Origin of the sequence: Pseudoalteromonas sp. OANN1, from assembly GCF_024124685.1 — a bacterium.
Taxonomy (GTDB): domain Bacteria; phylum Pseudomonadota; class Gammaproteobacteria; order Enterobacterales; family Alteromonadaceae; genus Pseudoalteromonas; species Pseudoalteromonas piscicida.
This window is the reverse complement of the sequence record NZ_JAMXSE010000018.1, coordinates 57,672-115,342: the sequence shown is the minus strand read 5'-3', so window position 1 is coordinate 115,342 and position 57,671 is coordinate 57,672. Positions and strand designations below refer to the sequence as shown.

General features: G+C 44.0%; 51 protein-coding genes and 1 tRNA gene (2 of these 52 cut by a window edge). 21 read left to right on the top strand and 31 right to left on the bottom strand.

Annotation, left to right across the window (positions count from 1 at the left end):
* The 11 genes from rpoC to deoC form a co-directional block, all read right to left on the bottom strand.
* Positions 1-3,168, bottom strand: the 5' portion of a protein-coding gene (rpoC, locus tag NH462_RS15375) for a DNA-directed RNA polymerase subunit beta' (protein WP_253106446.1). Its footprint begins 1,014 nt before the window's first position; the window shows 3,168 of its 4,182 coding nt (coding positions 1-3,168); it begins with the start codon at positions 3,166-3,168; the stop codon falls past the left edge of the window.
* A 109-nt stretch (positions 3,169-3,277) separates the two neighbouring features.
* Complete coding sequence (gene rpoB / locus NH462_RS15370; protein ID WP_017219219.1) at positions 3,278-7,303, bottom strand: DNA-directed RNA polymerase subunit beta; 4,026 nt, start codon at positions 7,301-7,303, stop codon at positions 3,278-3,280.
* 350 nt (positions 7,304-7,653) lie between these two features.
* Complete coding sequence (gene rplL / locus NH462_RS15365; RefSeq protein ID WP_010376226.1) at positions 7,654-8,016, bottom strand: 50S ribosomal protein L7/L12; 363 nt, start codon at positions 8,014-8,016, stop codon at positions 7,654-7,656.
* Between the two features lie 71 nt (positions 8,017-8,087).
* Positions 8,088-8,582 (bottom strand): 50S ribosomal protein L10, encoded by a 495-nt coding sequence (gene rplJ, locus NH462_RS15360; RefSeq protein WP_010376227.1) that lies wholly within the window; start codon positions 8,580-8,582, stop codon positions 8,088-8,090.
* Positions 8,583-8,919: 337 nt separating this feature from the next.
* On the bottom strand, positions 8,920-9,624 hold the full coding sequence (gene rplA / locus NH462_RS15355; RefSeq protein ID WP_010376228.1) for a 50S ribosomal protein L1: 705 nt from the start codon (positions 9,622-9,624) through the stop codon (positions 8,920-8,922).
* A 6-nt stretch (positions 9,625-9,630) separates the two neighbouring features.
* On the bottom strand, positions 9,631-10,059 hold the full coding sequence (rplK, locus tag NH462_RS15350) for a 50S ribosomal protein L11 (RefSeq protein WP_010376229.1): 429 nt from the start codon (positions 10,057-10,059) through the stop codon (positions 9,631-9,633).
* Positions 10,060-10,226: 167 nt separating this feature from the next.
* Positions 10,227-10,784, bottom strand: a complete 558-nt coding sequence (nusG, locus tag NH462_RS15345; protein WP_010376230.1) for a transcription termination/antitermination protein NusG — start codon at positions 10,782-10,784, stop codon at positions 10,227-10,229.
* A 4-nt stretch (positions 10,785-10,788) separates the two neighbouring features.
* Positions 10,789-11,166, bottom strand: a complete 378-nt coding sequence (secE, locus tag NH462_RS15340; RefSeq protein ID WP_010376231.1) for a preprotein translocase subunit SecE — start codon at positions 11,164-11,166, stop codon at positions 10,789-10,791.
* Between the two features lie 133 nt (positions 11,167-11,299).
* A tRNA-Trp gene (locus NH462_RS15335) sits at positions 11,300-11,376 on the bottom strand.
* Positions 11,377-11,472: 96 nt separating this feature from the next.
* Entirely contained in the window at positions 11,473-11,973 is a 501-nt protein-coding gene (locus NH462_RS15330) for a hypothetical protein (RefSeq protein WP_253106444.1), read from the bottom strand.
* Positions 11,957-12,706 carry a deoxyribose-phosphate aldolase gene (gene deoC, locus NH462_RS15325; protein ID WP_253106443.1) on the bottom strand — a complete coding sequence of 250 codons (750 nt, stop codon included), beginning with the start codon at positions 12,704-12,706 and terminating at the stop codon, positions 11,957-11,959. The genes NH462_RS15330 and deoC overlap by 17 nt, the downstream gene beginning before the upstream one ends.
* 349 nt (positions 12,707-13,055) lie before the next feature.
* Here deoC and cysG point away from each other — a divergent pair, with 349 nt between their 5' ends.
* From cysG to cysQ, 6 genes are read left to right on the top strand one after another with little or no spacing between them, the layout of a single operon-like run.
* Positions 13,056-14,477 carry a siroheme synthase CysG gene (gene cysG / locus NH462_RS15320; RefSeq protein WP_253106441.1) on the top strand — a complete coding sequence of 474 codons (1,422 nt, stop codon included), beginning with the start codon at positions 13,056-13,058 and terminating at the stop codon, positions 14,475-14,477.
* 42 nt (positions 14,478-14,519) lie between these two features.
* The gene (cysD, locus tag NH462_RS15315) at positions 14,520-15,419 is read left to right on the top strand and encodes a sulfate adenylyltransferase subunit CysD (RefSeq protein WP_253106439.1); all 900 of its coding nucleotides are present in this window, start codon (positions 14,520-14,522) and stop codon (positions 15,417-15,419) included.
* Positions 15,419-16,834 carry a sulfate adenylyltransferase subunit CysN gene (gene cysN / locus NH462_RS15310; RefSeq protein WP_253106436.1) on the top strand — a complete coding sequence of 472 codons (1,416 nt, stop codon included), beginning with the start codon at positions 15,419-15,421 and terminating at the stop codon, positions 16,832-16,834. The genes cysD and cysN overlap by 1 nt, the downstream gene beginning before the upstream one ends.
* Before the next feature lie 33 nt (positions 16,835-16,867).
* Positions 16,868-18,592 carry an SLC13 family permease gene (locus NH462_RS15305; protein WP_253106452.1) on the top strand — a complete coding sequence of 575 codons (1,725 nt, stop codon included), beginning with the start codon at positions 16,868-16,870 and terminating at the stop codon, positions 18,590-18,592.
* Positions 18,593-18,603: 11 nt separating this feature from the next.
* A complete protein-coding gene (cysC, locus tag NH462_RS15300) occupies positions 18,604-19,200 on the top strand; it encodes an adenylyl-sulfate kinase (protein WP_010376239.1) in 597 nt (198 codons plus the stop codon).
* Between the two features lie 3 nt (positions 19,201-19,203).
* Positions 19,204-19,974, top strand: a complete 771-nt coding sequence (gene cysQ, locus NH462_RS15295; protein ID WP_010376240.1) for a 3'(2'),5'-bisphosphate nucleotidase CysQ — start codon at positions 19,204-19,206, stop codon at positions 19,972-19,974.
* Between the two features lie 48 nt (positions 19,975-20,022).
* Here the strand turns inward: cysQ and NH462_RS15290 are convergent, their stop codons facing one another.
* Complete coding sequence (locus NH462_RS15290) at positions 20,023-20,853, bottom strand: arylamine N-acetyltransferase (protein ID WP_253106433.1); 831 nt, start codon at positions 20,851-20,853, stop codon at positions 20,023-20,025.
* 340 nt (positions 20,854-21,193) lie between these two features.
* Positions 21,194-23,851, bottom strand: coding sequence for an EAL domain-containing protein (locus NH462_RS15285; RefSeq protein ID WP_253106430.1), 2,658 nt, complete (start codon positions 23,849-23,851; stop codon positions 21,194-21,196).
* A 156-nt stretch (positions 23,852-24,007) separates the two neighbouring features.
* On the opposite strand from NH462_RS15285, the gene NH462_RS15280 reads away from it, so the two are divergent.
* Positions 24,008-24,988 carry an extracellular solute-binding protein gene (locus NH462_RS15280; protein WP_253106429.1) on the top strand — a complete coding sequence of 327 codons (981 nt, stop codon included), beginning with the start codon at positions 24,008-24,010 and terminating at the stop codon, positions 24,986-24,988.
* On the opposite strand, the gene NH462_RS15275 is transcribed toward NH462_RS15280, so the two are convergent.
* On the bottom strand, positions 24,965-25,627 hold the full coding sequence (locus tag NH462_RS15275) for a hypothetical protein (RefSeq protein WP_253106428.1): 663 nt from the start codon (positions 25,625-25,627) through the stop codon (positions 24,965-24,967). The two genes, NH462_RS15280 and NH462_RS15275, sit on opposite strands and share 24 nt — an antisense overlap.
* 84 nt (positions 25,628-25,711) lie before the next feature.
* A complete protein-coding gene (locus NH462_RS15270) occupies positions 25,712-25,981 on the bottom strand; it encodes a hypothetical protein (protein ID WP_253106427.1) in 270 nt (89 codons plus the stop codon).
* Between the two features lie 198 nt (positions 25,982-26,179).
* Here NH462_RS15270 and NH462_RS15265 point away from each other — a divergent pair, with 198 nt between their 5' ends.
* Both NH462_RS15265 and acnA read left to right on the top strand, forming a co-directional pair.
* Complete coding sequence (locus NH462_RS15265) at positions 26,180-26,548, top strand: RNA-binding S4 domain-containing protein (protein WP_039494580.1); 369 nt, start codon at positions 26,180-26,182, stop codon at positions 26,546-26,548.
* Positions 26,549-26,816: 268 nt separating this feature from the next.
* Positions 26,817-29,552 (top strand): aconitate hydratase AcnA, encoded by a 2,736-nt coding sequence (gene acnA / locus NH462_RS15260; RefSeq protein WP_253106425.1) that lies wholly within the window; start codon positions 26,817-26,819, stop codon positions 29,550-29,552.
* 49 nt (positions 29,553-29,601) lie between these two features.
* On the opposite strand, the gene NH462_RS15255 is transcribed toward acnA, so the two are convergent.
* A complete protein-coding gene (locus NH462_RS15255; protein WP_253106422.1) occupies positions 29,602-30,363 on the bottom strand; it encodes a hypothetical protein in 762 nt (253 codons plus the stop codon).
* A gap of 95 nt (positions 30,364-30,458) precedes the next feature.
* On the opposite strand from NH462_RS15255, the gene NH462_RS15250 reads away from it, so the two are divergent.
* The 3 genes from NH462_RS15250 (at position 30,459) to NH462_RS15240 (ending at position 32,349) form a co-directional block, all read left to right on the top strand.
* The gene (locus NH462_RS15250) at positions 30,459-30,896 is read left to right on the top strand and encodes a hotdog fold thioesterase (RefSeq protein ID WP_010376255.1); all 438 of its coding nucleotides are present in this window, start codon (positions 30,459-30,461) and stop codon (positions 30,894-30,896) included.
* 77 nt (positions 30,897-30,973) lie between these two features.
* Complete coding sequence (locus NH462_RS15245) at positions 30,974-31,192, top strand: hypothetical protein (protein WP_010376257.1); 219 nt, start codon at positions 30,974-30,976, stop codon at positions 31,190-31,192.
* Positions 31,193-31,263: 71 nt separating this feature from the next.
* Positions 31,264-32,349 carry an NAD(P)/FAD-dependent oxidoreductase gene (locus NH462_RS15240; protein WP_010376258.1) on the top strand — a complete coding sequence of 362 codons (1,086 nt, stop codon included), beginning with the start codon at positions 31,264-31,266 and terminating at the stop codon, positions 32,347-32,349.
* Here NH462_RS15240 and NH462_RS15235 read toward each other — a convergent pair.
* The 5 genes from NH462_RS15235 to NH462_RS15215 all read right to left on the bottom strand — a co-directional run bounded on the left by NH462_RS15235 (position 32,346) and on the right by NH462_RS15215 (position 38,133).
* The gene (locus tag NH462_RS15235) at positions 32,346-32,885 is read right to left on the bottom strand and encodes a DUF4124 domain-containing protein (protein ID WP_010376260.1); all 540 of its coding nucleotides are present in this window, start codon (positions 32,883-32,885) and stop codon (positions 32,346-32,348) included. The two genes, NH462_RS15240 and NH462_RS15235, sit on opposite strands and share 4 nt — an antisense overlap.
* 13 nt (positions 32,886-32,898) lie before the next feature.
* Positions 32,899-33,666 (bottom strand): hypothetical protein, encoded by a 768-nt coding sequence (locus tag NH462_RS15230; protein ID WP_010376262.1) that lies wholly within the window; start codon positions 33,664-33,666, stop codon positions 32,899-32,901.
* Positions 33,667-33,770: 104 nt separating this feature from the next.
* A complete protein-coding gene (locus tag NH462_RS15225) occupies positions 33,771-34,511 on the bottom strand; it encodes a phosphoadenylyl-sulfate reductase (protein ID WP_253106418.1) in 741 nt (246 codons plus the stop codon).
* Positions 34,512-34,549: 38 nt separating this feature from the next.
* Positions 34,550-36,271, bottom strand: coding sequence for an assimilatory sulfite reductase (NADPH) hemoprotein subunit (gene cysI / locus NH462_RS15220; protein WP_017219201.1), 1,722 nt, complete (start codon positions 36,269-36,271; stop codon positions 34,550-34,552).
* 44 nt (positions 36,272-36,315) lie between these two features.
* On the bottom strand, positions 36,316-38,133 hold the full coding sequence (locus NH462_RS15215; protein ID WP_010376268.1) for an assimilatory sulfite reductase (NADPH) flavoprotein subunit: 1,818 nt from the start codon (positions 38,131-38,133) through the stop codon (positions 36,316-36,318).
* Between the two features lie 300 nt (positions 38,134-38,433).
* Here NH462_RS15215 and NH462_RS15210 point away from each other — a divergent pair, with 300 nt between their 5' ends.
* Complete coding sequence (locus NH462_RS15210) at positions 38,434-40,044, top strand: endonuclease (RefSeq protein ID WP_010376271.1); 1,611 nt, start codon at positions 38,434-38,436, stop codon at positions 40,042-40,044.
* Between the two features lie 59 nt (positions 40,045-40,103).
* On the opposite strand, the gene NH462_RS15205 is transcribed toward NH462_RS15210, so the two are convergent.
* Together NH462_RS15205 and NH462_RS15200 are read right to left on the bottom strand one after the other, a co-directional pair.
* On the bottom strand, positions 40,104-41,273 hold the full coding sequence (locus tag NH462_RS15205) for a DUF3103 family protein (protein WP_010376273.1): 1,170 nt from the start codon (positions 41,271-41,273) through the stop codon (positions 40,104-40,106).
* Positions 41,274-41,391: 118 nt separating this feature from the next.
* Entirely contained in the window at positions 41,392-41,772 is a 381-nt protein-coding gene (locus NH462_RS15200; RefSeq protein WP_253106416.1) for a hypothetical protein, read from the bottom strand.
* 155 nt (positions 41,773-41,927) lie between these two features.
* Between NH462_RS15200 and NH462_RS15195 the strand changes: the two genes are divergently transcribed.
* The 4 genes from NH462_RS15195 to NH462_RS15180 all read left to right on the top strand — a co-directional run bounded on the left by NH462_RS15195 (position 41,928) and on the right by NH462_RS15180 (position 45,386).
* Positions 41,928-42,638, top strand: a complete 711-nt coding sequence (locus NH462_RS15195; protein ID WP_253106413.1) for a hypothetical protein — start codon at positions 41,928-41,930, stop codon at positions 42,636-42,638.
* Between the two features lie 85 nt (positions 42,639-42,723).
* Entirely contained in the window at positions 42,724-43,344 is a 621-nt protein-coding gene (locus NH462_RS15190; RefSeq protein ID WP_010376279.1) for an endonuclease, read from the top strand.
* Between the two features lie 63 nt (positions 43,345-43,407).
* Positions 43,408-45,000, top strand: a complete 1,593-nt coding sequence (locus tag NH462_RS15185; protein ID WP_253106411.1) for a S41 family peptidase — start codon at positions 43,408-43,410, stop codon at positions 44,998-45,000.
* Positions 45,000-45,386 carry a hypothetical protein gene (locus tag NH462_RS15180; protein ID WP_010376283.1) on the top strand — a complete coding sequence of 129 codons (387 nt, stop codon included), beginning with the start codon at positions 45,000-45,002 and terminating at the stop codon, positions 45,384-45,386. The genes NH462_RS15185 and NH462_RS15180 overlap by 1 nt, the downstream gene beginning before the upstream one ends.
* A 233-nt stretch (positions 45,387-45,619) precedes the next feature.
* Here the strand turns inward: NH462_RS15180 and NH462_RS15175 are convergent, their stop codons facing one another.
* Positions 45,620-46,507, bottom strand: a complete 888-nt coding sequence (locus NH462_RS15175; protein WP_010376285.1) for a LysR family transcriptional regulator — start codon at positions 46,505-46,507, stop codon at positions 45,620-45,622.
* A gap of 107 nt (positions 46,508-46,614) precedes the next feature.
* On the opposite strand from NH462_RS15175, the gene NH462_RS15170 reads away from it, so the two are divergent.
* Together NH462_RS15170 and NH462_RS15165 are read left to right on the top strand one after the other, a co-directional pair.
* A complete protein-coding gene (locus NH462_RS15170) occupies positions 46,615-47,181 on the top strand; it encodes an NAD(P)H-dependent oxidoreductase (RefSeq protein ID WP_010376288.1) in 567 nt (188 codons plus the stop codon).
* Positions 47,182-47,302: 121 nt separating this feature from the next.
* Positions 47,303-47,989 carry a 4'-phosphopantetheinyl transferase superfamily protein gene (locus NH462_RS15165; protein ID WP_010376291.1) on the top strand — a complete coding sequence of 229 codons (687 nt, stop codon included), beginning with the start codon at positions 47,303-47,305 and terminating at the stop codon, positions 47,987-47,989.
* Between the two features lie 177 nt (positions 47,990-48,166).
* On the opposite strand, the gene NH462_RS15160 is transcribed toward NH462_RS15165, so the two are convergent.
* From NH462_RS15160 to NH462_RS15145, 4 genes are all read right to left on the bottom strand, one after another.
* Positions 48,167-48,682, bottom strand: a complete 516-nt coding sequence (locus NH462_RS15160) for a DUF2489 domain-containing protein (RefSeq protein ID WP_010376294.1) — start codon at positions 48,680-48,682, stop codon at positions 48,167-48,169.
* Complete coding sequence (yihI, locus tag NH462_RS15155) at positions 48,682-49,269, bottom strand: Der GTPase-activating protein YihI (RefSeq protein WP_017219192.1); 588 nt, start codon at positions 49,267-49,269, stop codon at positions 48,682-48,684. Before yihI ends, NH462_RS15160 begins: the two co-directional genes overlap by 1 nt.
* A gap of 24 nt (positions 49,270-49,293) precedes the next feature.
* Positions 49,294-49,947: a class I SAM-dependent methyltransferase gene (locus tag NH462_RS15150; RefSeq protein WP_253106410.1), complete on the bottom strand. Its 654-nt coding sequence runs from the start codon at positions 49,945-49,947 to the stop codon at positions 49,294-49,296.
* A 636-nt stretch (positions 49,948-50,583) separates the two neighbouring features.
* A complete protein-coding gene (locus NH462_RS15145; RefSeq protein WP_010376301.1) occupies positions 50,584-51,216 on the bottom strand; it encodes a c-type cytochrome in 633 nt (210 codons plus the stop codon).
* 453 nt (positions 51,217-51,669) lie between these two features.
* Between NH462_RS15145 and yihA the strand changes: the two genes are divergently transcribed.
* Positions 51,670-52,308, top strand: a complete 639-nt coding sequence (gene yihA, locus NH462_RS15140; protein WP_017219189.1) for a ribosome biogenesis GTP-binding protein YihA/YsxC — start codon at positions 51,670-51,672, stop codon at positions 52,306-52,308.
* Between the two features lie 18 nt (positions 52,309-52,326).
* On the opposite strand, the gene NH462_RS15135 is transcribed toward yihA, so the two are convergent.
* From NH462_RS15135 to polA, 3 genes are all read right to left on the bottom strand, one after another.
* A complete protein-coding gene (locus NH462_RS15135) occupies positions 52,327-52,857 on the bottom strand; it encodes a DUF1285 domain-containing protein (RefSeq protein WP_253106409.1) in 531 nt (176 codons plus the stop codon).
* Positions 52,844-53,413 carry a YceI family protein gene (locus NH462_RS15130; RefSeq protein ID WP_010376305.1) on the bottom strand — a complete coding sequence of 190 codons (570 nt, stop codon included), beginning with the start codon at positions 53,411-53,413 and terminating at the stop codon, positions 52,844-52,846. The genes NH462_RS15135 and NH462_RS15130 overlap by 14 nt, the downstream gene beginning before the upstream one ends.
* A gap of 487 nt (positions 53,414-53,900) precedes the next feature.
* Positions 53,901-56,657, bottom strand: coding sequence for a DNA polymerase I (polA, locus tag NH462_RS15125; RefSeq protein WP_253106408.1), 2,757 nt, complete (start codon positions 56,655-56,657; stop codon positions 53,901-53,903).
* A 432-nt stretch (positions 56,658-57,089) separates the two neighbouring features.
* Between polA and elbB the strand changes: the two genes are divergently transcribed.
* Positions 57,090-57,671, top strand: the 5' portion of a protein-coding gene (gene elbB, locus NH462_RS15120) for an isoprenoid biosynthesis glyoxalase ElbB (protein WP_253106406.1). 69 nt of this gene lie beyond the right edge of the window; 582 of the gene's 651 nt are visible here — the first part of the coding sequence; the start codon lies at positions 57,090-57,092; its stop codon lies beyond the right edge, outside the window.

Genomic DNA, 57,671 nt, shown 5'->3' with positions numbered 1-57,671 from the left:
TAGACCAGTTAATTCATCAGTCTGTGCTTCAGTGTTTGAATCATCGATATCACTGAACGATACTTTTGACTCATGTTCAATGATGATTGGGTGGCTATGCGGGTCCCAAGTAGCAACAATGTCGTTACCTTTAACGTCAGCACCATCTTGTACAGTTAATACTGCACCGTAAGGAACTTTATAACGCTCTTTCTCACGGCCGTGCTCATCGATTATCGTGATCTCAGTTGAACGAGATGTGATAACGATTTTGCCATCAGCATTGATTACAAACTTCGCATTGTGAAGTTTCAGATTACCATTGTTCTTAACTTGAACACTGTTCTCTGCAGAAGCTCGTGATGCCGCACCACCGATGTGGAATGTACGCATCGTAAGCTGTGTACCCGGCTCACCGATTGACTGTGCCGCGATTACACCAACTGCTTCACCAGGGTTGATGATGTGGCCACGTGCCAAGTCACGACCATAACAGTGTGCACACACACCAAAGTCGTTTTGGCAGGTGATTACAGAACGTACTTTAACTTCGTCTACTGAGTGCTCTTCTAGAAGGTCACACAGTTTTTCGTCAATCATTACGTTACGTGCAACAAGTACTTCAGTGGTACCTGGCTTACATACATCTTCAGCAACAACACGACCTAATACGCGCTCACGAAGCGGCTCTACAACGTCACCACCTTCAATTAGCGGCTTCATTACTAGACCTTCTTCGGTACCACAGTCTGATTCATTGATAACCAAATCTTGTGCTACGTCTACTAGACGACGAGTTAGGTAACCCGAGTTTGCTGTCTTAAGTGCCGTATCCGCTAGACCCTTACGCGCACCGTGCGTCGAGATAAAGTACTGTAGTACGTTTAGACCTTCACGGAAGTTCGCTGTAATTGGCGTTTCGATGATTGAACCATCTGGACGTGCCATTAGACCACGCATACCCGCTAGCTGACGGATCTGAGCAGCACTACCACGAGCGCCTGAGTCTGCCATCATAAACACAGAGTTAAATGACGGTTGCTCTTCTTCGTTACCTTCAGCGTTGATAACCGTTTCTTTTGAAAGGTTAGCCATCATCTCGCGAGAAAGGTTTTCGTTTACACGTGACCAGATATCGATAACTTTGTTGTATTTCTCACCGGCAGTTACAAGACCTGATTGGAACTGTTGGTTGATTTCTGCAACTTCAGCTTCCGCACGATCGATGATCTCACCTTTAGTTGGTGGGATTACCATGTCATTGATACCGATAGAAACACCTGACTTCATCGCGTAGTGGAAACCGGTATACATCACTTGGTCAGCAAAGATAACTGTATCTTTAAGACCTAGACGACGGTAACACTCGTTAAGAAGACCAGAAATTTGTTTCTTACCCAGTGGTTTGTTGATCAGTTCAAACGGCAAGCCTTCAGGGATATTCAATGAAAGGATTGCACGACCTACTGTCGTATCTACTAGGTGAGTTAACGTGCCGCGCTCACGTGTTTCTTCGTCGATAGTCACTTCTGTGATACGCACTTTAACACGAGCGTGAAGCTCAGCAGCACCTACACGGTATGCTTTTTCAGCTTCTTTAGCATCTTTAAATACTAAACCTTCACCTTTACCGTTGATACGATCGCGAGTCATGTAGTAAAGACCTAGTACAACGTCCTGTGAAGGAACGATGATTGGTTCACCGTTAGCTGGTGCTAGGATGTTGTTGGTAGACATCATCAATGCACGCGCTTCCAACTGCGCTTCAAGCGTCAGTGGTACGTGAACAGCCATTTGGTCACCATCGAAGTCAGCGTTATACGCCGCACACACTAGCGGGTGTAGGTGAATCGCTTTACCTTCGATAAGTACAGGTTCGAATGCTTGGATACCTAGACGGTGAAGTGTTGGCGCACGGTTAAGTAAAACCGGGTGCTCACGGATAACTTCGTCTAGTACGTCCCAAACCTCTGGTACTTCACGCTCAACCATCTTCTTCGCAGCTTTGATGGTTGTCGCCATACCACGGCGCTCTAGTTTACCGTAGATAAATGGCTTGAATAGCTCAAGTGCCATCTTCTTAGGTAGACCACACTGATGTAGTTTCAGCGTAGGACCAACGGTGATAACAGAACGGCCTGAGTAGTCAACACGCTTACCTAGAAGGTTTTGACGGAAACGACCTTGCTTACCTTTGATCATGTCAGCAAGCGACTTCAGTGGACGCTTGTTAGAACCTGTAATTGCACGGCCACGACGACCATTATCAAGTAGCGCATCAACCGCTTCTTGAAGCATACGCTTTTCGTTACGTACGATGATGTCTGGTGCAGCTAGGTCTAGAAGACGCTTCAAACGGTTGTTACGGTTGATCACACGACGGTAAAGGTCGTTCAGATCTGAAGTCGCAAAGCGACCGCCGTCTAGTGGTACTAGTGGACGTAGATCTGGTGGAAGAACCGGTAGCACGCTCATTACCATCCACTCAGGGTTGTTACCTGATTGGTGGAACGCTTCCATTAGTTTAAGGCGCTTAGTGATTTTCTTACGCTTAGTTTCAGAGTTGATTGTTGGCAACTCTTCACGCATTTCAGCGATTAACTGACCAAGGTCTAGGTCACGAAGTAAATCAAGTACAGCTTCTGCACCCATCTTCGCTTCGAACTCATCACCGTGCTCTTCAAGTGCATCTAGGTATTCTTCTTCACCTAGTAGCTGACCGCGCTCAAGCGTAGTCATACCAGGCTCAGTAACCACGAATGATTCGAAATAAAGTACGCGCTCGATATCACGAAGCGTCATGTCTAGCATTAGGCCGATACGTGACGGAAGTGATTTCAAGAACCAAATATGCGCAACTGGACTAGCCAGCTCGATGTGACCCATACGGTCACGACGTACTTTTGTTAGCGTTACTTCAACGCCACACTTTTCACAGATAACACCACGGTGCTTCAAGCGCTTGTATTTACCACACAAACACTCGTAATCTTTTACTGGGCCGAAGATACGGGCACAGAATAAGCCATCACGCTCAGGCTTGAAAGTACGGTAGTTGATTGTCTCAGGTTTCTTTACTTCACCGTAAGACCATGAACGCACCATGTCTGGCGAAGCAAGACCAATGCGAATTGCATCGAATTCTTCGGTCTTATTTTGTTGCTTCAGAAACTTAAGTAAGTCTTTCACCTTAGCTCTCCTGTCGGAGGTTAATCTTGAGGGCAAGCCACGCTCACCCCTACATTCTTTTCAGTCCGGTTGCAGTTATGCAACGCCGCAGCGCACTGCGGCGGTCGGATTAAATTTCTTCCAACTCGATGTTGATACCTAGCGAGCGGATTTCTTTCAACAGTACGTTGAACGACTCAGGCATACCCGGTTCCATCTTGTGGTTACCGTCTACGATGTTCTTATACATCTTAGTACGACCGTTAACGTCATCCGACTTCACTGTCAACATTTCTTGTAGCGTGTAGGCAGCACCATATGCTTCTAGTGCCCATACCTCCATCTCACCGAAACGCTGACCACCGAACTGTGCCTTACCACCCAGCGGCTGCTGAGTAACTAGGCTGTAAGAACCTGTTGAACGCGCGTGCATCTTGTCATCAACAAGGTGGTTCAGTTTCAGCATGTACATGTAGCCTACTGTTACTTGACGCTCAAATGCATCACCAGTACGACCATCATATAACGTTACCTGACCACTTCTTGGATAACCACCAAGCTCTAGCATGTCTTTGATTTCAGCTTCACGTGCACCATCAAATGCTGGTGTTGCGATTGGAAGACCACCTTTAAGGTTATCTGCCAAGCGACGGATTTCATCATCAGAGAAGTTAGCAATATCTACTTTCTGACGGCAGTCACCGATTTCGTAAGCTTTCTTGATGAATTCGCGTAGCTCGTGAATTTCACGTTGCTCTTTCATCATTTCTTCAAGACGTTCACCGATACCACGAGCAGCTAGACCCATGTGAGTTTCTAGGATCTGACCGATGTTCATACGAGATGGTACACCCAGTGGGTTAAGTACGATATCTACAGTACGACCTTTATCATCGTAAGGCATGTCTTCAACAGGAACGATAGTTGAGATTACACCCTTGTTACCGTGACGACCCGCCATCTTATCACCAGGTTGGATACGACGTTTAACAGCTAGGTATACTTTAACAATCTTAAGTACGCCAGGCGCTAGGTCATCACCTTGAGTGATCTTACGACGCTTGTTCTCGAAACGCTTATCGTAGTCAGCTTTAAGCTCGTCATACTGTGCAGCTAGTTGCTCAAGCTCTGCTTGATGCTCTTCATCAGCAAGGCTTTGTGTTAGTAGCTTCTCAGTGTTAAAGCCAGCAAGCTGTTCTTCACTCATACCTGATTTAATCAGTAGGTTACGAGCGTGAGTCAGGATACCGCCTTCAAGGATTCTGAACTCTTCGTTGAAGTCTTTCTTCGCTTCGCGAAGCTGCATATCTTCAACTTCTAGTGCACGTTTGTCTTTTTCAACACCATCACGCGTAAACACTTGTACGTCGATAACCGTACCAGATACAGAGTTAGGTACACGTAGTGAGCTGTCTTTAACATCAGACGCTTTTTCACCGAAGATAGCACGTAGTAGCTTTTCTTCAGGTGTTAGCTGCGTTTCACCTTTAGGCGTTACTTTACCTACAAGGATGTCGCCGCCTTTCACTTCAGCACCGATATATACAACGCCTGATTCGTCAAGCTTACCTAGTGCAGACTCACCTACGTTTGGAATATCCGCAGTGATTTCTTCTGGACCAAGCTTAGTATCACGAGCAATACACTGAAGCTCTTGAATGTGGATAGTCGTTAGACGATCTTCTTTTACAACATTCTCTGAAAGTAGGATTGAATCCTCGAAGTTGTAACCATTCCAAGGCATGAACGCTACGCGTAGGTTCTGACCAAGTGCTAAGTCACCTAGGTCTGTTGAAGGACCATCAGCAAGCACGTCACCACGTACCACCGGCTCACCAACCATACAAGTTGGTTTCTGGTTGATACACGTGTTTTGGTTTGAACGTGTGTACTTAGTTAAGTTATAGATGTCGATGCCCGCTTCACCTTGGATGCGCTCATCTTCATTAACGTTAACAACAATACGGCTCGCATCAGCATACTTAACGATACCGCCACGCTTAGCAACGATTGTTACACCAGAGTCTTTCGCTAGTGTACGCTCAATACCAGTACCAACTAGCGGCTTATCAGCACGTAGTGTAGGTACAGCTTGACGTTGCATGTTCGATCCCATCAATGCGCGGTTCGCGTCATCGTGTTCTAGGAATGGGATAAGCGCTGCAGCCACAGAGATTACCTGCTGTGGAGATACGTCCATATACTGGATGCTGTCGCTTGGCATAAAGGTTGATTCACCTTTAAAACGACATGGAATCAATTCTTCAGCAAATTGGTTGTCATCAGTTAGCGTTGTATTCGCCTGTGCGATAACGAACTGACCTTCTTCTATTGCTGATAGGTAATCAACATCGTCAGTAACGATACCGTCTACTACTTTGCGGTATGGAGTCTCTAAGAAACCATAGTCGTTTGTACGCGCGTAAGTAGATAGCGAGTTGATTAGACCGATGTTTGGACCTTCAGGCGTTTCGATAGGACAAACACGACCGTAGTGCGTTACGTGTACGTCACGTACTTCGAAGCCAGCACGCTCACGAGTTAGACCACCCGGACCTAATGCAGAAATACGACGCTTGTGCGTTACTTCTGAAAGCGGGTTGTTCTGGTCCATAAATTGTGAAAGCTGTGAAGAACCAAAGAATTCTTTTACTGCTGCAGAGATTGGCTTAGCGTTGATCAAATCCTGTGGCATAACGTTATCTAGGTCACCAAGACTTAGACGCTCACGTACTGCACGTTCAACACGTACAAGACCTACACGGAATTGGTTTTCAGCCATTTCACCTACAGAACGGATACGACGGTTACCTAAGTGGTCGATGTCATCAACATCGCCTTTACCGTTACGGATGTCGATCAATACCTTCATCACGCTCACGATATCTTCTTTAGATAGCGTACCGTTACCCTCATCTGAATCATAACCAACACGGCTATTGAACTTCATACGACCAACCGTTGAAAGGTCGTAGCGCTCTTCAGAGAAGAATAGGTTATCAAATAACGCTTCTGCAGCTTCTTTTGTTGGTGGCTCACCAGGGCGCATCATGCGATAGATTTCTACCAATGCTTCTAGGCGATTGTTAGTAGAATCAACACGTAATGTCTCTGACATGTACGCACCGCTGTCTACTTCGTTGATGTAAAGCGTATCGATCTTTGAGTGACCCGCTTTCACCAATTCAGCCATAAGCTCTAGTGATAGTTCAGTGTTCGCTTCTGCAATCACTTCGCCTGTTGATTCGTCGATATAGTTTTTAGCAACAACACGACCGATGATGTACTCATGCGGTACTTCAAGAGTGTCGATGCCTTGCTTTTCGATGCTCTTAATGTGGCGTGCAGTAATACGACGGCCTTTTTCAACCAATACGTCACCGTTTGCATCTTTAATATCAAATGCAGCGGTTTCACCACGTAGGCGTGAAGGCACAAGTTCCATCAACACTTTGCCATCTTTTACTTCGAAACTTGTCGTTTCAAAGAATAGTGCCAAGATTTCTTCTGAAGTGAACTCTAGTGCACGTAAGATGATAGATGCTGGTAGTTTACGGCGACGGTCAATACGAACGTAAAGGTTATCTTTAACGTCGAATTCAAAGTCAAGCCATGAACCACGGTAAGGGATCACACGTGCGTTATATAACACTTTACCAGATGAGTGTGATTTACCACGGTCGTTATCAAAGAATACACCAGGTGAACGGTGTAGCTGAGAAACGATAACACGCTCAGTACCATTGATTACAAAAGTACCGGTGTCTGTCATGAGCGGGATTTCGCCCATGTAAACTTCTTGCTCTTTTATGTCTTTGACTGTGCCAGGTGCATCTTTGTCCATTAGCACAAGACGTAGTTTAACGCGAAGTGGAGCAGAATATGTCACACCGCGAATTTGACATTCTTTAACGTCAAATACTGGCTCGCCAATACGATAACTGACGTATTGAAGTTCAGAGTTGCCCGAGTAGCTCTTGATAGGGAATACAGAACGGAAAGCAGCTTCCAATCCAGTATCGCCATCGGCATCAGGCGCAATGAACTTATCGAACGATTCCAACTGCATTTGCAGTAGGAAAGGTATGTCCAAAACCTGTGGACGTTTACCAAAATCCTTACGGATACGTTTCTTTTCAGAATAAGAGTAAGCCATGGGGTTCCTCAGCTTGCTGATCTTTGACCCAACCTGTCCAAAATTGAACAGACTTCACTGGCATCTAAGCCATGATAACAACATCTAAATTGTCACACTAACTTGCTTAACTAACGGCTTAAATGAGCACAATTCAGGCTATATTCAAATCGTTAATGTCATCAAATCAGTGTTACTTCAAATGCCATTGCGATTTTCAACAAAAACTTCTAAGTTATTGAAAATTACAGTGAAATTCGAAGATTTATGCACGATAGAAATGCATATCTCTATAGCGCAAAAGGGCCGGTGATTAAATAATCACCAGCCCTTGCCTGATTTCTCAGGCAGCGAACCTAGCGGGAGCTAGATTACTTGATCTCAACTTGAGCACCAGCTTCTTCAAGATCTTTCTTAAGAGCTTCAGCTTCTTCCTTAGATACACCTTCTTTGATAGGTGCAGGAGCAGACTCAACTAGAGCTTTAGCTTCTTTAAGGCCTAGACCTGTTGCGCCACGTACCGCTTTGATTGCAGCAACTTTGTTACCGCCAGCAGCAGCTAGGATTACGTCGAACTCAGTCTTTTCTTCAGCAGCTTCAGCAGGACCAGCAGCAACAACAGCAGCAGCTGCAGTTACACCGAACTTCTCTTCCATAGCTTCAACTAGTTCAACAACTTCCATTACTGACATTTCAGCAATAGCGTCAAGGATTTGGTCTTTAGTTACAGACATTTCAAATTTCCTAATTATTTACGAACCCATGCGGTTCAAAAAATTTATTAAAGAAAGGAGCGTTGCTTAGATTAAGCAGCTTGCTCAGCTTTCTGTACACGTACCGCTTCAATTGTTTTACACAATTTGCCAGCAGACGCTTCTTTCATAGCGCTCATTAAGCGTGCAACAGCTTCGTCGTAAGTAGGTAGCTTAGCAAGCATATCTACGTCAACGATTTTGCCTTCGAATGCAGCAGTTTTAAGCTCAAATGCTTCGTTCTTTTTCGCGAAATCTGCAAAGATACGCGCAGCAGCACCAGGGTGCTCTGAAGAGAAAGCGATTAGGCTTGGACCAACTAGTGATTCATTAAGGCATTCGTAATCAGTGCCTTCAACCGCACGTCTAGCTAGGGTGTTACGAACAACTTTCATCCATACACCAGCTTCACGAGCTTCTTTACGAAGAGCAGTGATTGCACCTACTGTTACACCACGAGAATCAGCAACAACTGCTGAAAGAGCACCTTTGGCAGCTTCGTTGACTTCAGCAACAATTGCTTTTTTGTCTTGAAGATTTAAAGCCATGGGTGTTACTCCTGGTTTATAGAAAAACAAACATGTTTTTCAGTTCTACTCTACCCTGCTAAAAACTTTAGCAGAGATGCTTTTTACGGCGAGAGCCAGAAGATTAGGAAAATCTAGCTGGGATTCACACCGTCTACGTAGGACGATTAAGGCCGAAGCCACCTACGGTCTTGGACGGAAGCGCAATTTATCGATTCATTGTAGACCATGATGGAAACAATTTTCGAAATTATGCGCTTCAACCCGAATTCTTTGCTTTGTAAAGAAGTACACTTCTCTACAAAATGGCGCAAAATTATAGTCTAATTTTTACGCCATGTAAACGCTAAACTCTAAATTATACTACTTGAGTATTTAGAGTAGCTTGGTCTAAAGCAACACCAGCACCCATCGTAGTAGAGATGCTTACTTTCTTCACGAAAGTACCTTTTGCAGTAGAAGGCTTAGCCTTCTTAAGCGCGATGATTAGCGCTTCAAGGTTTTCTTGAAGTTGGTTAGCGTCAAAGTCTACTTTACCGATAGTAGTGTGGATGATACCGTTCTTATCGTTACGGTAACGAACCTGACCAGCTTTAGCGTTCTTAACAGCTTCTGCAACGTTAGGCGTTACAGTACCTGTCTTAGGGTTAGGCATAAGACCACGTGGACCTAGGATTTGACCTAGTTGACCAACAACGCGCATTGCATCTGGAGAAGCAACAACAACGTCAAAGTTCATTTCGCCTTTCTTAACTTGCTCTGCAAGGTCTTCCATACCTACTAAATCAGCACCAGCTTCTTTAGCAGCTTCAGCATTTGCACCTTGAGTGAATACCGCTACGCGTACATCACGACCAGTACCGTGAGGTAGTACAGTTGCACCACGTACGTTTTGGTCAGATTTACGAGCATCGATACCTAGGTTTACAGCAACGTCAACACTTTCAACGAACTTAGCAGTAGCAAGTTCTTTTAGAAGAGCAACAGCTTCGTTGATTTCGTACTCTTTAGTCGCATCCACTTTCTCGCGGATAGTACGCATACGCTTAGTTAATTTAGCCATTCTCAATTACTCCTCTACGTTCAAGCCCATTGCACGTGCAGAACCTGCAATCGTGCGTACAGCTGCGTCCATATCAGCAGCAGTAAGATCTGGACGTTTCGTCTCAACGATCTCTTCAAGTTGAGCACGAGTAACTGTACCAACTTTTTCAGTGTTAGGACGACCAGAACCAGACTTGATACCAGCAGCCTTCTTAAGAAGGTATGCCGCAGGTGGAGTCTTCATTTCAAAAGTGAAAGAACGGTCACTGTAAACAGAAATAACAACAGGAACAGGTGCGCCTTTTTCGATAGACTCTGTACGTGCGTTGAACGCTTTACAGAATTCCATGATGTTTACACCGTGTTGACCTAGTGCAGGACCTACTGGAGGACTAGGGTTAGCCATACCAGCAGCAACTTGTAGCTTGATTAGAGCTTCAACTTTCTTAGCCATGATAATACCTCAATTGTGGGTCTTTGCCTCGTGCGCGCGAGGACGCGTACTCAAACGGCTTCCCAGTTAAAAAATTCAGTCTTTTTGCCGCATATTTTTGTGTACAACAAAAAGGCCGCTGATTATAGATTAATCAGCGGCCTTTGACAACTTTTTCAAGTTAGAATTTATTTGTCTTTCTCAACCTGACCAAATTCTAGGTCTACAGGCGTTGAACGACCGAAAATAAGTACCGAAACTTTCAGGCGACTCTTTTCGTAATCCACTTCTTCAACCACACCGTTGAAGTCAGCAAATGGACCATCTGTAACACGAACCACTTCACCCGGCTCAAATAAAGTAGCAGGTTTCGGTGCTTCAGCATTTTCTTGCAGACGGTTAAGAATACGATCCGCTTCTTTTTGACTGATTGGTGCAGGACGGTCTGACGTACCACCAACAAAGCCCATTACACGCGGTGTACTATTCACCAAGTGCCAAGACGCATCGTCCATTACCATTTGAACTAATACATAGCCAGGGAAGAATTTACGCTCAGATTTACGTTTCTGACCTGCACGCATTTCAACCACTTCTTCAGTCGGCACAAGGATCTCACCGAATAGGTCTTCTAACCCTTCGATTTTAATATGCTCGATAATGGTTTGTGCTACGCGTTTTTCAAAACCTGAAAACGCTTGGATCACGTACCAACGTAATTTCTTTTCTTTGTTCTCATCCGACATGGGATCAGATCTCCAATCCAGTTAAAAAGCCTACTGCACGGAAAAGTATACCATCTAATCCCCATAGGATTAATGCCATAATCACCGTTGCAATGATCACGATGAAAGTAGTGTGAGTCGCTTCCTGACGCGTTGGCCAGATAACTTTACGTACTTCAATACGTGATTCTTTAGCAAAAGCGATAAAGGTACGGCCTTTTTCAGTCGTTACCAAAATGCCCAAAGCCGCAGCGATAGCTGCAACTACGCCAACAGCGCGTACTAAAACAGATAAATCGGCATATAGATAATTACCAACTACGGCACCAGTTAGAAGTGCAATAGCAGCTAGCCACTTTACCGTGTCCATCGAGCTTGACGAGTTTTCAACATTAGTGCTCATAATCAATTTTACCTTAAATACAGACACAACAACCCTGCATAGAACAGGGTAAATCCATTCAATCCAAATTTACAAATAAGCGACTTAAGTGGTTTTGGGTCACGTTATTTTAAATGTGGACTTGTTGCTGAATTGGCAGGGGCGGCAGGACTCGAACCCGCAACCATCGGTTTTGGAGACCGCTGTTCTACCAATTGGAACTACGCCCCTGCAAAGTGGATGCCCATTATACTGACGAAGCAAACGAAAACAAGTGTAAAAGATATGCAAAGTAACATTTAATCTAAACTTAGTTTTGCGACGCCTTCAGAAAAGACGCAATAAATCTCCGTGATAAAAATCACAAAGCACCCAAACTTGCTCAAATGGGTGACAATCAGGGATCTCCCAAGTGGCTTTTAAGCGCTTAAAATCGTCAAGATGATAAATGGGGCTGGCATTTCGAATTAACAACCAAACACGTTGTGAATCATAGTGTTTTTTGGCTTTTTGATTGAGCAACCGCTGTAAACCGATACTCAGTTGATCGGAGTCAGCGGCTTGACTCATTGCTGCCAGCTCTCTTTGCGTGGAGAGAGACAGCGGACGCCCAAGCACAGCCATCGCTTCTTTCTCACTGGCATAAAAATGGGCTATTTCTATATCAAGCTGTATTTTTCCTTGATAACAACTGACATCCGGTTTATTGGGCTCATTGTGCCAAATATGGCGCATATGCACTGCATACTGCTTTTCATAACTGCGTAAAAACAGTTTAGCCGCGTCATGCTCAAGTTTTATTTTTTCTGCTTCACTCGCTCTGTCCATTCACAACCACTGCTACATCACTCAATAGGCTTGAAGCACCGAACCTAAAATTCTTGGCATTGAGCCACTCGGCCCCCATAATTTCTTCAGCCAATCGTAAATACCGCTGCGCTTCAACTACTGACTTTACTCCACCGGCCGCTTTAAATCCAACCGATTTACCGCTGCTTTTGATTGTCTTAAGGATAACTTCAGCCGCTTCTGGTGTAGCATTGACAGCAACCTTTCCTGTACTTGTTTTAACAAAGTCCGCGCCCGCCATAATGGCAAGCTGCGCGGCTTCCGCAATGAGCTTTGGCTTAGCCAATACGCCACTTTCGATGATGACCTTGAGCTTTGCTTTACCTTGACAAGCAAGCTTGCTTGAATGGACATATTGCCAAGGTGTATCTGGGTCACCCGCCATCAGCTGCTGATAAGGAAGCACAAGATCAATTTCGTCAGCACCATCTGCGATTGCTGAATGAGTTTGTGCAACGACCTGCTGGAGCTTTTGCTCTCCAGATGGGAAGTTGGTCACCGTTGCTACTTTTATCTGCGACCACTCACGCTTTTCCAACTCTTCTTTTACTAACGTCACAAACTGCGGATACACACAAATAGCCGCTGGTAGTCCGATATCAGGGTTAATGCTATTCAATAACGCGAGAATACTTGCCGGCGTATCGTCCTCTTTCAAAGAGGTCAAATCCATTAAACTCAGCGACAACCGAGCATCAGATTGTAAAGTCATTACCGTGTTCCTTTTCATTCTATGTAATAAGCCTAGTTAAATGCATACAGCAGGACCAACAATAGGACAAATGTCCGCATACAATTACCTGTTAGATACGGTTTTTACTATTGTTCATTAAATGAATATCTCATAACCAAACACTATAATCGTCAAATCGCAGCAAAAACTTAAGTTAACCACATGAAATATAAAGGAAGTGAGATTTAACCGCTTTCTTTATAACTTTTGGTTATATTGAGTCGGTTTAAATTATTTTTTCCCACATTTGCAACTCTATATGCTGCGCTCTATTACTGATATCAATCAATATTGATATCAACCGTCGTGATGTTTAGCAGAGGTTATCGTGCAATACTTGCCAATTTTTACCAAACTAGAAAATAAACCTGTATTGATTGTAGGTGGTGGTGAGGTTGCGCTGAGAAAGTGCCGCGCCTTTTTAAAAGCCAATGCAGCAGTCACTTTGGTTTCACCTGAGTTTTGCACTGAGCTTTTATCACTAGCAGCGGATGCAAGCGTTGCACTTCGACATAAGCCATTTGATGCATCAGACCTAGACAATGCCATGTTAGTCGTTGCGGCAACGGATATTGAAGCCGTAAATGCAGAGGTGGCAGAGCTTACTGAAGCGCGCAACCTTTTCGTTAACGTAGTCGACGATCAACCAAAGTGTAATTTTATTTTTCCTTCAATCGTGGATAGAAACCCTATAACGATTGCCATATCTAGTGCTGGAACTGCGCCCGTCCTTGCAAGACGATTACGAGAGAAGTTAGAAACCCTTATTCCACAGCATATTGGTCCGCTGGCAACGCTTGTGGGTCAATTCAGACATAAAGTAAAAGCGCGTTTTAAACACTTTGCAGACCGCCGACAGTTTTGGGAATCCGTCTTTGATTCAAATGTGGTAAGTGAAGTACAAGCTGGTAACAATGAAAATGCACAAATTCAACTTGAAGCCATGCTAGAAAGCACTCCTTCACCTGAAGGCGAGGTTTACGTCGTCGGTGCGGGTCCTGGGGACCCAGAACTGCTGACACTTAAGGCATTACAACTCATGCAACAAGCCGATGTTGTGGTTTATGACTACCTAGTTTCAGACGAAATCATGGATCTTGTACGTCGTGACGCTGATTTAATCTGCGTGGGCAAAAAAGCCGGTAATCATAGCGTTAAACAAGAGCACACCAACGAGATTTTGGTTGACTTAGCCAAACAAGGTAAAAAGGTTTGTAGAATAAAAGGCGGCGACCCATTTATTTACGGTCGCGGTGGCGAAGAAGTACAGGTATTAGCCGAGAATAACGTGAAATATCAAATTGTTCCTGGCATTACTGCAGCTGCAGGATGTAGCGCATACGCTGGTATCCCATTAACCCATAGAGATCATGCTCAAGCTATTCAATTTGTGACTGGGCATTGCAAACAAGATGGACAAGAACTCGACTGGGAAGGCTTGGCTAAAGCGAATCAAACGCTTGCTGTATACATGGGAGTGATTAAATCGCCGCACATTCAGGCGCAATTACTCACTCATGGGCGCTCGCCGAGTACGCCTGTAGCAATTGTTGAGAATGGCACGCGCAAATCTCAGCGTGTCGTAAGAACACAATTAGATCAACTTGCACAGACTATTACTGCACATGATATTCAATCGCCAGCATTATTAATTATTGGTGAAGTAGCAGCATTACATGAGCAATTATCTTGGTTTAATAAGAACAATCAAATCAGTAGCTTTGCTCAACCCATTACGCAAGTCGCGTAATTGAAGCACGAGATAGTTAAATTTATAAGTAGGACATTAATCATGGCTTTAACCCATCTCCAGCAACTCGAAGCTGAGAGCATAAAGATCATCCGAGAGGTTGCCGCAGAGTTTGAAAACCCGGTAATGTTGTATTCGATTGGTAAAGACTCGTCGGTACTGCTTCACCTCGCTCGTAAGGCTTTCTACCCTGCGAGGATCCCTTTTCCTCTACTCCACGTTGACACCAACTGGAAATTCAGAGAAATGATCGAGTTTCGCGATAGACTAGCAAAAGAATATGGATTTGAACTGCTTGTGCACAAAAATCCCGAAGGTATAGAGATGAACATCAGTCCATTTGTTCATGGTTCATCCAAGCATACCGATATCATGAAAACACAAGGCCTTAAGCAAGCGCTAGATCAATATGGCTTTGACGCAGCCTTTGGTGGTGCCCGCCGTGATGAAGAAAAATCACGAGCAAAAGAACGGGTTTACTCATTTAGAGATAAACACCACCGCTGGGATCCTAAGAACCAACGTCCGGAGTTATGGAATACGTATAACGGTCAAGTGAACCCTGGTGAAAGCATTCGAGTTTTCCCATTATCAAACTGGACAGAGCTCGATATTTGGCAATATATCTACCAAGAAGGTATTGAGATAGTGCCACTTTACCTCTCAAAGCCAAGACCGGTTGTTGAGCGTAACGGGACGTTAATTATGGTCGATGACGACCGCATGCCACTTGCAGAAGGTGAAGTGCCAGAAATGAAATCAGTACGCTTCAGAACACTTGGCTGTTATCCGCTAACGGGGGCAGTTGAATCAGAAGCCGATACGCTCACTGGAATTATCGAAGAAATGTTGTTATCTACGTCGTCAGAACGTGAAGGACGAGTGATTGATCATGACTCATCTGGGTCAATGGAGAAGAAAAAGCGCGAGGGGTATTTCTAATGTCAACAGCAAATGAAGTGAAAGAATTAGGCATTGAAACCTACTTAGCGCGTCAGCAAGACAAGAGCTTGTTGCGTATGATGACCTGCGGCAGCGTAGATGACGGTAAATCAACGCTGATCGGCCGTTTGCTACACGATAGCCATCAAATCTATGAAGACCAATTAGCTGCGCTACACAAAGACAATGAAAAAGTCGGCAATGCGGGTGAAGATCTAGATTTAGCGTTACTTGTTGATGGCTTGCAAGCAGAGCGTGAGCAAGGTATTACCATTGATGTGGCTTACCGCTATTTCTCAACTGCGAAGCGTAAATTTATTATTGCCGATACGCCGGGACACGAGCAATACACACGTAATATGGTTACGGGTGCTTCGACCAGTGATTTGGCGATTATCCTTGTCGATGCCCGTTATGGTGTGCAAGTTCAGACTAAACGCCATAGCTTTATCTGTGATTCATTGGGTATCAAACAGTTCGTTGTCGCGATAAACAAGATGGATATTGTTGACTTTGATGAGGCCGTATTTGAGCGCATAAAGGCCGACTATTTGAAGTTTGCTGAGCAACTGAACGTACGAGATATTCGCTTTGTGCCAATGTCAGCACTTAAAGGCGACAATGTTGTAAACCGCTCAGAAAAAACGCCTTATTATCAAGACAAACCACTGCTGGAACTGCTGGAAGATTCTCCTGCAGCAGAGCCAAACCACAGTTTTGAAGCGCGATTCCCGGTGCAATATGTAGTGCGTCCTAACCTAGATTTTCGTGGTTTCCAAGGCACATTAACCTCTGGTAGCTTAAGCGTTGGCCAAGCGGTTAAAGTATTGCCATCAGGTAAGACTTCAACCATTAAAGAACTCGTGACTTTTGATGGCAATCTAACCCAAGTGGAAACCGGACAAGCATTCACTATCACCCTAGCAGATGAAGTCGATGTGAGTCGTGGCGATGTGATTGTGCCTGCAGAGTCGACTGCTCAGGTGACGAATCAGATCACTGCTAAGCTGGTATGGATGCACGAAACACCACTCCAGTTGGGTAAAAGTTATAACCTTAAATTGGGTAGCAAGAAAACCGCGGCAATCGTGAAAAATATCGAGCATACTATCGATGTGAATACACTTGAGCACGGTCAAGCCGATTCATTGTCATTAAATGAAATTGCTATCGTGACCATCGAGCTGACAGAAAATGTCGTTGCAGATGAGTATTTGAATAATCGTGAAACTGGCTCGTTTATCTTAATTGATCGCCTATCTAACCTAACCATAGGTGCGGGTATGGTGGAAACGGTTCAAGCAGCAACAGCAACGTCCTCAAGTCAGTTTAGTGAATTTGAGATTGAGTTTAATGCATTAGTTCGCAAGCACTTCCCTCATTGGCAAGCGCTTGATATTTCGAAGTTAAAATAATGCAATTTAGCCTGTTAGTCGAGGTATGACGTCATTATGGAACAAGTCATTTTAACAGGCATTATGCTAGCGTTAGTGGTGTGTCTTTTTGCCACACGCATTAACGCTGCATGGCTATTCACAGGCGCAATCGCCACCAGTTATTTGACTGGCCTTATCGATCTTGAATCGATGTTGGTGAATTATGCAAACCCGTCTTTAATCACGCTTGTGCTACTTATTCTAGTTTCTATTGCGATTGAAAAAACGACCTTAGTCAAAAAGCTCGCCCACTCGATGGCGCAAGGTAGTCTCTCAAAAGCCGTAATTAAACTGGGTTTATCCACTGCCTTTTTGTCTTCTTTTACCAATAACACGGCGGTGGTTGCTTCGCTGATCACCACCGTTAAAGAGAGCAAAACACATGCGCCTTCTAAGCTGCTATTACCGCTTTCTTATACTGCTATTTTAGGCGGTACGTTAACGCTGATAGGTACTTCTACCAATCTTATTGTTAATGGCTTTGCCGTAGAAGCAGGGATGGCGCCGCTGGGCTTTTTTGACTTTACCTTAGTTGGTCTCGCCGTCCTGAGTGTGGGTTTATTGACCATCACGATTATGCTCAAATATTTGCCCGACAACGGCAAAAATAATGATGAGGTCGTGCCGTTTTATTTAGAAGGAAAAGTTGAGCCAAGCTCCAAACTAGTTGGTCGCACGGTTGAAGAAAACGGTCTGCGCGACCTCAAAGACTTATTTCTTGCTGAAATTATTCGCGGTGAACGACGGATCTGCGCAGTTACGCCACAACAAGAAATTCTTGCTGGTGATGTTCTGCTATTTGTGGGCGACATCAACTCAGTGCCACTGTTACAGCGTTTCGATGGATTAAAGATAGTCCATGATAAACACGAAAAAGACGTTGAGCACTTGGTGGAAGTGGTCGTTAGTCAGTCCTCCCGTTTTCTTGGAAAAACCATTAAAGAGATCCGCTTTAGGGAGCAGTTTCATGCAGCTATTATTGCCATCCGTCGTGGTCATGACCGCCTACAAGGTGGGATCGGTCAGGTCGAATTACAAGCGGGCGACTCTTTAATACTAGCACCAAGCAGCGATTTTTATGCACTCCCCAATCTCAAACGCGAATTTGTGTATATCTCGGGCCTAGATTTACAAACACATCTATCTCGCAATAAGTCCAACACGGTACTTGCGAGTTTTGCGACAGTGGTTGGCCTTAGTATCTTTGGGGTTGTGCCGCTGGTAAAAGGGTTGATTGTGTTACTCGCCGCCCTTGTGGTGCTCGGTACAATCAAAGTCCCTGAGATGAAACGTCGCTTTCCTATTGAGCTTGTCGCTATTGTTGGCAGTGCGATAGGGCTGGCTAAGTTAATGATTGAAACCGGACTAGCGGCAGAGATTTCCTCGAGCTTATTGTGGTTGTTAGGGGATTTTGGTCCTTACGGCGCATTTATCGCCATTTTTGTGATGACTGTGATATTTACCGAGCTCATCACTAACAATGCCGCGGCAGCACTTTCATTCCCAGTGGCTTATGCGCTGGCAAGTGGCTTTGATGTAAATCCACTACCCTTTGTAATGGCGGTAGCCTTTGGCGCATCCGCGAGCTTTATCTCACCTTTTGGCTATCAAACTAACCTCATGGTGTATAGCGCAGGCAACTATCGAATTCGTGATTACGTCACCATGGGACTGCCCTTGTCATTGATTTATTCAGCGACGGTACTGACTGTTATTCCATTTGTCTTTCCATTTTAATAGAGCAAAGTATGGACGAAAATATTGTTTGGCATAACTATGCCGTAGATAAAACAAAACGTAGCGAATTAAAAGGTCATAAGCCTTGCGTGCTTTGGTTTACAGGCTTTTCAGGCTCAGGTAAAAGCACCGTGGCCAATGCACTTGAGCATGCACTGCAAGCAAAAGGCATACATACCTACCTCCTTGATGGGGATAATGTCAGGCATGGACTGTGTAAAGACTTAGGGTTCAGTGATGAAGACCGCGTCGAAAACATTCGTCGAGTGGGTGAACTCAGCAAACTCATGGTCGATGCAGGACTAATGGTACTCACTGCTTTTATCTCTCCTTTTCAAGCAGAACGAGACATGGTGCGTAACTTAGTCGCAAGCGGCGAGTTTATTGAAGTATATCTCGATACGCCGCTTGCAATTTGCGAGCAACGAGACCCTAAAGGTTTGTATAAAAAAGCGCGTGCTGGAGAAATAAAACATTTTACTGGCATAGATTCGGCGTATGAGCCCCCAATTAGTCCAGAAATATGTTTAAATACTTCCGAGCAGTCGCTGGAAGAATCTGTCCAGCAGCTAATACACTATCTACTGTCAAAAAATTTAATAGGGTAAGTCATGAATCATACGGATCTGCTGGAAGAAGTATTAAATCTGAGTATTCGCGCTGGTGAAGCGATTATGGAGATTTATGCCAAGGACTTTAATGTTGAATATAAAGAAGATGAAAGTCCCGTCACTGAGGCAGATCTCGCTGCACATAAAATTATTGTTGCAGGCCTTAAAACCCTCACTCCCGAAATGCCGATATTAAGCGAAGAAAGCGCAGGAATAGATTGGCAAGAGCGCCAACAATGGCAAGAATATTGGCTGGTTGACCCCATTGATGGCACTAAGGAATTCATCAAGAAAAATGGCGAATTTACGGTAAATATTGCACTTATTAATAACGGTGAACCCATTCTTGGTGTTGTTCATGCTCCAGCACTTAATGAAAGCTACCTTGCAGAAAAAAGTATTGGCGCGTTCAAGCAAACGGGTGAAGCTCGCATAGAGCTCAAAGTCACCACAAAGCCCAATCAAGGTTTAATCAAAGTAGTTGGCTCGCGATCACACCCTTCACCAGATTTAGCCGAGTACCTTACCCGCTTCGAGCAAGTCGACATGGTGCCTAAAGGCAGTTCACTTAAGTTATGTTTAGTAGCCGAAAGTAAAGCCGATGTTTACCCTCGTCTTGGCCCAACTTCAGAGTGGGATACCGGGGCCGGACACGCGGTGGCGAGTATCGCTGGGGCAAAGGTCAGCCAAGTGAATGGCGAGCCTCTGCGCTATAATCAAAAAGCCGAGTATCTTAACCCCTATTTTGTGGTTTCTAGGTTGGAAGACTAAGCTAGAAGGTGGTAATACCGTAAACTAATTCACGTAAAACCAGTCGAATTAACGCTCGACTGGTTTATTTGCGGCGCGAGTTAGGACTTTATCGTATACGCTTTTTAAAACTGCTCTTGGCGTTTCAAGCAAAAATGTCTCTTTTACTAACTGCTCTAGCTGAGCAAAGCTCTCCACTTTAGTTTCAGTAACACTGCCATCGCATTCATGCCATTCAAAATAACTCTGATTACGCAGTAAATAACGGTGGCAATCTGTAATTCGAGAGACCACTAAGTTATTCACAAACGCCGCTTCAGGATGTTGATGGGAATAAAAGTGTGCCACTTCACAATCGGATTCGAACACTTCAGCAAGGTCGACATGATATAAAGTAAGCGGTGCTTCGCCCTCCTCTAACAGAGTCACTTTGACTGTGTCTGCTGTTTTTTGTACCTGATAAGTCTGTCGACCTTGGATAGTTAAGGCCTGATTGATGTTAATCGGTACACGAGGCGACTTCACTCCAAATCCTACATCAACCAAGTACTGCTCACCATCCAAATTAAGCAATGTCATCCGGTGAGAACGAGGATTGGAGGAGCTACCATTTAGCATTACTCTCGCAAGAACCGGCCTTACTGTAAACCCAAGCTGTTGCAGCGCTAAAAATGCCACCTTGTTATGCTCAAAGCAGTAGCCACCTCGTTTGTTGGTCACTAAACGGCTAAATAGTGGTAATGGGTCAAGCAACAGACGCTCACCATACATGGCATTAATACTTGAGAAGGCGTAGCGAGAAAGGTGTTTTTGTTGTAACTCGGTGATCAGCTCAATCCCAGCAAAGTGCTGTAACGATAAGCTGCTAAGATATTGATTGATATTCGCTTCTAATTCCATGACTGACTCCTAAAGTTGATGGAGGCAGGTTAAAACCTCAACCCATGTTAAGGTCAATAGGTATTTTCACTTTTTCAGCCATTATTTCTATCACCTAATGAGATGTCACTTTGTTATCCAAACCTCAGGTTATTTATTTAACCTGAGGTTTGGATAAGGAATGTTCCAACTCATTGTTGCTAAAGCACAACTTAGTTTTTCCTTGTCTAGCCAGAGAGTTTTAGGGAAAACAAGGCGAATTTACGCGCCAATAGCTGGCTATTGGAAGTGAATTCAACGCAGTTAGCACTAAAACTGGCTGCTAGAAAGGCATTAATTATCCACAGCTCAGGTTATTTAGCTAAGCAAATAACTGATGCACTTTTTTGTTCGGCAAAGCGAGGCGTTTAGCTTCTGCCACAACAAGCGGCTTCGACATAAAATAGCCTTGTGTTTGATGACAATAAAGCCTTGATAACGTATCAAGCTGCGCTGCTGTTTCAATACCCTCGGCTGTCACGACAAGGTTAAAGCTGTGCGCAATCGCACAAATCGCTTCAATGAGTTGCGTCGCCTTACCGCCCAGCTCAATGCCGGACATAAAAGCCCTATCTATTTTAATACCATCCACGGGAAGATGATTGAGCCGGGCAAGGCTGCTATAACCTGTGCCAAAGTCATCAATATAGATGCCAAATCCCGCTTGATGAAGTTGTTCCAGCGGCCCTATAAGCATGTTTTCCTCTGCCATCATGGCGGATTCTGTCAACTCAAGCTTAATTTGTTTCATCGCAACATTTTCATCCTCACAGCGAGACACTAACCAATTGATAAATTCCTGCGACTGGAGTTGCAACGGAGAAACATTAACAGCAACAAAAAGGGTGCTGTCTCCTACAGCATTGATAAAATTGAGCGCCTGATCAAATACCCAGCGACCAAGCTCTGAAATCTTCGCGCATTGTTCTGCGATGGGAATAAATTCCGCAGGACTTACTTCTCCGAGCGTTGGGCTATTCCAGCGTAGTAGCGCTTCGAACCCTTTTAAATTCTGCCCTTTTTGACAATAAACGGGCTGCAAATTCAGGCTTAGTTCGCGAGACATGACTATTGCCTGTAGCGCTTGCTCAATCTGGATCTTTCGACCTGCTTCGCAAGCGATAGCATTCGTGAATATATGATAAGTGTTCTTACCTCGCTTCTTTGCCTCATACATTGCAATATCGGCATCATGTAGTAGCTTCTCAGCATCGCAATGTAGACACGGAACGGTAAAGTGACGTACGCCAACGCTACCACTTACACAGTGGCTGTTACCCTGATACAGAAATGGCGCTCGGATCCGCGCAAGAATATCTTCAAGCACCCCCTCAATTGGTTCATGTAGATGCTCATCGTAAATAAGGACGGCGAATTCATCACCGCCAAGCCGGGCAATATCGGCATAGCTACTAAGCAGCATACGCATTCTTGTTGCAAATTCGATAAGTAGCTTATCGCCGGCTTGATGGCCTAAGGTATCGTTTATTAGCTTAAAGCGGTCTAAGTCAATATATAGCAAAGTAAACTTGGCGCGTTTTCGCTCACGGAGCTTATCAACCAAAGACACAAAGCTCTGACGATTTAGCAGATCGGTCAAGCTGTCATGTTGCGCTTTATATCGCAATTGTTCTTGGAACAGTTTAGCCTGAGTAATGTCCGTCACTCTCCCCTCATACAGGCAACTATCCGGTTGATGCAGCCAATGCCCAGAATGTCTAAGCCAGATATGCTCTCCTGATTCTGCTTTTGCTAACCACTCCATTTCTTGGTGAGCTTGCTTAGTGGCAACAATCTGGTTCCACTGCTCATGACACTCAGAGTCTTGCATAAGTGCACTAAAGTCTGTATTTGGCGAAGGAATACGCCCACCAAAAAGTAACGCATTGAAAGCGGGGTTGGAGTCAATAATGTAGCCCCGGCGGTCTAGTACAAATAAACCTTCATGGCTATTAACGAATAAACTTTTATACTTACGCTCTGCAGCGACCTGTTGCTGCAAAGCCCCTAAGCGCTTATTAGATTCGACTTGTAACCTGTGGTTAGACACCTCTAAACTTTTAGTTCTTTCAACAACTAAATTATTGACGGTGTCATTGCGGTTTTTCAGTTGTCTTAGCTGGAGCCACACCAATAAAATACAGGCGGCCAGAATACCTAAAAAGAGTACAATCAGTACGCTATGGTTATTTAACCAACTTGGATGTAAACACGCCTCATCATACAACTGCATGGTAATGGGCAAACCATAAAAATTAATGGTGTGCACCGCACTTGGCGTTAAACTCTGAAGGTCGAAGCGCTTCTGCCAATCGGAGCTATAAATAATTTCTTTTTTTGAAGAGACCAATAAGTGTTGTTTGCGCTGCTGATATAATTGGCCAAATAATGAATCCAATAAAAAAGGTAACTCAAAACTTAATCCCAGTAGCGTTTTAAACTCTCCAAAACGCGGTTGCTCAATCAATACACTGAGTTTTTGCCTATTTGGCCAGACATAGGTCGTTAAGTCATTCTCATCCCGCTCTGCAAAAATATCTCTCTCAAGTACCTCCGCCTGCCCGACGGTCTGACCAACTTCAGACACAGGCGCGGCACGGGTAACCACCAGCCATTGATTAGCCTGTTTATCTAGACTGCCCCTAATTTTAAAGTCAAAATAGCCTCTTTCTCGCTGCACTTTCTCTAATATGGAGGATTGTTCAGGTGAAACCACTGCGTGTGTTTCCATACTCAACCCTAAATTCGCCGTGGTAAGCTGTGATTGCGCTATCTCATAAAAGTCTGCATCTTGATGGGTGTTGAGATAGGCGTCTATTGAATACAGTAGATGGGCAACGTGTTGCAACTTACTATCCAGTAAGTATTCTAATCGTGTCAACTCCTGCGCACTTTTGCTTTCTGATTGGTTTTGGTAGTAAACATTCGCTATAAAGCCAACATATATCAAACAGGCGAACAGCAAGATGAACCCCAGCACAGGAAGCCTTCGCTTAAAAACCTGTTGAGTACTCTGGAGAATGGCATTTGTAAAAACGCGTCGTTTAAGTCTGGACATCTTCATCGAACATTGTATGCTACACCCATTCGATAATAATTCTTATTTGCAATGAATAAAAGTAAACTTTTCCTTTTTTTGCTCTTTTGGGTACATTTTGATCAAGCGGTTGCAACGCAGCCCCACACCTCGCAAGTAAACGTCTATTCATTTAGAAAATATGAATTAATTCAACCTGTCCTCCAGGCATTTGAAAAAGAGACTGGGATCACCGTAAACCTAGTAAATGGTAAATCAGCACAACTGCTTGAGCGTCTCAAAAGCGATGGCGCCGACTCAAAGGCCGATGTGTTGCTCACCTCCGATCTAATTCAGTTGCATGATTACAAAGCACTACTGCGTCCTATCGATAAGATCACAAATTGGCAAGCAGTAAATCATGAGCTCAAGGATGATGATAAGCGGTGGATCAGTGTTTCGATAAGAACACGCGCATTATTCCGTAAAAAAGGCGTTTCTACACCCTTGCCCGTGCACTTTTCGGATTTAGATAAAACGCTTTACCAGGGTAAGTTTTGCATTCGCCAGTGGTCTCATAGTTATAATTTGACGTTAGCATCGAGCCTCTATGCTTCTTCGAATAGCAATGACTCCTCGTGGCTCAACCTCGCTAATACGCTATTAGCAAAACGCCCTGTGGGAGGAGATAGAGAGCAACTGCGAGCGCTTGCACAAGGCCAATGTGAATTTGCGCTGGCGAATCACTATTATTGGAGCATGATGCAGCACTCCGAAAATAAGCGCGATAAGGCACTTGCCGAACAGCTAGAGATCCACTTTCTGAAAATGCACTCAGGAAAAACGCCTATTTCTACCACCACGGTTGCGATAGCAAAGCACTCACCCAATGCACACAATGCCGAGCTATTTATTGATTTTTTGCTGAAACCGAGTACTCAGTCCATGTATGCTAATTTGCTTCATGAATATCCTGTGATTCAGAGCTCGCAAACGGCTCCGGCTCCGTTTTCCCCCGCCACGAAACAGGTGAAACTCGGCCTGCAGCAAGTGTCACGAGCCCAGCGAGTTATCAACTCACTCAGCAAAGATCACTTGTAAGTCACAGTTAAAGACCGGCACTGGTCCATCGAAAAGCTGCTGGCGGGTAAATGTTTTTGCAGGCTTGGGCCCCTGTAATGTCTGCACTGTATGTTCACGCTCGGCATACACTTGCTGGTAGGGGTGCTGCTCAGGCTTCTCATGCCACGTGAGCGTAAGAGAATTACTTTTATAGATCCAACGCCCCCGATACTCAGTGCCAACCTGCAGCCAATGACCATTGGGTTTCAGCTGCAATTGGATAGAATCATCTTTACATTGGTGGGCAAACAATAGATCTGGCAATGCTTGAGCAGCTCTGTTTTGCACCAGATACAACCCCGCGTTATTCGGTGTATAACGGTGCCCTTCCATATTAAATTCTGAAATTGTCAGGGTATCAAAACCAATCTTTTTCACCACATATTCGATATCCCTAAGCCACTTGTCGCCTGAAGTCATCGGTGGAATATTTAATTGTGCGCTCTCATATTGTAGCGGTACGGGAAGCTCGGTAAAACGATAATGAATATCTCGCTTTTCTAACGCTTGAACTAAGTTAGCTCTAGTACCTTCATCGAGACCAGATTCAAAGATATGTAAGGTTTGGGTGCTACAGCCACTCAACAGTAAAGTAGCAATTGCGAAAATACGTTGCATTGTCATCCTTGGTGTTACGCCTCGGTTTGAAATGCACCTTATCTGGGAAGTACACTTCAACCTCTGTCTTATTAATACTTCAAATTAACACCTAGACAACCAATTTTCAACAGACGATTTTGGGTAGAGAATATCTTTAAACAATCGATGCTGTTGATGACGTAGATGCCGTTCCTGACTTGGCAGCCCGGCTTGCACCTGACTATGATGCTCATTAAATCGAGAGATGACCGAAAGCTTATCCTTGGCCTGAGTAAGAGACTCATTGACATAGTGACGTACATCATCCGCGGTCATTAGATCTGTCTTATCAACGTTCATAAGCTCTTTTCTTAATGCTGTGCGAATACCCATCGTTGCCTCCATAAAATACCGATAAAAACAAATCGCGTGGTCGGCCTGCAAGATACACACCAAATGCTTCAATAATGTTAAAGACCCCGGATTTAACGAAAAAGTTTCGTCATTCACCGCAGTAATTTTATATACTGTCGTATAAGGCAATAAGACACTAGCTGTGTTAGGTAAATACGGCATGTTGAGGTTATAAAAATGCAAGATGGGTTTATTGAAATTGAGCTCGAAGAAGAGCCGATAGAATTGTGTAACCTTTTGAAAGTGCTCGACTTAGCAGAAACTGGCGGACATGCTAAGTTATTGATCACTGAAGGTTATGTAGCAGTCAACGATGAAATATGTACGCAAAAACGTAAAAAGATTTATTCAGGCGATATTCTGCATTTTGATGGTGATGAATTTCATTTAACCTTAGCACCTGATGCAACGCCGCAACCGCGATCAGTTGCCACTCCACGCGCCGAAACGGCACCAATGCCGAGTAAGAAAAAACGACAAAAGTCAGGAAAATCTTACACACAAGTGGACAAAAATACAGGCCGAAAACCCATTTCCTTTGGCTAGCAATCCCAGACGCTGACGTATTTAATTACAAAAATGCTCACCTTTTTAGTGCACCGATGCCTCGCGAAAGTGCACTTCCCCCTTGAAAAAGTCCCCAATCAACACTAGGACTATAGCAGTACAAAAAAACGGCAAGTCTGCAACTGGTACATTCTATGCACCTTGTTTTGCATTTTTAGAACAAAACCAATTCACTTAATTGGATGCTCTACTTCCCGCTTATATAGAGCAAATCTTAAGTGCAGTTGGTATAAGGAAAGGGTCAAGCATGAATAATTCATATAACACCCTGACTCAGCTTACCGTCGGCGAGCGTCAGGTCCATATTCACTCACTTCCAGCTTTAGGCGATAGGGCAAGAAGATTACCGTTTTCGCTTAAAATTTTATTAGAAAATTTACTGCGTCATGAAGATGGCAAAAACGTGACTGCACAAGACATAGATGCCTTACTCAACTGGAAGCCGGAAGATAAACCAAGTAAAGAAGTTGCTTTCACGCCCGCGCGCGTCGTGATGCAAGATTTTACAGGCGTACCAGCCATCGTGGACCTTGCAGCAATGCGTGATGCCATGGCAAAACTCGGTGGTGATCCCAACAAAATAAACCCTTTATCACCCGCTGAAATGGTCATAGACCACTCAGTACAAGTTGACGAATATGGTCACGATGGCGCCTTTGATCTTAATGCTAAGTTAGAATACCAACGCAACAAAGAGCGCTATGAATTTTTGCGCTGGGGGCAAGGCGCGTTTGACAATCTAAAAGTGGTGCCACCCGCAACCGGGATCGTACACCAAGTTAACCTAGAGTATTTAGCCCGTGTCGTATTCGAGAAAGAAATCGACGGTATGCCATTCGCCTACCCAGATACGTTAGTGGGAACCGACTCTCATACTACAATGATCAACGGCCTTGGTATTTTAGGTTGGGGCGTAGGCGGCATTGAGGCCGAAGCCGCCATGCTTGGTCAGCCAATTTCACTGCTCATTCCTCAGGTCGTTGGTTTTAAACTTGAAGGACAGCTGCCTGAAGGCACAACCGCAACCGATCTGGTACTCACCGTGACACAAATGCTACGTGAACACGGCGTAGTGGGTAAGTTTGTCGAATTCTTTGGGGATGGTTTAGCTGACTTACCACTTGCCGATCGTGCCACTATCGCCAACATGGCACCTGAATACGGGGCAACCTGCGGTATCTTCCCCATTGATAACGAAACCTTGGAGTATCTACGACTAACCAATCGTGATGAAGAAAAAATTGCATTAATCGAAGGTTATGCCAAGCATCAAGGCATGTGGCGAGAACCTGGAGATGAACCACTTTACACCGACGTATTAACACTAGACTTAGCGACAGTGGTTCCTAGTCTTGCAGGTCCTAAGCGCCCACAAGATAGAATTCCTCTCAATGACGCAGGCAAAACAATTCAAGCCCATTTGGGTGAATTCCAACATGAGCGCAGTGAAAAAAATGCCGTGTCAGATCAAGATGAAGCTCGTACTGTTGGTGAAGGCGGGACTTCTCGAGTCGATCAAGATGAGCCCGCAACGCTTGGCGTCGGTAAGGTTAAATTTAAAGATCAAGAGTTTGAATTGGTCGATGGCGCCTGTGTTATTGCCGCTATCACAAGTTGCACAAACACCTCTAATCCAAGTGTTATTCTTGCCGCAGGCCTTGTTGCACAAAAAGCCAAGGCACTTGGCTTAAAACCTAAGCCCTGGGTGAAAACCTCATTGGCTCCTGGCTCAAAAGTAGTTACCGATTACCTAAAACAAGCCGACCTATTGGAGCCACTTGCTGAACTTGGTTTTGATTTAGTGGGCTATGGCTGTACGACTTGTATCGGCAATTCAGGCCCCTTACCAAAAGAAATTAACGAAGCCATCGTTAAACATCAGCTGGTTGTCAGTTCCATCTTATCAGGAAACCGCAACTTTGAGGGACGGATCCACCAAGATGTTAAAATGAACTTCCTCGCCTCGCCGCCACTTGTCGTTGCCTATGCACTTGCAGGTCGCACTGATATCGATGTCTACAATGAGCCATTGTGCCAAACCGATGATGGCCAGGATGTGTTCTTAAAAGACATTTGGCCATCAGTCTCTGAAGTCAGTGAACTTGTGTCTCAGACAGTCACACAAGCCATGTTTGAGAAGAACTATGCAGACGTTTACCAAGGCGACCAACATTGGCAACAAATCGCGGTAAATCAGAGTGAGCGCTATGATTGGCAAGATAGCTCTACTTATATTCGAAAAGCCCCTTTCTTTGATGATATGAGTAAAGAGCCACCAGGGATCCCAAGTATCAAAGGCGCACGCTGTCTCGCTAAACTGGGCGACTCAGTGACGACTGACCACATTTCTCCAGCGGGTAATATTAAAGCTTCGGCACCAGCAGGGGAGTATTTACAAGCGCAAGGAGTGAAGCAAGCTGATTTTAACTCTTATGGTTCGCGTCGTGGTAACCACGAAGTCATGATGCGAGGTACGTTTGCAAACGTACGCTTACGCAATCAATTGGCTCCAGGTACCGAGGGTGGTATTACCCGCCTATTACCTGAGGGCGAACTTATGAGTATTTTCGATGCGGCAGAGCAATATCAGCAGCGCAATACGCCACTCGTTGTACTCGCGGGCAGTGAGTACGGCACGGGTTCATCACGAGACTGGGCCGCTAAAGGGTCTTTACTACTTGGGATTAAGGCCGTACTTGCTAAAAGCTACGAACGTATTCACCGTTCGAACCTCATTGGTATGGGAGTGTTGCCGCTACAATTTAAACCAGATGATGGCCACGAAGAGCTAGGATTAACTGGCGAAGAAGAGTTTGAAATTGAAGGGATATACGACACATCAACCGAAGTGATAGTCACGGCAACGAATGCGGATGGCAAAGAAATCAAGTTTTCGGCGGATATCCGGATCGATACCCCTAAAGAGTGGGAGTACTACCAACATGGGGGAATTTTACAGTACGTCTTAAGACAAATGCTATAGGCCTCTTTTGGCAATACTTTAATGGAAAAGACGGCTCCGGCCGTCTTTTTTAAAACCTGCGAGTGTAAATCAGCGTAATGGTATTGATGCCACCATCATCAAACGCACTGCCAATTCCAAACTTCAGCGCCGATTGTGAACTAAACCAATAATCAGTCTGTAACTCCACTACCGATTGATCAAAATCATCTTCTCGTAATCGAGCTGATGCAGATATCTGCCAATTCTTAGCCAAATAATAGCCAGCATGGATCTGCCAAAAGTCGATGTCTGCTGCGACTTTTTGCATTTTTACATCCCATCCAACGCCATTATCAATCTCTGTATAACGAAAAAATGGCGCAATTGCCGTTTCTGTATCTCGTTCATCCACTCCGTAGTTATCAAATTCTGAGCGCTCACCGATGAGCGTAACCCCAAGCTGCATATTATCACTAACAAAACGTCCCACTTGGACCAGCGCTATCGTATCTCGCGTCGCAGTAAAAAGTGCAGAGTCATCTCTAAATTGGGTTACATCTACAGCAACTCGCCAGTCTCGCCCAATAAAGAATTCAGCATCGGCTTGGTAAAGGTGCCAATCATCATTTTTAAAACCACCTATAGAGAAGTTGTTACTCTTTTGCAGGTACCCCTGTAAACCATAGGGTGTGCCATCATTCTTTAACTCAGTAAGATAGTGTCGATACTGAACACCTAAGAATCCATCCTCAATCTCTAAAAACTCTCCGAAGCCAACACTTACTTCATGAGAGTTGGCTATACTGAAGCCTGAATAAAATAACAGTCCTATCAGCGATAATGCTTTCATACTTTCCCCTTTATGTTAATGAAACGATTGTAACTATGAAAAAAAATCGCCATAGTAAAAAAATGTAAGCATATGTATTCAAAAGAGAGACAAGCATGGCAATCTGGTTCAAACCCGTAAGTGTAGAGTTGTGCAAAAAGCTGGAAGATGGCATGACGGGTAAAGGTACGCTCATGAAAACGTTAGGGATAGAAATCAGCGAGGTGGGTGACGACTACTTAGTTGCTACTATGCCAGCCATTCCTGAACACCATAACCCTATGGGTATGGTCCATGGCGGCGCAAACGTTGCTTTAGCGGAAACCGTTGCAAGTTACGCAGCAAACTTTGTTGTAGATACCGAACAATTCTACTGTGTAGGGCAGGAGATCAATGCTAATCACTTAAAAGCATCAAGAACAGGCATACTCACAGCTATTGCTAAACCTGTACATCTCGGTAAACGTTCATCTGTATGGGAGATCCGCATCACTAACAGTCGCAATGAACTATGCTGTATTTCCCGAATGACCGCCGCCGTAGTATCACGCTAAAACTTGATCTATCACAACTACAAAAACGCAAAACCACCTCATCATTATTGCAACACAAAAAATAGTGAGGTGGTACTGTGTCAACTCAAAAGCTTTGGCCTCTGCATATGCTCATCGTAGCGGGATTGATTTTAATTTTTACGGGCCACACCATGTTAACGAGCGACTGGTTGAATGATCTCGGTCCGAGCGGTTTTATAATTGGTGCGAGCTGTGTCGCGCTCGGTCTCATTTGTTCTTTACCGACTAAAATATATCTGACCATTTTACTAATGCGTCGAGAGCACCGAGATTAGCGTATACCAGCTTGATATTGGGTTGGTTTTACTGCACCCTGAGCGTCTAGGTTTATGAAGGTACTCAGTTTGTGGAAAAGGTCGACACTCTAATTATTGGCGCTGGCGTTGTAGGCTTAGCAATAGCAGCAAAACTCAGCCATAGCCGCAGCGTTATTGTTATCGATAAAGAATCTCGTGTTGGTGAGCATACAAGTAGCCGTAATAGTGAAGTGATCCATGCGGGCATTTACTACCCTTATGGTAGCTTAAAGCACCAGCTCTGCGTTCGAGGAAAAGCACTCCTTTACACACACTGTGAACAGCTAAACATCCCCTTTCATCGACTCGGTAAATTCATTGTTGCGACAAACGCAGAGGAAGCGCAAAGCCTAGAACAAATAAAGACTCGTGCCCATGCTAACTCTGTCACGGATATTGACTTTGCTTCATCCAAGACCATCGTTCAACAGCTCAGCCATTTGAAAATACATAGCGCACTATTCTCTCCCTCCACCGGTATTTTAGACAGTCACCAATTTATGCTGTCACTCATCGCTGAGATTGAAAGTAATGGGGGGATTGTTGCGACGCAAAGTGAGTTTATGCACGCACAGCAATTAGGCAGTGATTTTATTGTTGCGTTGCGCTGCAATGGCGAGCAGTTCGAAATGGGCTGTAGCCAGCTGATAAACAGCGCTGGGCTGAACGCCCCTGATGTGCTCAATAAAATTACCGGTGATAGCAACAAAGCCATCGCCTATTATTGTCGTGGCCGTTACTATCGCTATCAAGGTAAGCACCCTTTTCAACAGCTCATCTACCCTCTACCTAACACGCATGGATTGGGCGTACACGCGACATTAGATTTAGCTGGGCAACTCAAGTTTGGCCCTGATACCGACTATATTGAAAACATTGATTATCAGTTTGATGACTCCCAAAAAGCGCGCTTTGTCGCGGCAATAAAGCGATACTGGCCAACTTTGGATGAGAGTAGGCTCACAGCGGATTACACTGGGATAAGACCTAAATTAAGCAAAGAAAAGCAAAGCGACTTTGTAATTCAGTTCGAGGCAACCCATGGAATATCAGGCTTTGTTAACTTAATGGCGATTGAGTCACCGGGATTGACCGCAAGCCTCGCCATTGCAGAATATATTGAACAACGACTTTAACGCTGGTTTTCCTCCAGCGCCTTTTCAAGCTGTTTCGTTCTATCATCCATCAGCTGTTGGATGTTTTTCGCATCTTCCATCACCTGTTTTACCGCTTTTGGATTTAATGCCGTTGGTAATGCCGAAGCAGCTTCTTTACTTACGGCTTGCTCTGGCTGTTTATTCAGAATGCTCGTGTCTTCGGCTGCTATCACGGTAATTTTGCGCTCGTCTAATTGATAGTGCTGCGACTCGCCGTTTGGATTGGGTTTATCAGAGTAGTGCCATTGTCCTTTGGCGTCCTGCCAACGATACACTTGTACCCCTGATGTAGGTTGTTGAGTATCGTCACTCACAAGCTCCTTCGTGTGGGTTTTCACTTTATCAAGCGCTGTCACACCTTGATACGTTAATTCTGTTACCTGCTGCTCAACCTTGTTGGTCAACGAATTTACATTTAACCATGGCTTTCCATCAGGGCGCTTCAATACAAACAAACTGGCTAACGCCACCAGCATTATCATAATCATCAAGTAACTTGCGGCTTTCATCTTCATACTCTGACTTTCCTTAGAGCCCATACTTTAACAGTATCAGCTTAAATTGCTCCGTTTTTTTAAAGTCAGCATAAAAGCGATTGAAGTCATCACACAATTTTTTCGCTCTTTGAGTGCGACCAAACTGCAATTGTAACGGTGCCACATCCGAAACGCCGCGCACGCTGATGGTACTTTTTAATACTGGATATTTCAGCTGTAACCAACGCAGTGTTGGTGCACCAACAATAGAAAAAGCAAGACTTTTGTCACTTCCGCCCGCAAGCACGGACAAGATATCAAATTCTGAGTAGTAGTCTTTGCGCTGCAGCAAATTACTGTCAAAATACGGCTCTAACTGAGGGTAGGTATAGCCAAATCGACCTAAAAATAGATGCTCATTTAAGCCGTTTACATCAAAGTGTTCAGCCTGCTTGTGTGTAACAAAGACATCTTCAATTGTGTAAATTGGCGCGCTCCAACACATTTGCATTGTGCCACGATACCAATGTTCAGACTCCATCCGCACATCAACATTCCCTCGCTCGATTTCTACAGACGAACGCTTTTCTGGATAAACAGGGTAATTTGGTTGGTAATGATATTGTGCTGCAAACAGCTCGAAAATATCAATAAGCACACCCTGCTCTTGGGCATGTTCGATAATAAAGGGAGGATAATACTGCACTGCAAAGTTAATAAACGTTTTGCTTTCTTCCGCGGTTTTAGCGTGGCCAGCAAAAGACAAGGTACAACTAAGTAGCAATAATAACATCGTCTTTGGAAAGTAGATCAAAGCCACCTCCAAGACCTTGAACAAATAATAGACTAAGTATGACCGATCGCAGGGATTTTCCAAGTCAAAAAACCAGCCACACTCAAATCTACTATATGAACATTGCGGATCTAAATACCATCACCATCAATATGCAACCCACACTCACGATTTAGACCGAAGAAGCGTGTTTCTTCCTCTGTCATACCAGGTTCAAGCTTACGGGTGGTGTGAACATCCCCCATAGAAACATAACCTTGTTCCCAGAGTGGGTGATAAGGCAAATCAAACTTTGTAAGATATTGATACACATCACGATTATGCCAGTCAATAATAGGGTAAAACTTGACCGTGCCGCGACTGAGCTCAACGATTGGCTTATCCGCACGCGTTGAAGACTGTTGACGACGTAAGCCACTGAACCAAGTACCTGCGCTAAGTTCACGTAACGCTTGAGTCATCGGCTCAACTTTGTTTAGGGTATTGTATTTTTTAATCCCTTCTTCGCCTTGCTCCCATAACTTACCATACACCGCTTCTTGCCAAGCAGGACTCTGCTTAGCACGGTATATTTTAAGATTGAGTGCCAAACGCTCTGACAGTGATTCAATAAATTGATATGTCTCAGGAAACAAATAACCCGTATCAGTAAGTACCACGGGAATATCAGGCTGCTGCTGAGTCAAAAGGTGTAACATAACCGCAGCTTGAATACCGAAACTAGAAGACAAAAAGTGAGTATCCGGTAAGTTTTCCAGTGCCCAAGCCACTCTCTGCTCGGCAGTTTTATCACTCAGTAGGACATTAGCATCCGCGAGTAGCATCTGCTGAGTTGCGCTGTCCAGAGTCAATATTTGCTTAAAATCACTCATTTTCTCATCCAATGGGCAGCCTAGCTGCCCGTTCTAAATCAAGCGTGGAAATCAGTTTTTGACACTTTTACTTCCGCAACGATTTCTTTGCGGATGACATAGTCACCAAAACATTCATCTTCGCTGCGCTCACTGACCCACTGACCAATCAACTCATCTAGCGCTGGCAGGAAGACGTCTTCGCCGACATTCTCCAAATACAACTTAGGAATGCGAGTACCTGCACGGTTACCACCTAAATACATATTGTATTTGCCAGGTCCTTTACCCACGAATCCAACCTCAGCTAGCATCGCTCGGCCACAGCCGTTAGGACAGCCAACTACACGAAGGATAATATTCTCTTCAGCAACCTCATGCTTGGCGAGCAACCCTTCTACCTTTGTCACAAGCTCAGGTAAATAGCGCTCCGCCTCAGCCATCGCAAGTGGACACGTCGGTAGCGATACACATGCCATCGAGTTTTTACGCTGCTCTGAATGCTCGCTATCTATCAAACCATGCTCGCGGGCAATTTGTTCGATTTGTGCTTTATCCTCAGCTGCAACTCCAGCAATAATTAAGTTTTGGTTTGCTGTCATGCGGAAATCCCCTTTGTGGATTTCTGCAATTTTGCGACAACCTGTTTTAAGTGGTTTATCTGGGAAATCTAAAATACGGCCATTTTCGATAAACACCGTTAAGTGATGCTTACCATCAATACCTTCAACCCAACCAAAGCGGTCACCACGGTGGGTGAATTCATAAGGACGGCTTGGCTCAAACGTCATACCGGCACGGTTTTCAACTTCCGCTTTAAACGCCTCTGTGCCAAATGTATCTAGCGTATATTTAGTTTTTGCATTTTTACGGTTTACTCGGTTACCCCAGTCACGTTGCACAGAAACCACATGCTCAGCAACGGCAAGTGTATGCTCAAGCGGAATAAAGCCAAGGTCATCAGCTTTACGTGGATAGGTATTAACGTCACCATGGGTCATCGCCAAACCACCACCCACAAGCACGTTAAAGCCAACTAGCTTGCCTTCATCTGCGATAGCAACAAAGTTGAGATCATTGGCATGCACATCGACTTCATTATTCGGAGGAATAGTAACGGTGGTTTTGAATTTACGTGGTAGATACGTATCACCCAAAATCGGCTCTGCCGTTGTCTCGGTTTTTTCACCGTTCAACCAGATTTCAGCGTAAGCTTTGGTTTTAGGTAGTAAGTGCTCTGAAATTTTAGCCGCCCACTCGTACGCTTCTTGGTGTAACTCAGACTCGACCGGGTTAGTTGTGCATAATACGTTGCGGTTTACATCCCCCGCCGTCGCAATAGAATCGATACCTACGCTATTCAGCAGTTGGTGCATCCCTTTGATGTTTGGCTTCAATACACCGTGGAACTGGAAAGTTTGGCGCGTTGTCAGACGAATGCTGCCATACATGGTTTTATCCGCTGCAAACTCGTCAATCGCCAGCCACTGATGTGGTTTTATGATACCGCCTGGCATACGAGCACGAAGCATCACGTTATGCAGTGGCTCAAGGCGTTGCTTAGTACGCTCTGGGCGGATATCGCGGTCGTCTTGCTGATACATACCGTGGAAACGGATCAATTGGAAGTTATCCGCAGTAAAGCCGCCGGTTAGTTGATCGGTCAGATCCGTTGAAATTGTGCCACGTAAGTGGGCACTTTGTGACTTCAAACGCTCATTATCAGAAAACTTTGCGTTTGCATCGAGCTTACTATTCGGTTTGATTTCAGAATTGCTCATTGTCTTTCCTACATTAAAATTGGCTGACGGTATAACAAGACGCGTTAGTAAACGTCTTTCTGATAACGGTTTGCGCTACGCAATGCTTTAAGGTATTGCTCAGCTTGTTCATCATCTTTCCCTCCATGGGTTTTAATGATGTCGATAAGTGCTTGGTGTACATCTTTAGCCATTCTGCTAGCGTCACCACAGACATAAAAATGAGCGCCCTTTTCAAGCCATGCAAATACAGCTTCGCCCTTCTCGCGCAGTCTATCTTGCACGTAAATCTTTTCTGCCTGATCACGACTAAATGCCAAATCTACATGTGTTAATAAACCCGACTTTACGTAATTTTGAATTTCTACTTGATAAAGGAAATCTTCTGTAAAGTGTGGATTACCAAAGAACAGCCAGTTTTCACCCTCAGCGTCACGCGCCTCACGCTCTTGCAAGAAGGCTCTGAACGGTGCGATACCTGTACCTGGGCCAACCATGATCACAGGTGTAGCATTGTCGACAGGTAACCTAAAGTTGTCGTTATGCTCACTGAATACTTTCACTTTCGTACCTTCTTCAGCACGATTCGCCAAATAACCTGAGCAGCCGCCAAAATGCTTTTCACCAAAGGTATCAAATTCAACTAAACCTACGGTTAAATGCACCTCTTCTTCCACCTCAGCTTGGCTTGACGCGATAGAGTACAGGCGCGCTTGTAATTTGCGACAACAATCAACTAGCGCTTGCGCCTCAATGTTGGCAGGATTTTGCTTAATCACATCGAAGATTTGACGTTCTTCAATATAAGCACGCAATGCCGCTTTATCGTTTGCAAGTGCGCTTAGTTCCTCATTCCCAGTCGCAATCGCATACTTCTCAACAAAGCCAGGATACGACTGTGTTAGCTCAAGATGTTCAATCAACGCCGTTTCTAATGAAACGGTGAGTTCACCTATTTTTACGGTTTGTGTTTTGTCGAGTTTTAAGACGTCGATCACCGCCGCCACTTCTTGTGGATCATTTAAGAAATACACGCCAAGTGAATCACCCGGCTGATAAGTGATATCGGAACCTTCAAGCGAAATTTCAATGTGACGCACATCTTTGCTTGAGTTTCTGCCAGTGATCTTTTGTACCACACTAAGCTCGGCCGCGAATGGGTTTTGCTTTGTATATTGGCTCGCTGCGGCCTGAGGCGTACCAAACGGCATGCTGATAACGTTACCACCACCCGCTTGCTGCTGAGCTTTAAGCGCAGGCTCCAACGCATCTAGCGCCTTTGCGATCCACGCCTCTGCTTCAGCTTCATAATCCACATCTAAGTCAGCACGCGGCACAACAATTTCAGCACCAAGGGCAGCCAAGCGCGCTTCAAAATCCTTTGCTGTTTGGCAGAAGAATTCATAACTTGAATCACCAAGGCCAATCACAGCTTGCTTTACACCTTCCAGTTTAGGCGCCTTCTTACCGGCTAAGAATTCATGCAATGCTTCTGCATCTTCTGGTGGTTCTCCCTCACCGTAAGTAGAGACAGCAATCACTAAGAACTTCTCTTTTTTCAGGTTGGCTGGTTTGTAGTCAGCCATATTGACCAACTTAGTCGTCAAGCCACGCGCTTCCGCCTGAGCTTTAATTTGGTTTGCAACCCCTTTTGCGTTACCGGTTTGTGAACCAAATAAAATAGTCAGAGGTGCAGACTCGTCAGCGCCCGCTGTTGCTTGTCCAGCAATACCTGATAATGCAGCTGAATTTGCGGTTGCAGCTAAATAGCCACTCACCCATGCCTGTTGGATTGGATTTAACTCTCCAACTAAGCCTTGTAGTTTTTGCAGTTGTTCATGTGTCAGCGGACTTGCTGCAGCATTAAGTTGACTTAACAACATCATGGATCCCCGTACCCAAAAGGTTTTGCTTGCTCATTGCATAACTGGCTCGCACGCAGCGTAGCCTACTTTTATTAGCGTGAAGCATACGTGGCAAATTGAGAGATCAAAAAGAATAGAATCTGCTTTTATATTCCTTTTAGTTATTGAAGATTGAAAAGTCCAAAGAAAACAGATTAAAAGAAGTTCGATATTTAACCGTCAAAAAGTTTAACATTGCCGTAACAGTTTTGATGCAAAATCAAACTGTCATACACAGACAAATCAATAATACAGATAATCATAATAATGAGACTAACAATGAAACACGGGAAATATATAAACCTAATACTCAGTTCTTATTGCTCAATACTCAGCTTAAGCGCTGTTGCAGAAGTTACAAATGGCAGTTTTGAGAGCTGGAGCGGTCAAGTCCCTAGTGGATGGACGACGATAGACTCGGGCATCACACTTAGCTCGGTTACGACACCAATAAAAGACGGTAATCGTGCCGCAGCGGTACAGGTAACCACTGCTACACAAAGTAGCACAGACTTACAACAGCAAGTAAACGTTGAAGCTGGTAAAAGCTATCAATTTAGTACTTGGGTCTATCACACGGAAGGTGGTGTCAAAGCACGATTAGTGGTGGATGGCTATCATGGCTATTCAGATCAGTTCAATATCGGGCAGTGGCAACAACTTAGCTATACCTACACCGCAACTGCAACCACAGCAATTAACGTTGGCTTACGTTTTTACGATGGCAGTGGTTTTGACGGTAATGAAACTGTCTACGTTGACGGCTTTGGTCCAACTTCTACCACACCAGAGCCGCCTCAGAGCTGTCAAAATAATAGTGTCACTCTCGCTTTGATGACCGATAATTATGGTAGCGAAACAAGCTGGCAAATCACTAATACAGCAAACACAATAATGGCTAGTGGTAGTGGCTATAGCAATAATCAATCGGTAAACGAAAATCTATGCCTTAACGACGGTAGTTATACGTTTACGATTTTAGACAGCTATGGCGACGGAATTTGTTGCACCAATGGTAATGGCCAGTATACCTTAACGCACGCTGGTACAACGCTCGCTTCCGGCGGCCAGTTCAGCAATCGTCAAGATCATGCCTTTACGCTTGGCACAGCCACACCGCCCCCTTCAGGCGATGGTTACTATGCCTCAGCTGCTGGACTTAGCGGTTATGCACTGAAAACAGAGTTACACCAGATTATTCGTAACCACCAATCACAAGGTTATTCTGCTATTTGGAGCTTTATCGATCAGAACGAGCGCGACCGCTATTTTGAAAAAGATAACAGTATATTAGATCGCTACTCTGAAAAGCCAACGGCAAATGATAGTGTTACTTATGTCTCTACCGGCTCACAATGCGGCAGTTACAGCGGCGAGGGCGATTGCTATAATCGTGAACACTCATTCCCTAAATCTTGGTTTGGTGGCCAAGTAGAACCGATGAATTCAGATATCCATCATATTTTTGCTTCCGATGGCTATGTAAATTCAAAGCGCAGTAACTATCCATTTGGTGAAGTAGGAAGCGCTTCTTATACCTCAAGTAATGGTAGTCGCTTAGGTTCTGCATCTGGTATTAATTACAGCGGTACCGTATTTGAGCCTATTGATAGTTTCAAAGGAGATTTTGCTCGTGCCTACTTCTATATGGCAACGCGTTATCAAGATGTGATTGCAAATTGGCAAAATAATACCAGCTACAGTAATGCGGTACTCAATGGCACCCAGCAGCAAGTCTTCGAAACTTGGGTCGTCAACATGCTAAAAAGATGGCATAACGAAGATCCTGTCGATGCCCTTGAGCAAGCGCGCAACCAAGCAGCTTATGAATTTCAGGGTAACCGAAATCCATTTGTAGACCATCCAGAGTTCGTCGAAGCAATTTGGTAACTATAAATAAAAAAGGCCAGTAACTGGCCTTTTTTCAATAACATCATTTTGGCTAATATTTAGCGAGGGTTAATTGTAAGTGGCTCAATCGTCACTTTCGCATTACCACTTGCGCCCATATGCCCGTTGTAAGTTTGTCCTTCAAACAAGGTGTAAAACACATCAACGTAGTCATCATCGTTAGTAAACCAATGGCTTGGCATCGCTTTGATCAATTGATTCGTCAGTTGCGGGATAATCGCATAACCTTGAACATTAGGATCAGGAATAGCGCGCATCACTTGAGTCACAATATCCAAAAGTGTTGTTGCTAAGTCTTGATAGTTAGTATTGTCGTCTTGCTCCATCAGCAATAGATCTGCCGCTTGCCAACGATATCGCTCCCAATGAATGATAATTTGATTAGGCGTATAGTCCGTACCATCGTGGTCCAAATATGGCATATCCACAATATCCAGAACGGGCTCATCTCGGGATGGGTTGACACCTGTTACAATGCCGTAAACTTCCGCAGCCCCAGATACCCAAGGCTCTTCATCGTCATTTAGTCTGATTTTCTTCAATACACTGGTTGAAATCGGCTCAGCATCATCGTTGCTCTGCACAGCTGTTGATGGCATTGCTAAGCCTTGCTTGGCAAACACTTGCTTCATTACCTGAATGCCTTCTTGTTTTACCTTGTCACTATCAAGTTCAACGATTAGCACAGGTCGCTCTGGCATTGTATGTGCGTCAAGTAAATGCAATTGGCCATGCTCATCAAAGGCCTCTACATATTGCCAGTGCTTATCATCACCTTTAGGCGCAAAAGCAATTAATGGCGCTTCACCTTGTTGCCACTTTGTTAGCATTTCGCTAGAAGCAATACGCAGCTGATACAGATTAGAGCTATAGTCAGTCAGACCTTTTAATGAACGAGTATACTGGTTCGCTTCTGTCATGAGCTGCTTAGTCGCCCCCTGAACTTGTAGCTGCTCCAGTGAAACGGCATCCTGATACTGGCTAAGTTGAGTTTGAACTTGGGGGCCTACGTGATTAAGTGATAGTGCTAATTTTTTCGCAATTTGCTTCTTTATATCAGCTACTTGAACTGGTGCAGCGTTAAATTTATCAAGCTGCTTAAGTGAACTGTAGGTATTAAGGCTAGCCTTGTCTGCCGCAAAACTTGCGAAAGACATTCCGCCGAGCATGGCTATCATTAGGGTAGAAAGGGTTACATGTTGTTTCATCTTGCGTTCCTAGAAATAATCCGTGTTATGGAATAAACAAGATAAAACAACAAAAATAAATTATCAATACATTAACATAGTTAACATATAAAACAATTTAATCTAGCTTTTAGAGTTTTTATTCTTCTACTGGATAGATAGTAATTTCTATACCGGCACCTATTGCAGAGATCCTAAGCAACGTATCTGCCTGTAGTGCTTGCGAAAAGCACTTGGGTGACATGCCTGAGTTAAAGCCAATATCAAAAGTTCGCTTGGTACAACCTAGCCATTGCTTAAGTGCCGCTTTAGAGCAAGACTCAATTAACTCACACAGTTGATTAATCGCTTTGTCAGGGGTTAATTCATTGGTATTTGCTTCGATGCGAGCCAATTGACGATAGTCATCTTGATCGTAATGCAGCACGATAGCATTTTTCTTTAAATCCGAAACTAGCGCACTGATATCCTGCTTTGACTCCAGTTCCAAATCGACATTTAAAAATTGAATTTCAGACATGTATTAAAAGCTACCTTGTAAAGCTAAATCTAGTAATGACTTATTTATCAGAGTGATAAGGACATTACTTATTGGACAATGCGACAATTTGTCACATTCTACGCACCGTGCGTTATAGTTATCATACTCACGAACAACTAGAATAACATATTGTGATGATTAAAAAACTGCTAAAACCCGCACGTAAACTCCACAAATACCTTGGCTATTTACTGTTTTTACAGATCTTTGCTTGGCTATTAGGCGGGCTGGTCATGAGCGCGCTCCCATTGGAAAAGATCCATGGTAAACACTTAGCGCATAGAAGCTTAGACAACCCCTTTCCCACTGCTGCGTACCAAGCTGATCTCAATCAGTTAGTACAAAACACAGTGCAAGTACGTCAAATCCAGTTCGGCCATTTTCTCGATACTCCCATCATCAAACTCAACCAAGATGAAAAGCTCATTTTCAACGGGATAACAGGCGCACCTTTTACCACACCAAATCAACAGAAAATAATACAACAGGCCAATCAACACCTATTAATTGCAGCGGATGTGAGTCATATTGAACGACTTGCCACAGCTCCCAGAGAAGCAGGTTACAAGGAGGATGTTTGGCGAGTCGAGTATAACGATACCCTCTCCACTACGCTGTATCTAAGTGCAGCCAGCGGTGAAGTTGTGACGGTTCGTAGTACGTTGTGGCGCATCTTTGATTTTTTTTGGATGTTACACATTATGGATTACGACGAACGTGAGGATTTTAATAACCCCTTGCTCATTTCCTTCGCCGCTACGAGTGTGCTCTTTTGTCTAACAGGGATATTGTTATTATTGCAATCTCCACCTTGGCGAAAACGCCGCCCTGCACTTAATAAATAAAGGGGTTTACCGTATACGCTTGTTGGTATTGATGATTTTTTTGATATAGTGACATTCCCTGTATTCCACCATTTGGTGAGAGGTTATGTCACGATATTGCTATATCTTAGCGCTTAGCTTATTTGTATTAACAGCTAACGCTCAAGAATTCACGTCTTTCTCAAAAGCAAAGAAACATTTATCACAACAAGTTACCGACAATACCCGCACGCTTTATTGTAATTGTAATATCAAAAAGCAAGGCAAAAAGCTGGTACCGGATCCCGCAAGTTGTGGTTATACCCCGAGGTTACCTTACACTCGCAATGGCAAAGAAAACGCCCGTGCTCAGCGCATTGAGTGGGAGCATATCGTGCCTGCGTGGGAATTTGGACATCAGTTGCAGTGCTGGCAAGATGGCGGAAGAAAGCACTGCCGTAAAGTCAGTGAGCAATTTAGGAGGATGGAAGCTGATATTCACAATCTTGCTCCAGCGATTGGCGAAATCAATGGGGATCGATCTAATTTCCGTTTTGGTATGTTACCTAGTACTGAAGCAAATTATGGTGCGTGTCCAGTCAAGATAGACTTTAAATTACGCCGAATTGAACCTCCAGAATATGCAAGAAAACGCATCGCTGAGGCGTATTTTTATATGGAAAAAACCTACGGGCTAAAAATCTCCCCACAACAGCGGAAATTATTCACGGCTTGGCAGAAACAGTGATTGCGAGATAACCCAAGCAGTGCTAGTTTTTAGTCATACAACTAAAACAGGAACGTGAATACGATGCAACGTATTACTCTAGTTTTCGCATCAACAGCAATGAGCTTGTTATTAGCCGCTTGTGGTGGCGGTGGCAGCGATTCATTAGGCACCGATAATCCAGGTAATAACACGGGACAAACCGAGCCGCCAACTTGGACGTTTAATCAATTTCCTGCGTCAAGTCAGTTTATTAACTATTGTGCCTCCCCAAGAACGGGTACAGACAAATATAACAACAACCAACCTTATCCTGATAAGGGTGGTACGGCGATGCATGAAAAAATGTGGCTCCGCTCTTTTACCAACGAAACCTACCTTTGGTACGACGAAGTACTAGATAACGACCCAACACAATTCGATACCGTTATTGATTACTTCGAGCAATTAAAAACAAGCCAAACAACGGCGTCGGGTAATGCCAAAGATCAATTTCATTTCTACGAATCTTATGAAAGCTTCCAAAAAGAAGCGCAATCGGGTGTTGCAACCGGTTATGGCATTCGTTGGGCGGCCATATCCACATCACCACCACGTAATTTTACTGTCGCCGCAGTAGAGCCTAATTCACCAGCCGCGAATGCAGGGATCGTACGTGGAGATAAGATCCTCTCGATAGATGGCGTCGACTTTATTTCAAGTGATAATACCGCTGCGCTAAATGCTGGCCTATCACCAGAGCAAAGCGAGCCACATAACTTTGTATTTGAAGATAAATCAGGCAACGAAAAATCCGTTACCCTGACTTCAGTCGATATTGAAACCTCACCGGTGCAAAACGCTAAAGTCATTAGTTATGGCGGTAAGCAGGTTGGTTATGTGCAGTTCAATCAATTTATTCCAACAGCCCAAGAAGGGTTGGTTGAAGCCTTTACTCTATTTAAAACACAAGAAATAGACGATTTAGTACTCGACATGCGTTACAACGGCGGTGGTCGCGTCATTATGGCAGCACAACTAGGCTATATGGTTGCAGGCAACAGCAGCCTAAATAAAACCTTCACTTATAGCACCTTAAATGACAAGCGTACTGCTGAAGAAGAACGAACAGAATTTGAGTCTAGAGCTATTAACTGGGCTGAAAACAAGTTTACATCCACCACTTTGCCCACCGTAACCTTACCTAGAGTTTATATCCTCTCGACACGAGGCACGGCCTCTGCCAGTGAAAATGTAGTTAATGGCCTGCGCGGCATTGATGTTGAAGTCTTTTTGATCGGTGGTACCACTCGAGGTAAGCCCTATGGCTTTGTGCCCGCGCAAAACTGCGGCACGGTTTACTATACCATTCAGTTTGGTTCAGAAAATGCCAAGGGCTTTGATGCTTATGCTGATGGCTTTACCCCTTCAGGAGCGTCAAGCAGCGGTGAAATTGGTCTGAGCGCACAAGTGCCAGGTTGTATTGTCGCAGATGACTTCTCAGCACCGCTAGGCAGTCAAGAAGAAGATCTTTTCGCCGCAGCACTGACGCATATAGATACCGGTCGTTGCCCAAATGTAGCGCAATTTGCGCCTACTGCTCAGCCACAGTATCAAAATAAGGAGCATGCGGTTACGCTCCCAGTCTATCCACTGCGAGAAAATGCAATTTTAATGAAGCCCAAGGAGCCGCAATAATGGCGCTGCTAAAAGCGGTGAAAATCACCGCTTTGGCTTTATTGATGCAAGCGTGCAATAGCGCGCCTGCATCAACTTCGGTTAATGAAGCTGTACTCTCGACATCTTCGCCCGAAGTGTTATCACAACTCAAGCAAGCTATAGTAAAACTCAAAGGCGGTTTACCACCGACTCTCGCAAGTACCGTTTTTCAACGTAGCCCAACACTACTGCTTGAGCATGGCCAAAGCCTAGATGGCAATGGCAGTCCAATTTTAGGCGCACATAATCTCGCTTATGAGAGTTTCATCTTGCAGCTTCGTGACACCCAGTGTGTGCTCTACTATCCGAAAAAGGATACTTATGTCGTGCTCAGTAAAGTTAGCTGCAAAAAGCTGGAAAAATAACGCCAGCCGTAATTCTCTTAACCTCATACCAATTGTATTAGGTAAATGAGCTATTTGAAGCGGAGAAATAACTTTAGTAGCTCCGCTCTCGCGTCCTGCTACCGCCAAGGTACCTATATCCATATAGGCAAGGCAAAAATTTTGCTATTTAGTTGTTCTAAATGAGAAATTTTTAACGACGCTAATATGGTATTTCACCCTTCAAATTGATTGGAGACTTAGTGCAATTGGTATCAGTTCAGGTTAGCAAAATGGCGCTTTAACACGTCACATAATGCCTGTACTTTGGCCGTTCGATGAACCAGTACATGGGTAACTAGCCAAACTTGGCTTAGCCATTTTAACTCATCACGCAACACCGGCTGTAAATCTGGGTAACGTTTTGCTACATCGTGCTGTAGCCCACCAATACCTAAGCCATTAACAATGGCACGCGACGCATCTGACGTTTCAGATACCCTAAGCGTCACTTGTGTCTCAGGGATATGTTCATCTACCCAAGCGAAATATGGCACTCTTGCATTAAATCCGGCCACACCAGAGACAAAGTAATGCGCCTGTAACGCTTCAAGTGTTTTAGGGATCCCCATACGCTTGATATAGCTTGAAGACGCATACAAGCCTGCTTCTAAAGTATTTAGATGCTGCACTATGTAGTCGGGCTCATCGGGCTTTGGTCCTGCCCTCACCGCTACATGCGCCTGTCCGTGATCTAAGCGTAAACGCTTTTGGTCGAGAATGACTTCAAGTTGTACCTGTGGGTGTAATTGCTGAAAAGTCAAACAAGGCTCCGAGAGCATATCCATAAAGCCACTGACCGTTGTCACCAAAAGCTTACCTCTAAGCTGACTGTCCGAGGCAACAATAGAAGTACTCAACTCCATCAAGCGCTCGTCTATTTGACTCGCCGTCGCAAGTAGCTTTTCTCCAGCCTGTGTTACCTGATAACCTCGGGCATGACGGTGAAATAACCGCGTTCCCAATGCTTCTTCTAAGCTATTTATTCGTCTCAGTACCGTACTGTGGTGGATCTCTAAATGCTCAGCCGCCGCTGATAAGGTGCCAAGCTTGGCAACCGTGTAAGCGACCTTAAGATCCTGCCAATCTGTGAATTTATCCATAACCACCTCTGTGCATATATGCACACAAGCTTTGCGTTTATTTCGGTTTTGTGCAAGTAAAATTTTGCTACTATCACTTTAACGAAACAAAATAAGGTATCAGCAAGATGACTACAGCAAAAATTATCGCACTAGCAGGCAGTTTAAGAAAAGACAGCTACAACCAATTACTCATCCAAGCCGCGGCAAACTTTGCACTAGAAAGTGGCGCAGAAGTAGAAGTGATCAAGTTACAAGATTTAGATATTCCAATGTTCGATGAAGATCTTGAAGCGCAAGGCACACCAAAAGGTGCTCAACTTTTAAAAGACAAGCTGCGCGATGCCGATGGTATTCTATTAGCAAGCCCAGAATACAATGGTTCTTTCACTGCGGTGCTCAAAAATGCAATAGACTGGGCGTCTAGAACAGAACAAGGTGCAGTGCCAGCATTTAGAAACAAGGTAGTGGCGCTCTATGCAGCCTCACCAGGCGGCTTAGGTGGATTACGCGGCCTAAACCATGTCCGTGATGTGTTGTCTGGCATTGGCAGTTTAGTACTCGCAGACCAATTGGCTGTACCTGGCGCATTTAATGTATTTGATGACCAAGGTAAAATTAAAGACCCAGAACTTGCTGAGAAAGTATCAAGCCTCGCTCTGCAACTGGTGTCCGTTGCAAGTAAGTTAAAATAGCTTTTAATCTCTCGTTCATATCTTGCTATGGACGCTTAGCTCATGCACACTAAGCGTCCAAAGCGAATTAGAGGCGCAATATCAGCCTTGTAATAATGGATACGAATAACGGGAGTCAGCTTTGCAAAGCACTCAGAGTCACCTATTTACCCCCTATCTCTCACACCATTTTCATTGCATTCAGTTTGATCCTGACAGCTTTGACGCGCTTTCCTTTGAACAACAAAATATACTCCTGCCCGCTTCACTTGATAAAGCGGTAGCGAAAAGGCGAGCTGAGTTTTTAGCGGGACGAATATGTGCCAAGACTTGCCTAGCGCAATTTGGACAAGGTGACTTTACGCTGCTTAACGGCTCCGATCGGGCGCCTATCTGGCCTGCTAATATTGTTGCCAGTATTACGCATACTCGAGGGATCGCGGCTGCGATTGCTACAGATGATATCGCCGTGAAAGGCTTAGGCATTGATATCGAAAGAGATATGAAACCGAAGCAAGAAGTCGAACTACAACGACAAATTCTACATCCTGAAGAAGCTGAAATTTTTGCGCTGTTCGGCGAGCAAGTGCACTGCCCATTGACTGTTATTTTCTCGGCCAAAGAAAGCATATTTAAGGCACTTTATAGCACGGTGCAAAAATTCTTTGGCTTTGATGCCGTCAAGCTGACTCAGTTTGATGACAAGAAACTTATTTTCACTTTGGTGGAAACGCTACACAAGGATTTAGGCGAAGGACAACAAGTGGAAGTATATTACCAATGCAAAGACGCTTTAGTGCTGACCGAGTGTGAATACATTGCAGAGTAAAATCATACCTGTTTGACTTAATACTTATAGCAATTAGTCTTAACTCTTGCTCAGTTTGAAGGAATAAATCTGACGCTAGCTGCGTTAAAAGTTTCTTATTTATAATTAAAAACGCCCACTTGGGGCGTTTAATCGAAGTTTGGATAAGGATTCACTTACCCATTTTCAAAAGGAAACTTACTGAAACACGACATTTTCACTGCCAGCAGCCGCTTTAAAGCGCGCTATCAGCTTTTCACAGTCCTGTAAGATCTCCGCTTCTAGGCGCTCTTCAGCACGCCAACGCTGGCTATCCATTTTGAAAATCTCTTTTTTAGAATACTTCTTACGCGCGTCATGAGTTGGCATTTCTTTGACTTCATCATACATCTGATAAACACCAGGATAACTCTGTTGTAAGTCAACTTCCTCGTCAAAGCTATATTGCGAGATGAGTACCCAAACTCGTAAACACCCTTCAGAATATTCACATTGTTTTTCCTTCATCGCACGCGCGATCAAGTTAACGCTATCCGCAATTTTTCCATTGCGCTGCTGCCGTGACTTTTCAAGCTCAGCAGCCTTTTGCTCGCGATGTTTGGCAATCTGCTCTTTTTGTACCTTCAGCTGCCATAGTAATTTACCCGCGTAAAACGCCAGTCCAGCAATAATCAGGGCACCAATAATGATTGCGATGATCCATGCAGTATTCATTACTTATCATCTTCCTCAAAGTCGTCGTCTAACCATTCATTTGCTAGATCATTACTCATAAACTGATCCATTGGATCATCATCTAGCATATCGCCTTCTTCAAACTCATCATCAATTCCTAAGATCTCACATAGTTCCTGATGACGTGCAATGCCGCGATTGAAGTATTTCGCATCTTTACCAGTTAGCAGTTCACCGCGTTCATGGCGTTCAAGTAGCGCCATCAAGCGTTCGTCATTTTCTAACTGCTCAAGCTCTTGCTCTGGAGTTAACGTCTCTACCGCTGTAGTTAACTTAACTTGTGGCTGTAGATGGCGCTTCATCTCAGGCTGTGTATTCGACTCAGCCGATTGTGGCTCTGCAACCAAAGAAATGGGCTTTTTACTACCAACACGCGGATCTTTATTGGTCGTCGTGTTTGATTGCTCTTTCACTAGGATCTCTGGTGCATTTCTCGAACCCGGCTTTTTACCCTTGGTTTTTTTGCTACGCTGCTCTTTAAGCGCACGTAACGCTTGTAGCTTTTCTTTACTCAGCCTTGGTGTTCCATTGGCTGCAACTTTACGTGTCTTTTTCTTTCTGGTCATAATTGGTTATCCAAAATTCTCGCGCTAACTACGCTTGGTGAGAATGATGACATCATTCCCAATAAATTCTAATTCACAATCCTGCTGCGCGGCAAAATACGCAAAGCTTTCTTGGCTAAAAAATGAAATATGCGTTAGGTCATTTTTATAGTGCCAATTCGCAAAGCGTGCTTTATCAATGACGAGCTTGGTCATCAATGCCAGCGACTTTCCCACTTTTAAGCATGCTAACAATTGCGTTAATACTTTTGCAGGTTCTGCTAAATGTTCCACCACTTCTGTACTCACGATAAAGTCATACTGACGAGTCAGTACACTGGCATCATTAGCATAGTACAGGTCAAACAAAGCCACCTGATGCCCAGCTTCTTCAAGCATTTTCGCAAGCAGCGGGCCTGGCCCACAGCCAAAGTCTAAACCTTGGCTTGGCGTCACCAAACGCGCCAACAGTGGATCCGCCACTCGTGCTAGAAAGCGACGATAGCCTTCATCGGCCAGATCGTTTTCATGGCTATCATAAATGGCCTTTTCTTGAGCTGGTGTTAATCTCGACTTGGGATCAACCATCACCAACTGGCAGGTTTGACATTGCCAGTACAGTCGATACTTGTCTTGATGGTAGGTTTCAAGCTGATTACCTTGGCACAGGCCACAACTGAATAGAGTTGAATCTTGCAATGGTCGACAGTGATTGCTTAATAAGGCGGCTATTGTATCAGGTATAATAGAGGCAACCAAATAAAAAGGCGGCAGAGATCACTCTCTACCGCCTACTAATCTGAGCGTCACAACTGGACACTTCTCCCTTCGACTTTTAAGTCTTATTATTATTCTTTTTATTTTATTGTCGTCCGTATTGTTTTTATTTTAGACTTCCGTGACACTTTCCATATTGTTTTTATTATGAGACTTCCGTGATTTTCTTATTCTCGGTCTTCCTGACGCTTTCTTGATAGTCCTTCGTATCCAACTAGATACACAACTTTGCCACCTACGCTTCCGTATCGAATTGTCCCTTTTTTTGTATTGCTTGGCGACAACGAATAATCTACGCTCCTGAGCTTGAGTTACAACTGTTTAATAACAAATTTCTTACCTTAATTTTTTTAATTAAACAGAAAAAAGATGAATTACATAAACTTACACTGAACAAGAGCTTAAAAATAAGCTAAAACTCACATGTTGCACAAGCAAATGTCTTACATTAAAAGTGAGATATATCTCACAACCTCAACAACAAAAAAAGGCAGCCTATGCTGCCCTTTTTTCAATAGTAAGAGTTTACACTGAGAGAGGTAAACTCACTATACGACTTTAGTGTAGACCACCTAAGTACTTAGATAATACTTCGATGTCTTTGTCTGTAAGCTTCTGCGCGATATCACGCATCATACCATTCATGTCATTGTTACGAGTGCCATCACGGAACTTCTCAAGCTGTGATTTGATGTACTCAGGGTGCTGGAATGACACTTTAGGGAACTTAGCTAAAGAAGTACCGTTACCACGAGGACCGTGACACGCAGCGCAAGCTGGAATACCACGCTCAGCATCACCGGCTTTATATAGCTTCTGACCTGCAGCAACAACATCTTCCGGCGTTGAACCAGCAGACATAGATAAAGAAGAGAAGTATGCGGCTAAATCTTTCATATCTTGATCTGACAGCGGCATAGCCATACCACTCATCACAGGATCCATACGCCCTTCTTTACCACCAGACGTCATACCTAGCTTAAACTCTTGTAGCTGCTTATAGATATAATCTGCATGCTGACCTGCGATTTTAGGATACATAGTCACAGGGGCATTGCCATCTGGACCGTGACATGCTGCACACGTTGCAGACTTTGCTTTACCTGCTTCCGCGTCACCATCGAATGCCGATGCGTTGCTTGCTGACAACGTACCAAGCAACATTGTTAAAGTTAATGCTATTTTTTTCATGGTAAATTCTCTGTTTCCGACCCTGTAATTTGTACCCTCGCGAACAAAGTCGCTCTCTTTATTGCTCGGGCAAATAATACCAATCAGTACTAATTAGGTTGTTATGTTAATCAGATGAATCATACATGCAAACTTAGCAAATATAACGCCAAACAGCACCGATCCATCTAAATACGCCTTGCTCAGCAGTGACTACTGATAGGTATACACTTTAGATTGACATTGCAATTTCTACATTCTACACGATATTACTTTCTCTGGCACGTTTTCTGCCCATATTAAGCTTATAATTTATAGGGACTTGACCTAGATTAATTAATATTGGCACGACGCTTCTGCCAATTAGCAACAAAAGCGGTGTTTAGAACAAACCTCACAATGCTTTTGGTTTCCGTCATACTGTTATAAAATACGCAATTCCATCCGCGAAAGTTTAATCAGTTAGGAGTCAGCGTGCTAAAATCTCGCGTTAAATACAATCAGGCACAATTTATCACAAGTGCCCCAGATATCAGTAAACTGCCACCAGACACTGGAATTGAAGTTGCTTTTGCGGGTCGTTCTAACGCTGGTAAGTCGAGCGCGCTCAATACGCTTACAGACCAAAAGCTGGCACGCACCAGTAAAACACCTGGCCGGACTCAGCTTATTAATACTTTTTCTCTAGGTGAAGATCAGCGTTTGATTGATTTACCTGGCTATGGCTTTGCGAAAGTCCCATTAGAGATGAAAAAGAAATGGCAAAAAGCATTAGGTGAATATTTACAACGCCGAAAATGTCTTAAAGGGATTGTGGTATTAATGGATATTCGTCACCCTCTTAAAGATCTCGATATGGATCTCATCAACTGGGCGACTGGCAGCAATATACCGGTATTGGCGTTGTTGACTAAAGCCGATAAGCTAAAACAAGGTAAGCGCAAAGCAGAAGTACTTCAAGTACGTCGTGCGCTATCTGAAATAGACGGTGATATCACAGTTCACGCATTTTCTTCTTTGAAAGGCATCGGGTTGAACGAATTAGCGTGGAAACTGGATGATTGGTACTTAGGTCCGTTTGTTAAAGAAGCTCAAGAAGAAGCGAGCGAATAATCAAAACGTAGGGCGCGCTTAGCTAAGATAAAAGCGCGTCTTTGCCGACATCAGATAAAAGCCTTTTTCATCTTCCTCAAGCAATTCAGCCCACTGATAATAGACATTTCGTGAAATTCTAGCGGTTAAACCATAATTGAGTGTGAGAAATGGAATATCTCCCCCATTAACATGCTCAAGCGCTAATGGAAACACATCACAAATGGGCCATTCACGGCCTAAATTATCTATCGCGATAATACACGGTGATAACTCCAAAGCTGATGCTTCATCACAATAACGCCATTGCTCGATAATAAAAGGATGAGCAAGCACCTCTATCTCACAACTTTCTGCTGGGGTTTTTAACCAATACTGTTGACCATCAAAGGTTAAAACACTAGCAAACAAGGCAACTAGCGATTGCCGTTTAATTTCACGCCCTTGATGAAACCAACGACCGTCCGCCGCAATTTTGATGTCAGAAAAACCGCACGACGGCGCCGACCAATTTTCGGTCGGCGCATGAGTCGTAACATACTGTTTGATTAACGCATCAATTTTGTTCATCAAAAACCAAGTTGAAGCTAACAGGCACGCTAGTCGCGATAGTCTTCAGACCCGCGATTTCTCGTAGCGCTTCAATTCCTTTATCTAACCCAAACTGCTTAGAATCGAGAATAAACGCATGTACCGGTGTAACCACCAAGCCATTTGCACTTTTCGTTATCAATAAGTCTAGGCTGATCTTTTGGATCTGACCATGCAGTGTCAATGTTGCTGTTACATCATTGATTTTTTGTGTACCAGCTTTAAGTTTAGCAAGCACTTCAGAAACATCAGCGTTAACTTTCGCCTTTGGGTGTTGCGCTACATTGAACAGCATCTTTTGCATGCGTTCATTACGGATCGGGATCATCGTTTCAACGCTTGCCAGGTCAATATTAACCTCAAGCTCGCCTTTAGCAGATAATGTACCATCTATCGTTTTAAAATGATGTACTTCTGCAACGCTAGTCTGTTTCACAGACACAAAACTAACATCGCTTTGTTGTTGATTAAATTGCCAAGCTGCGAACGCCTGAGAAGAAATAAGTGCACTACCTAAAAGAAGGTACTTTAGCATGACGACTTCCTTATGAAATGAGAGTGAATTGCATTTGAGCGCTCAGTGTAAAACGCAGTGCAAATTAAATAAACCTTTAATCTAAAACTGATGGCTAAGACTAGATATTATTCTTGATCTAAGACTAGAAATTGATTTGTTCAAGAGAAGAAAAAGACGGCCCGTAAAAATTACGAGCCGCTATAGCAATCTGGGGAGAAGCTATCAATACACTGTATCCTCTTTCGAGAGATACATCATCAACAGGATGTCCTACAGGATGAGGACGGCGCGAACAATAACAAATAGACGTTCAGAAATAAACACCAAAAAGCAAAACTTGAGCCAATTTGATAAACTTTCAACGTTAATTTGTTTTTTGTTACTGGAGATTAACAGGAGCTACAAAATTAAGACGCTATGCTGCTAGTGTATACTTGCAAACAAAGATGAATGAAGTTGCACTAGTCTAATCGACTAGTGCAACTCGGGTAGATTTTAATATTGACTAGTGCGCTTGTTCCCAGTTGTCACCACTGTCGGCTTCAACTAATAACGGTACATCAAGTGTTGCCGCTGCGCTCATCAACTCACAGATCTTTTCACTGTATTCAGCAACTTTATCACTGTGTACTTCAAACACTAATTCATCGTGCACTTGCATGAGCAACTGGATATCATTGCTATCACAGCTTTGTAGCCATTCATCCACTTTAATCATCGCTTTTTTGATGATGTCCGCCGCAGTGCCCTGCATCGGTGCATTGATGGCTGCACGCTCTGCTGCTTTTCTGCGAGCGCCATTACGCGCATTGATATCCGGTAGATACAAGCGGCGACCGAATAAGGTTTCTACATACCCTTTATCAGCAGCCTCTTCACGCGTACGCTCCATATACTCTAATACACCAGGGAAGCGTTCAAAGTACATATCCATATAATGTTGCGCTTCATTTCTTGGAATATCTAACTGACGTGACAGACCAAACGCACTCATGCCATAGATCAGACCAAAGTTAACCGCTTTGGCTTTTCGGCGCATATCAGAAGTCACTTCCTCTAGCGGCACGGAAAACACTTCAGACGCTGTTGCACTGTGTACATCTTTACCTTCAGCAAAGGCACTCAACAACCCTTTGTCTTGTGACAAATGTGCCATGATCCTAAGCTCGATTTGGCTGTAATCCGCCGCAACGATTTGTTTATTATTGTCGGCAACAAATGCCTGACGAATACGACGTCCGGCTTCATTACGGATTGGAATATTTTGCAAGTTAGGATCGCTTGAGCTTAGACGGCCCGTTGCGGTAACGGCTTGATGATAAGAGGTGTGCACACGACCAGTATCCGCATTAACCAATTTTGGTAGTTTATCGGTATAGGTTGATTTCAGCTTAGCTAAGCCACGATGCTCAATAATAAGTTTTGGCAGTGGATAATCATGCGCCAACTCTTGTAGCACTTCTTCAGCCGTTGAAGGCGCGCCTTTTGGCGTTTTCTTAATCACTGGCAGCTCAAGTTTGTCGAACAATATCGCTTGCAATTGCTTTGTTGAACTCAGGTTGAACTCCTCACCAGCAATTTCAAAGGCCTGTTGTTCAAGCTCACCTAAGCGTTTTTCAATCTCAATACTTTGCTTTGCGAGCATATCACCATCGATGTGCACACCAGTGCGTTCAATGCGAGAAAGTACACTCAGCAGCGGTAATTCAATTTCTGTAAATACTTGCTTAAGGCGATTTTCTTTTTCAATTAGCGGCCAAAGGTGTTGATGTAACCTCAGCGTAATATCAGCGTCTTCCGCGGCATAAGGTGCCGCCTTTTCTAGCTCAATTTGGTTAAAGGTCAGTTGGTTCTTACCTTTACCAGCTATGTCTTCAAAGCTAATGGTTTTATGGCCTAAATATTTTAGCGCCAAGGAGTCCATATCGTGACGAGTTCCAACACTGTTAAATACGTAAGACTCCAACATGGTATCAAAAGCGATCCCCTGCAGTTCAAGCCCTGCACGAGCAAGCACACTTTGATCATATTTTAAATTTTGACCCACTTTTTTGATCTGAGGATCTGCAAGTAGTGGTGCCATGATCTCAAACACCATATCTTGAGAAAGCTGCTCGGGCGCTCCCACATAATCGTGATTGATTGGTAAGTAAGCCGCTTCGCCCGGTGCAACCGCAAAGCTCATTCCTACTAGATCCGCCTGCATATAGTTAACACTGGTGGTTTCAGTATCAAAAGCGATGAGTTGGGCTGCTTTTAACTTAGTTACCCAGTCATCAAGCTGTGCTTTTGTCAAAATAGTCTCGTATTGGGTGTCGACCTGCGCCGCTGCAGGCGCCGACCCTTCAGCCTCCACATCAACGATATCAGCTTGTGACTGACCATCCAGCAATTCAGCTAACCAACGCTTAAATTCACACTGACCATATAGCTCGATTAAGCGATCTTTGTCCATCTCAGCTATCTTAAATTGCTCTAAGTCTTGCTCTACTTCACAATCCAGCTTAATGGTGGCTAATTCATATGACAATTTTAGCTGCGCTTGGTGTTCCTCTAGTTTTTTCGCCATGGTTTTTGAGCCACGAAAACCTAAATCAGCAATTTTGTCTAAGTTTTCGTAGAGCGAATCAATAGAGCCTAACCCCTGAAGCATCGCCAATGCCGTTTTTTCACCAACGCCAGGTACGCCCGGAATATTATCGACCTTATCTCCCATTAACGCGAGATAGTCGATGATCAAGTCAGGACCAATACCAAATTTATCCACTACCCCTTCAGGGTCTAAGATCGTATTCGTCATTGTGTTGATCAACGTGACATGTTCATTGACCAATTGCGCCATATCCTTATCACCAGTGCTGATTAGCACATGGCGACTTTGCTCTGACGCTATTTTAGAGAATGTACCGATCACGTCATCAGCCTCAACACCACTTATACTTACCAGTGGTAGGCCCATTGCTTTAATTATTTCGTGGATCGGCTCAATTTGCGTTCTCAGATCATCCGGCATAGGCGGGCGATGTGCTTTATACTCGCTATACATTTCGTTGCGGAAAGTTGGCCCTTTAGCGTCAAAGACTACTACCATATGACTTGGTTGATATTGCTTAAGCAAACTCTTAAGCATATTGATCACACCGTAGATCGCACCAGTTGCTTCACCTTTTGAATTTGTTAAATGTGGTGGCGCATGATAAGCACGAAATAAATAGGAAGAACCATCAACCAAGATCAACGGATTTTGAGGGATCTGAGACATAAATATTGGATCCTAAATTAGTCTTTTGTGGAGTAGAATGTAAGGATGCCACAAGGCACAAGATAAAACGAGTTTCGCGTTATCTCATCATTTAGATAAATCGTGCTGCACCTGTGGATAACTTTGTAGACAAACACGAAAAATCGCTCCGAAACTTTGTTTTAAAAGTCAGAGTGTAAATTAAAACTTTGATTTACTTGCGCTTTTTGTGCCTTTTTTATTGTTATTATCTTTACCGCTTTGTGGATAAAGAATTTTTTTAGTCACGCTTAACAAACTGGGTGAGTAAAAAATAGCCTGATTTTCTCAAGCGGAGGAGTATACTAACACAATTGATCAAAGATCATAGAAGATCCTTTATAATTTTTTAATTCGTGCATAATTCTTTTTATGCATATAGCGCGCATGATGTGACATTGAAGGGAGAAATGAATGAAAAAAGTAGCGGTAATTTTAAGTGGCTGTGGAGTATTCGACGGTGCCGAGATCCACGAGTCAGTATTAACACTACTCAATCTTGAAAAAGCAGGGGCAAGCTATCAGTGCTTTGCACCTAATATTGATCAATTCCATGTGATCAATCACATCACCGGTGAAGAACAAGATGAACGTCGTAATGTTCTTATTGAAGCCGCCCGCATTGCACGCGGAGAAATTGCAGATTTGGAAACATTAAATGCTGACGAATTCGATGCATTGGCATTACCCGGAGGTTTTGGTGTCGCAAAGAACCTTTCCGATTTTGCTTTTAAAGGCGCTGACTCTACGATCCTTGAAAGCGTAAAGCGCGTATGCCGTGAGTTCAATCACCAACAAAAGCCTATTGCTTATTTATGTATTGCGCCAGCACTCATCGCCCATATCCATACACCGGGTACACTCGCAACCATAGGTAATGATGTTGATACCGCAGCGGCAATTAATACGCTTGGTGCAAAGCACGTGGATTGTGAAGTGACCGAGATCGTCGTTGATGACAATGAAAAAGTTATTAGTACACCGGCATATATGCTA

Excerpts from the sequence above, each read along its gene's own strand:
- rpoB (WP_017219219.1), bottom strand. The coding sequence starts at position 7,303 with ATGGCTTACTCTTATTCTGAAAAGAAACGTATCCGTAAGGATTTTGGT.
- rplL (WP_010376226.1), bottom strand. The coding sequence starts at position 8,016 with ATGTCTGTAACTAAAGACCAAATCCTTGACGCTATTGCTGAAATGTCA.
- rplJ (WP_010376227.1), bottom strand. The coding sequence starts at position 8,582 with ATGGCTTTAAATCTTCAAGACAAAAAAGCAATTGTTGCTGAAGTCAAC.
- rplA (WP_010376228.1), bottom strand. The coding sequence starts at position 9,624 with ATGGCTAAATTAACTAAGCGTATGCGTACTATCCGCGAGAAAGTGGAT.
- rplK (WP_010376229.1), bottom strand. The coding sequence starts at position 10,059 with ATGGCTAAGAAAGTTGAAGCTCTAATCAAGCTACAAGTTGCTGCTGGT.
- nusG (WP_010376230.1), bottom strand. The coding sequence starts at position 10,784 with ATGTCGGATGAGAACAAAGAAAAGAAATTACGTTGGTACGTGATCCAA.
- secE (WP_010376231.1), bottom strand. The coding sequence starts at position 11,166 with ATGAGCACTAATGTTGAAAACTCGTCAAGCTCGATGGACACGGTAAAG.
- NH462_RS15330 (WP_253106444.1), bottom strand. The coding sequence starts at position 11,973 with ATGGACAGAGCGAGTGAAGCAGAAAAAATAAAACTTGAGCATGACGCG.
- deoC (WP_253106443.1), bottom strand. The coding sequence starts at position 12,706 with ATGACTTTACAATCTGATGCTCGGTTGTCGCTGAGTTTAATGGATTTG.
- cysD (WP_253106439.1), top strand. The coding sequence starts at position 14,520 with ATGGCTTTAACCCATCTCCAGCAACTCGAAGCTGAGAGCATAAAGATC.
- cysN (WP_253106436.1), top strand. The coding sequence starts at position 15,419 with ATGTCAACAGCAAATGAAGTGAAAGAATTAGGCATTGAAACCTACTTA.
- cysC (WP_010376239.1), top strand. The coding sequence starts at position 18,604 with ATGGACGAAAATATTGTTTGGCATAACTATGCCGTAGATAAAACAAAA.
- cysQ (WP_010376240.1), top strand. The coding sequence starts at position 19,204 with ATGAATCATACGGATCTGCTGGAAGAAGTATTAAATCTGAGTATTCGC.
- NH462_RS15290 (WP_253106433.1), bottom strand. The coding sequence starts at position 20,853 with ATGGAATTAGAAGCGAATATCAATCAATATCTTAGCAGCTTATCGTTA.
- NH462_RS15275 (WP_253106428.1), bottom strand. The coding sequence starts at position 25,627 with ATGCAACGTATTTTCGCAATTGCTACTTTACTGTTGAGTGGCTGTAGC.
- NH462_RS15270 (WP_253106427.1), bottom strand. The coding sequence starts at position 25,981 with ATGGGTATTCGCACAGCATTAAGAAAAGAGCTTATGAACGTTGATAAG.
- NH462_RS15265 (WP_039494580.1), top strand. The coding sequence starts at position 26,180 with ATGCAAGATGGGTTTATTGAAATTGAGCTCGAAGAAGAGCCGATAGAA.
- acnA (WP_253106425.1), top strand. The coding sequence starts at position 26,817 with ATGAATAATTCATATAACACCCTGACTCAGCTTACCGTCGGCGAGCGT.
- NH462_RS15255 (WP_253106422.1), bottom strand. The coding sequence starts at position 30,363 with ATGAAAGCATTATCGCTGATAGGACTGTTATTTTATTCAGGCTTCAGT.
- NH462_RS15250 (WP_010376255.1), top strand. The coding sequence starts at position 30,459 with ATGGCAATCTGGTTCAAACCCGTAAGTGTAGAGTTGTGCAAAAAGCTG.
- NH462_RS15235 (WP_010376260.1), bottom strand. The coding sequence starts at position 32,885 with ATGAAGATGAAAGCCGCAAGTTACTTGATGATTATGATAATGCTGGTG.
- NH462_RS15225 (WP_253106418.1), bottom strand. The coding sequence starts at position 34,511 with ATGAGTGATTTTAAGCAAATATTGACTCTGGACAGCGCAACTCAGCAG.
- cysI (WP_017219201.1), bottom strand. The coding sequence starts at position 36,271 with ATGAGCAATTCTGAAATCAAACCGAATAGTAAGCTCGATGCAAACGCA.
- NH462_RS15215 (WP_010376268.1), bottom strand. The coding sequence starts at position 38,133 with ATGTTGTTAAGTCAACTTAATGCTGCAGCAAGTCCGCTGACACATGAA.
- NH462_RS15210 (WP_010376271.1), top strand. The coding sequence starts at position 38,434 with ATGAAACACGGGAAATATATAAACCTAATACTCAGTTCTTATTGCTCA.
- NH462_RS15205 (WP_010376273.1), bottom strand. The coding sequence starts at position 41,273 with ATGAAACAACATGTAACCCTTTCTACCCTAATGATAGCCATGCTCGGC.
- NH462_RS15200 (WP_253106416.1), bottom strand. The coding sequence starts at position 41,772 with ATGTCTGAAATTCAATTTTTAAATGTCGATTTGGAACTGGAGTCAAAG.
- NH462_RS15195 (WP_253106413.1), top strand. The coding sequence starts at position 41,928 with ATGATTAAAAAACTGCTAAAACCCGCACGTAAACTCCACAAATACCTT.
- NH462_RS15190 (WP_010376279.1), top strand. The coding sequence starts at position 42,724 with ATGTCACGATATTGCTATATCTTAGCGCTTAGCTTATTTGTATTAACA.
- NH462_RS15185 (WP_253106411.1), top strand. The coding sequence starts at position 43,408 with ATGCAACGTATTACTCTAGTTTTCGCATCAACAGCAATGAGCTTGTTA.
- NH462_RS15180 (WP_010376283.1), top strand. The coding sequence starts at position 45,000 with ATGGCGCTGCTAAAAGCGGTGAAAATCACCGCTTTGGCTTTATTGATG.
- NH462_RS15175 (WP_010376285.1), bottom strand. The coding sequence starts at position 46,507 with ATGGATAAATTCACAGATTGGCAGGATCTTAAGGTCGCTTACACGGTT.
- NH462_RS15170 (WP_010376288.1), top strand. The coding sequence starts at position 46,615 with ATGACTACAGCAAAAATTATCGCACTAGCAGGCAGTTTAAGAAAAGAC.
- NH462_RS15160 (WP_010376294.1), bottom strand. The coding sequence starts at position 48,682 with ATGAATACTGCATGGATCATCGCAATCATTATTGGTGCCCTGATTATT.
- yihI (WP_017219192.1), bottom strand. The coding sequence starts at position 49,269 with ATGACCAGAAAGAAAAAGACACGTAAAGTTGCAGCCAATGGAACACCA.
- NH462_RS15145 (WP_010376301.1), bottom strand. The coding sequence starts at position 51,216 with ATGAAAAAAATAGCATTAACTTTAACAATGTTGCTTGGTACGTTGTCA.
- NH462_RS15135 (WP_253106409.1), bottom strand. The coding sequence starts at position 52,857 with ATGAACAAAATTGATGCGTTAATCAAACAGTATGTTACGACTCATGCG.
- NH462_RS15130 (WP_010376305.1), bottom strand. The coding sequence starts at position 53,413 with ATGCTAAAGTACCTTCTTTTAGGTAGTGCACTTATTTCTTCTCAGGCG.
- polA (WP_253106408.1), bottom strand. The coding sequence starts at position 56,657 with ATGTCTCAGATCCCTCAAAATCCGTTGATCTTGGTTGATGGTTCTTCC.